This is a genomic window from Ponticoccus sp. (in: a-proteobacteria), assembly GCF_048381735.1.
The window spans coordinates 55,345-110,229 of sequence record NZ_JBLXGL010000003.1 but is presented as its reverse complement, the minus strand read 5'-3'; the positions used below and the strand labels follow the sequence as shown (position 1 = coordinate 110,229).

The window sequence follows — 54,885 nt, the reverse complement described above, 5'->3', positions numbered from 1 at the left end:
GCCGCACCGCTGGGGCGACTACGAGATCGGCGAGACCATCGACCACGTCGACGGCGTGACCGTCGAGGAGGCCGAGCACATGCTCGCCACGCGGCTTTGGCAGAACACCGCCAAGGTGCACTTCGACCTGACCTTCCGCCCCGAGGGGCGGCTGATCTATGGCGGGCATGTGATCTCGATGGCCCGCGCGCTGTCCTTCAACGGGCTGGCCAATGCGCAGATGATCGTCGGCCTGAACGGCGGCGCCCATGCCAATCCCTGCTTTGCGGGGGACACGGTGAAGGCCTGGACAGAGGTGCTGGACAAGGCCGAGACCGCGGCGCCCGGCGTCGGGGCAATCCGCCTGCGGCTGGTGGCCACGAAGGGCGGAGAGCCCTTTGTCCTGAAGGGCGACGACGGGCGCTACAGCCCCGAGGTGCTGCTGGATCTGGACTACTGGGCGCTGATGCCGCTGTAGGCCGGGAGGGGGTGCGCAAGGGGCATCCCCCGCACCTGTGACATTTCCGTGGTCGGCTCGTTAACCATTGCGTAGAATATGCGACAGGGGAGAGATTCGACGCATACAAAACTGGGGGTGCTCTTGATGAGCCTGAACCTGCCGCAAACCTCCGACGAGGTTCTCTGTCTTCCCGATGGGGACATTCCGAACACCATCCGCTCTCTGGCCGACCGCCGTGCGCTCTCTGGGCTTATGGGCAAGCTGCACCGCGATCTCGGCTCGCAGGACGACGCGCTGAAACGCAAGGCCAAGGCCGCGCTGCGCAAGATGGGCTTCCCCGAGGATTGAGAGCCGGCGGGCCATTGCCCGACCGAATCCGTCATGATCACCCCCCGCCGATGGCAAACCGGCGGGAGTCTGCTTTGGCGCCGAATGTGTGATCACGCCGACGGAGGGTGTGATCACAACGCGACGATTTTCGCGAATTGCGCCCAAAAACCGCGCCGCAGTGCCGCACCCACGGGTGACAGTGGTGTAAAAAGCGATAGAACGACACCAACGGACCCCAACCCAGGATATCCTCATGGCTGATGTGAACCGGGGCAATCGCCCGCTTTCTCCCTTCATGATCGGGCAGTACTACCGCCCGCAGATGACCTCCATGTCTTCAATCATGGTGCGCATCACCGGGCTGATCACGCTGGGCGTTGCCGTGCTGCTGGCCATCTGGCTGCTTGCGGCGGCCTCCTCGGACGAGGCCTTCGCGCTGGTCGACGGCCTGCTGCTCAGCCTTCTGGGCAACCTCGTGCTGTTCATCGGGTCGTGGGCGATCTGGTACCACATGCTGGGACGGTTGCGGCACGTGATCTGGGACTTCGGATATTGCCTCGACGTCGAGACCTCCGAGTACATGGGCTGGGGCATGTTCATCGGCGCCACGCTGCTGGCGCTCTTCACGGCAATCGCGATCTGAAGGGGGTCATCATGCGTTATCTGACAGACCGCAAGCGGGCCACCGGCCTCGGTGCCTCGGGGCAGGGCACCCAACACCACTACCAGATGCTGATCTCGTCGATCCTGATGGTCGTGGTCGTACCGCTTTTCGTCATTACCTTCGGCGCCGGCATGGGCGGCACCCGCGAAGAGGTCATCGCCTACTTCTCGCGGCCCTGGCCCGCCATCGTCACCGGCCTTGGCATGGTCGTGATCCTCAACCACGTGAAGAACGAGGCGCATGAGGCGATCGAGGACTACATGCACGGCATGGCAGAGCGCTTCGCGCTGATCGCCACCTCGGCGCTGACCTATACGCTGATGGCCATGGGGCTGTTCGCCCTCGTGAAAATCGCCCTCTGACGCGCGACAGGAAAGAACCACTATGACTGCTTCATACGAATACGAGACGCATGATTATGACGTCGTGGTCGTGGGTGCCGGCGGCGCCGGGCTGCGCGCGACGCTGGGCATGGCCGAGCAGGGCCTGCGCACGGCCTGCGTGACCAAGGTCTTCCCGACGCGCTCGCATACCGTCGCGGCACAGGGCGGCATCGCCGCCTCGCTGTCGAACATGGGGCCCGACAACTGGCAGTGGCACATGTACGACACCGTCAAGGGGTCCGACTGGCTGGGCGACACCGACGCCATGGAATACCTCGCCCGCGAGGCGCCCAAGGCGGTCTACGAGCTGGAGCACTACGGCGTGCCGTTCAGCCGCACCGAAGAGGGCAAGATCTACCAGCGGCCCTTCGGCGGCCACACCACCGAGTTCGGTGAAGGCCCCCCGGTGCAGCGCACCTGCGCCGCCGCCGACCGCACCGGCCACGCCATCCTGCACACGCTGTATGGCCAGTCGCTGAAGCAGAAGGCCGAGTTCTACGTCGAATACTTCGCCATCGACCTGCTGATGGAGGACGGCGTCTGCAAGGGCGTCCTGTGCTGGAAGCTGGACGACGGCACGATGCATGTCTTCAACGCCAAGATGGTCGTTCTGGCCACCGGCGGTTACGGGCGTGCCTATTTCTCCGCCACCTCGGCGCACACCTGCACCGGCGACGGCGGCGGCATGGTGGCCCGCGCCGGTCTGCCGCTTCAGGACATGGAATTCGTGCAGTTCCACCCGACCGGCATCTACGGTTCCGGCTGCCTGATCACCGAAGGCGCGCGGGGCGAGGGCGGCTACCTGACGAACTCCGAGGGCGAGCGCTTCATGGAACGCTATGCGCCGACCTACAAGGACCTCGCGCCGCGTGACTATGTCAGCCGCTCCATGACCATGGAGATCCGCGAGGGCCGGGGCGTTGGCAAGGACGGCGACCACATCCACCTGAACCTCTCGCACCTGCCCGCCGAGGCGCTGGCAGAGCGCCTGCCGGGAATCTCGGAATCGGCCAAGATCTTCGCGGGCGTCGACGTGACCAAGGAACCGATCCCGGTCCTGCCCACCGTGCACTACAACATGGGCGGCATCCCGACGAACTACTGGGGCGAGGTGCTGAACCCGACCGAGGACAACCCGACCGCCATCGTGCCGGGCCTGATGGCCGTGGGTGAGGCAGGCTGTGCGTCGGTGCACGGCGCCAACCGCCTTGGGTCGAACTCGTTGATCGACCTCGTCGTCTTCGGCCGCGCCGCCGCGATCCGCGCCGGCCAGGTGGTTGACCGCGAAGGCGCGGTGCCGGTGGCGCCCAAGGGCGAGATCGACAAGGCCTTCGCCCGCTTCGACGGCCTGCGCCATGCCGAGGGCGGCGTGCCCACGGCAGAGCTGCGTCTGGAGATGCAGAAGACCATGCAGCGCGACGCCGCCGTCTTCCGCACCGCCGAGACCATGGCCGAGGGTGTCGAGGCGATGACCGCCATCGCCGCAAAGATGGACGACCTGAAGGTCACCGACCGCAGCCTCGTCTGGAACTCGGACCTGATGGAAACGCTGGAACTGACGAACCTGATGCCCAACGCCTTGGCGACCATCGTCGGCGCCGAGGCGCGCAAGGAATCGCGCGGCGCCCATGCGCACGAGGACTTCTCGGAGCGGGACGACGAGAACTGGCGTGTCCACACCGTTGCCCGTGTCGATGGAAACAACGTCGCGCTGAGCTATCGTCCTGTCATCGTCGATCCGTTGACGAACGAGGAACAGGGCGGGATTTCGTTGCAGAAGATCGCCCCGAAAGCGAGGACTTTCTGATGACGAAGACCCTGATTGCAGCCGCCGCCCTGACCGCCGCCTCTGCCCTTCCGGCACTGGCGAACGGCTATGGCACCGTATCCCAGACCTGCTACGCAGAGGCCGAGGCCAATGCCTACAGCGGGTCGAAATACGGCTATCAGGTGCGCTACAATCAGATCCTTCAGGACTGCATGGCGCGCGGCACGCACCGCGCGCCGTTGCGGCAGAAGCCCGTGAACCTCGTCCACGTTCCGTTGCCCGGCTGCGTGCCGGGCGCGCCGAAGATGTACAGGGGCACGCTCTATTGCTTGAACTGACCGCATGCCACAGGGCCTGCCCGGGGCGTCGGGGGGCATCCACATGACCCCCGAGCTTCGCCGCGCCCTGCGGCGTGAAGGACTGGTCGCGGTGCGCAACCGCGAAGGGGCGGACCATCTGCGCGGCTACGGCTTTGCGCCCGATGTCGTCGTGGATGTGGGTGTCCACAGGGGCACGCCGCATCTCTACGATGCCTTTCCGAACACAAAATTCGTGCTGGTCGACCCCCGGGCGGAGGTGGCGGAAGACCTGTCAACCGCGCCCGCCGACTATGACTTTCATGCCTGCGCCGCCGGTCCCGCGGCGGGCCGGATGGACTTGCGGATACCGGTGACGAAGCACGGCACCGACGGCGCCATGGCGGGCTTCCGCGAGATCGCTGGCCCGATGGCGCGGCGGGTGCAATCGGTCGAAACCCGCTCGGTCGAGGTGCGGACTTTGGACCAGATCATGCAGGCCTACCCGGGCCGTGTCGGCCTGAAGATCGACACCGAAGGCTTCGAGCTGGACGTCCTTCAGGGCGCGCCCGAGACGCTTGCCCGGACCGAGTTTGCCATTCTGGAACTGTCGCTCAGCCAGCGGTTCGAGGGGGTGGCGCCGCCCAGCCGGGTGATCGCGGCCCTTGCTGCGGCGGGGCTGGAATTCCGCGATGTCCTGTCGCTGCCCGGGGACGGGCGCGGCGGTGCCGCACCGCGTTACGTCGATGCTCTGTTTGCAAGGTGGCCTTCATGAAAAAAGCCCTTCTTCTGATCCTCGCGCTTGGCGCCTGTACGGCCCAGTCGCAGGATACCATCGCCCGCGAGGCGGCCCGGTCCACCGTCAATCGCGTGGTGGTCGAGCGCTTCCCCGGCGTGCCGGTGCAGCCCGCCATCGACTGCGTGATCGACAATGCCTCTGCCCAGCAGATCTATGCGCTGGCCGTGGACACGGTCGGAGGGCCCACGGAAAGCTCGATCCAGATCGTTTCCGAGATCGCGGCCCGGCCCGAGACGCTGTCCTGCCTTGCCAACCGCGGGTTGCCCGCGCTGCTTCAGGGGGCGCTCCGGTGACCCCTTCGACCCCCGCCCCAGCCCGTTTCGTCAAGAACACCCCAGCCAGGAGGTAGACTCATGGTCCAATTCACTCTCCCCAAGAATTCCCGCATCCGCACGGGCAAGACCTGGCCGAAGCCGGACGGCGCGACCAACGTCCGCAAGTTCCAGATCTATCGCTGGAACCCCGACGACGGCGACAACCCGCGGGTGGATACCTATTTCCTCGATATGGACGCCTGCGGCCCGATGGTTCTGGACGCGCTCATCAAGATCAAGAACGAGGTCGACCCGACGCTGACCTTCCGCCGGTCCTGCCGCGAGGGGATCTGCGGATCCTGCGCGATGAACATCGACGGGATCAACACGCTGGCCTGCATCTACGGCCTCGACGAGGTCGAGACCGAGACCGTCAAGATCTACCCGCTGCCGCACATGCCGGTGGTCAAGGACCTGATCCCGGACCTGACGCATTTCTATGCCCAGCACGCCAGCATCATGCCCTGGCTGGAAACCAAGACCAACCGCCCGGCGAAAGAGTGGAAGCAGTCCATCGAGGACCGCAAGAAGCTGGACGGCCTTTATGAATGCGTGATGTGCGCCTCCTGCTCGACCGCTTGCCCCAGCTACTGGTGGAACGGCGACCGCTACCTTGGACCCGCAGCCCTGCTGCACGCCTACCGCTGGATCATCGATTCGCGTGACGAGGCGACGGGTGAGCGGCTGAACAACGTCGAAGACCCGTTCAAGCTGTACCGCTGCCACACCATCATGAACTGCGCCAAGACCTGCCCGAAGGGGCTGAACCCCGCAGAGGCGATCGCGAACATCAAGCAGATGCTGGTGGAACGCGCGCACTGACAGGGGACGATCGATGTGCCCGCAAAAGCCCGGAGGCGCCAAAAGCGTCTCCGGGTTTTTTCGTGCGTGGAGGCATTACATCGCGCCTCCGGCACCGGGCGAAAGCGCATAGGTCCCGTGGTGCCGGGGCGCCCGAAACCGGCTGCCGGGATGGCGGCTTGCGGGGGGCATGCGGCGCGGGCAGGGGGGCGTCCTGACCTGCGCCGGGCGTCCTGAGAGGGGGTGACGCAGCGTCCGCTTTGCACTGCGCGCAAGGCGAGATTGCGTCTTTCTGCGGTGCAGCGAAAGAGAGCCGGGACTATCTGTCAGGCAGGGAGGGGAGACGCCAGACGGAAAGGCACCCCGATGCAAGAGCAAAAGAAAATCACCGCGCAGGAAGCCCTTCGGATTCTCGAAGACAGCCTGTCCTATTTCACCCCCGAAGCCCGCAAGCCCTCGACCGCGCCGGTCTACGAAGACCTGCCCGTCGCCGCCTGAGGGCCTTGCCGACGGACCGGATACGCTGGCCGGGACTTGTCAGTCCCGGCGCATGCGACAGGTCTGCGCTATGTTAGTACTTGTCGGGCTGATCGCGGCCTTCATCCTGGTGGCGGTGTTTTCCAATCGCCGGACCCGCTTGTGCCGCTGGCGCGAGCAAAGGGGGCAGAGCGGCAGCCAGTGGATGTGCATCCATTGCGGCGCGCGTGTCGATGGCCAGAAGGCCACCCCGCCCGACGCCTGCTTTCGAAACGACGGCTGAGGCCACTGCGGGCAAAACGCGCCCTGCAGGGACGGGCCTCAGGCGGCCGCCACCTGCCTTGCAGAGATGACCGAGCCGAAAGAGCGCTCGAACCAGCGGTGCGACATGTCGGGCGTGATCCCGGCGGCCCGCGCCACCCTGGCCTGCGCCTCGGGCGTGAATTCCCACAGACCGACGCTTATCCGCGCGCGCGCTGCGCCCGCGCTGCCCAGCACCTCGGGTGAAGAGCCGATGCGGCGGTAGATGCGCACCATGCGCGCGTCGAAGACGCCGACGTAATGCGCCACGCCGAATTGCTGCATGACCTCGCCCCCCGCCAGCATCAGCGCCGCCGCGACGCCGGGCTTCGCGCCCCGGGCAAGGCAGAAGCGGGTGCATTCCCAGATCACCGGGCTGGAAATACGGGTGCCCCCCGTCAGCTGCGCAAAGTGGTCGTTGACCATGGTCCGCCCGGTTGTCGGCAGCAGCCGCATCGACCCGCCATGTGTGCCATCGGCCTCTTCCCAGATGACATACAGCGGATTTTCGGCGTCGTATTCGTCGCGCTCGAACCCGGCCTCGTCGACCGTGACGTCCCAGCCGAGGCGTGTCTTGAACTGGTCGGCGCGGTCGCGGAACATGCCGTCGCGGAGATGCGGGAAGAGGGGCAGGTCGTGTCCGTAGATGTAGCGGATCATGGGGGGCTCCCGTCAGTGGATATGTGACGGGTCCAGATTTTCGCCTCGACGGTTAACGGAAGCGAACCGGGGCGCGCGCTGGTCCTACCGCGGGTTTACCCTGCGGGGTTCAGACCATGATCACACCCCGGCTGAGCGCCCGCGCGACGGCATGTGTCGTGTTCAAGGCCCCCAGCTTGTGCCGCGCGCTTTCGACGTAGACCCGCAGCGTATGTTCGGAAATCGACAGCGTGTCCGCCGCCTGCGCCCGGCTGTAGCCCACCGCCAGCAGCGTCATCGCCTCGATCTCTCGCGGCGACAGCGGCTGCGCGGCCTCTGGCCGGCGGCCCGGTTCGAACTCCAGCGCCTTCTGGTTGAAGAAATGCGCCAGCAGGATCAGGTCGCGGCGGTTCCCCTCTGTGAAGCTCTGCCAGTCGTCGTCGCCGCAGGAGTGGTTGAGCGAGAAGATCGCGAATTGTCCGTTCGGCCCCCGGATCGGAATGGAATACCCCTGATTGCCGACACCGTGCGCGATGGCGTCCTGTATAAAGGCCCGGGCGGCGCGGCTTGACCAGTCCAGCCGTTTCCAGTCGACCGGGTGAAAGCGCTGGTAGCAGCCGATCACCACCGGATCGACGCGCAGATAGCCCTTTTCGACGTAGCGATTGACCCATTCGATGTCATAGGTGCCGCAGCCGTATTGCTGCCCATTGGCATTGACCCAGTGGTAGACGATATTGTCGGCCCCCAGCCGGTCGCGCAGGTCCTCGATGGCGCCTTGCAGGTCGCTCAGGCTTTCAGCGGACTCCAGCCGCTCGATCAGCCCGTCCAGGCGAACTGTCGTCCCCAACAAACCCAAGCCGCTTACCCTCCGCCAGAGACGCAAGCTCTGCCTGAGCGACCAAGCCCGCATCGTCCAGTTGTGCCGCCAGGGACGGCAGTCCGTTGGACCGCGCGAAGGTTTTCAGATCCGCCAATACGTCCAGTATCCAGTCATGTCCCATGGCAAGCCTCGTCTACAGATGGTTAACGAACGATTAACTCAACTATAGCATGCCGCGCTTCCGGGTCGTATTCGCGGAATCTTACTCCCCCAAAATGGCGGGGGGACGATCCGGCAAGCCCCTGATGCGGCTTCGGCCATCCCCCGGACACGAAGACGCCCGCGTCGCCGGGGGCGATTCGCGGGCGTCCATGAGTGTCGCGACAGTTTACGTCTTCGCGTCTTACTTCTTCGCGTCCAGCGCATCTTCCAGCGTGCGCAGGCCGGTCTTCGGGGCCTGCACCAGCACCGCCATGTTGCCGGGCTTGTGCTCGTTGTTCAGCATCTTGGTATGCGCCGCCGGGATCTCTGCCCAGGGGAAGACCTCGGACATGCAGGGGTCGAGGCGCCGCTCGATCATCAGCCGGTTGGCCGAGGCCGCCTGTTGCAGGTTGGCGAAGTGCGAGCCCTGCAGGCGCTTCTGGTGCATCCACATGTAGCGCACGTCGAAGGTGCAGTTGAAGCCGCTGGTGCCCGCGCAGATCACGACCATGCCGCCCTTCTTCACCACGAGGGCAGAGACCGGGAAGGTCGCTTCGCCCGGGTGTTCGAAGACCATGTCGACGTTGTTGCCCTTGCCGGTGATGTCCCAGATCGCCTTGCCGAACTTGCGCGCCTCTTTCAGCCACGCGTTGTATTCCGGCGAATTCACCGTGGGCAGCTGACCCCAGCAGTTGAAGTCCTTGCGGTTGATGACACCCTTGGCGCCCTGATCCATCACGAACTGGCGCTTGCTCTCGTCCGAGATCACGCCGATGGCGTTGGCGCCCGCCGTGTTCGCCAGCTGGATCGCGTAAGAGCCAAGGCCACCCGAGGCACCCCAGACCAGCACGTTCTGGCCGGGGCGCAGTTCGTGCGGCTGGTGGCCGAAGAGCATCCGGTAGGCGGTGGCCAGCGTCAGCGTATAGCAGGCGGCCTCTTCCCAGGTCAGGTGCTTGGGACGCGGCATCAGCTGCTGCGCCTGCACCTTGGTGAACTGCGCGAAAGAGCCGTCGCCGGTCTCGTAGCCCCAGATCCGCTGGCTGGGCGAGAACATCGGGTCGCCGCCGTTGCAGTGCTCGTCGTCGCCGTCGTCCTGGTTGCAGTGGATCACGACCTCGTCGCCCACCTTCCAGTTCTTGACCTTGTCACCGACGGCCCAGACGATGCCCGAGGCATCGGAACCGGCGATGTGGAAATCCTGCCCGTGCACGTCGAAGGGGCTGATCGGCACCCCCTTGCCGGCCCAGACGCCGTTGTAGTTCACGCCGGCGGCCATCACCAGAACAAGGACCTCGTGGCTGTCGATGGTCCATGTATCGACAACTTCCTGCTGGAACGAGGTTTCGGGGTCGCCGTGGCGCTCGCGGCGGATCGCCCAAGCGTACATCTTCTTGGGGACGTAGCCCATCGGCGGCATTTCACCGATCTCGTAGAGGTCTTTTTCCGGCGCGTCGTACTGGGCGATGCCCGTTTGCGTGTCCAGTGCCATGGCGGCCTCCTGCTTGAACCAACCTTTGAATGTGATGCGGCTCCGCAGCGCGGATTCGCGGGTTGACCCATCGAATACGCGGGCTTGCGCAACATTGCAACCATCCGAACGTCTAGTTTGTAATTTTATGACCGAGCGGATGCAGAAAATCCTTTGCGTGCGCAGCAGAGTTTACGCTTCAGGCGACCGCCGGGCCGGGAAGAGATGCGCGATGGAGCGGGCGTAGAAGCCCGCAAGCGCCTGTTTTTCAGGGGCGACCGCCAGCAGGCCGCCGTTTTCCACGACGATGCCGCGCTCTGTCAGCATCCGCAGGCCGACCTGTGCGGCATAGGCGCTGTCGGCGCGCGGCAGATGGATGTGGCAGCCCTCCAGCAGGGTGCAGGCCGCGGCGAAGGCGCCGGGCAGATCCTCGGCCCGGCGCGGCTTTTCCAGCAGCAGATGCGCCACCAGCGGCACCGGAAGCACCGGCACATTGCGGGCGATCTCTGCCAGCAGGCGCTCTGCGAGGGCAGCGGCATCCGCCGCCAGCGCCGGGTCCGCGCGCAGCGACAGCGGGCGGCCAAAGCTGACCGCCGCATAGCCGAAGCGGTGAAACCGTCCCGTCACCCGCAGCCAGAGCTGCTTCAGCGTGGCCAGCGTGACATGGGTGATCGAGGCCTCGAACCGCCGCGTGCCGCTTTCCCCGGCGCCGATCAGAACGGTGTCTTCCAGAACCCGGTCGTAGTTCAGCGCCACCGGCACAAAGACCACGTCCCGCGCGGCAAGGTCGAGATCGTCGGTGATGTAGCGCAGCAGCCCCAGCTTCGGGGGCTGAAGGCCGCCGTCCAGCGACAGCCCGCCCTCGGGAAAGATCGCCTGCGTGACGCCGCCGCTGGTGGACATCTGGACGTAGCGCCGCAACACCCGCCGATAGAGGTCGTCGCGCGACCGCCGCCGGATGAAATAGGCCCCCATGGAGCGGATCAGCCGCGACAGCGGCCAGACCTGGGCCCATTCGCCCACCGCGTAGGACAGCGCAGAGCGGTCCGCGACCAGATGCGTGACCAGCACGTAATCCATGTTGGACCGGTGGTTGATGACGAAGACCAGCGTCGCCTCGGGGTCGATCCCGGCCAGATCCTGCGGGTCGTGATGGCCCAGCCGCACCCGGTACAGCGCGTTCGACAGCCAGCGCGCGCCGCGCACACCCCAGCCGAAATAGGCGAAGGCCGAGAAGGACGGCACGATTTCCTGCGCGTAGCGCCGGGCGCGTTCAAAGGCCACGTCCTCGCGGACGCCTTCCTGCCCGGCATGGTCAAGGATCGCCCGGGTGACGTCCGGGTGGTAGAGGACGCGCTGGATCAGGTCGTAGCGCCTGAGCAGCTTGAAGGGTTCGATGGGGCGCTGGAGGCGGCTGTTCAGGCGTCGCACCAGACGCTCTGCCCGGCGGCGAAAGAACCAGCGGACAGAGGGAAAGAAGAAATGCGTGACAAAGCTGATCGCTGCGAAAAGCAGGATCAGCAGCAAAAGCCAGAGCGGGAGCGTGACGGTGACCATGGCGCGGACCGTGGCAGGCTGGCCGGGGCCGCGCAAGACAGGGCTGCGCGTCCCGGGCGTGCCGCCCGTACCAGACCGCTTGCGACGCGGCGGCACATCCGGTGCGACCGCCCTGCGCCCCGGTCCGCGCTTGGCGGTGCGCGCCCGCTGCAAACGCGGGCCCGTCAGGCGCGTCGGCCCCGGCGGGACCAAAGAGCCGCTGTGCAACGCGTCGCGACGGGCCTATGCTGCGCCTGCACTCGCTGCATTGCGGCGGATTGACAGGGTCATATTGTTTCGAATATGCCATTTCAAACGCAATAAGGTTGCTGGCGAGAATCCCGCCGTTGGAGGCCCGAATGACCGAGACCCCTTCCCGAGACAAACCCTGGCTCATCCGCACCTATGCGGGGCATTCCACGGCCGAAAAGTCCAATGCGCTGTACCGCTCTAACCTTGCCAAGGGTCAGACCGGCCTCTCTGTCGCCTTCGACCTGCCCACGCAGACCGGCTATGACAGCGACCACATTCTGGCCCGGGGCGAGGTCGGCAAGGTCGGCGTCCCGGTCTGCCACCTGGGCGACATGCGCGCGCTGTTTCAGGATATTCCGCTGGAGCAGATGAACACCTCGATGACGATCAACGCCACGGCGCCCTGGCTGCTGTCGCTTTATATCGCGGTGGCGGAAGAGCAGGGCGCCGATATCACCAAGCTGAACGGCACGGTGCAGAACGACCTGATCAAGGAATACCTGTCGCGCGGCACCTATATCTGCCCGCCGAAGCCCTCGCTGAAGATGATCGGGGACGTGGCCGAATATTGCTATCACCACGTTCCCAAGTGGAACCCGATGAACGTCTGTTCCTACCACCTGCAAGAGGCGGGCGCGACGCCCGAGCAGGAACTGGCCTTTGCCCTGGCCACCGCCGTCGCGGTGCTGGACGAGCTGAAGCCGCGCGTCGCGGCAGAGGATTTCCCGGCGCTTTGCGGACGCATCTCGTTCTTCGTCAACGCGGGCATCCGCTTTGTCACCGAGCTGTGCAAGATGCGCGCCTTCGTCGATCTCTGGGACGAGATCCTGCTGGAGCGCTACGGCGTCGAAGAGGCCAGGTTCCGGCGCTTCCGCTATGGCGTGCAGGTGAACTCTCTCGGCCTGACGGAACAGCAGCCCGAGAACAACGTCTACCGGATCCTGATCGAGGCGCTGGCGGTCACCCTGTCCAAGAATGCCCGCGCTCGCGCCGTCCAGTTGCCCGCATGGAACGAGGCGCTTGGCCTGCCGCGCCCCTGGGACCAGCAATGGTCGATGCGCATGCAGCAGATCCTGGCCTACGAAACCGACCTTCTGGAATACGACGACCTCTTCGACGGCAACCCGGCGGTGGACCGCAAGGTCGCGGCGCTGAAAGAGGGCGCACGGGCGGAACTGGCCAATATCGAGGGCATGGGCGGTGCCATCGGGGCGATCGACTACATGAAGGGCCGCCTGGTGGAATCCAACGCCGACCGTGTCAACAAGGTCGAACGCGGCGAGACGGTGGTCGTCGGGGTGAACCGCTGGACCGAAAGCGAACGCTCGCCGCTGGTGGGCGAGGACGGCGGCATCATGACGGTCGATCCGGGCGTCGAGGCCGATCAGGTGGCGCGCCTGACCGCCTGGAAGGCAGAGCGTGACAGCGCCGCCGTCGCCGAGGCCCTGAGCGCCCTGCGCGCCGCCGCCGCGGCAGGCGAGAACGTCATGCCGGCCTCTGTCGCCTGTGCGAAGGCGGGGGTGACGACCGGCGAATGGGCCGGAGAGATGCGCGCCGCCCATGGCGAGTATCGCGGCCCGACCGGCGTTTCCAGATCCGTCTCGAACAAGACCGAGGGGCTGGAGGACATCCGCGAGGCCGTCGATGCGGTCAGCGACCGGCTGGGCCGCCGCCTGCGCTTCCTCGTGGGCAAGCCGGGTCTCGACGGCCATTCCAACGGCGCCGAGCAGATCGCCTTCCGCGCCCGCGATTGCGGGATGGAGATCGACTACGAGGGCATCCGCCTGACCCCCGAACAGATCGTCGAGGCCGCGAAGGAGGGCGCGCATGTGGTCGGGCTTTCGATCCTCTCGGGCTCACATATCCCGCTGGTCGAGGAGGTCGTGGCGCGGATGCGCGAGGCGGGGCTGACGGAGGTTTCGCTGATCGTCGGCGGGATCATTCCCGAGGAGGACGCCCGCCGCCTTCTGGCGATGGGCGTGGCGCGGGTCTATACGCCGAAGGATTTCGAACTGAATACCATCATGCGCGATATCGTGACGCTGGCCGATCCCAAATCCGTCGCGGCGGAGTAGCGGCCAGCCCCTGCGACCGGCGCCTGTGGTGCCGGATCGCAGGAAACTCCGGTGCTCCGCCGGGCCAGCTTGCGCGCCGCTTCACCGGCGTTTCGACCGTCCGATCCGCTGGATAGGGCGGTTTTCCTGATTCGTCCCACCCGGACAGGGGGATTGCCGGCAATGCTGCGATCCCCCCGCTTATGCCCGTCAAAGTGTCGGCTTTCCGCCGATCGGCCTCGGAATACCCCGTTTTCCGGGACAATTCCTCGTGTGACCCAAAGCGACGCCTTGTAAGATCTTTTATTTTGGCAGATTGGTAAAAAATAACTGGAGAACGCGAATGAATATCGACCTTGACGGAATGACCCCCGACGAGTTGAAAAAGCTGATTGCGGATGCGCAGAAAGCTCTGAAATCCGTGGACCAACGCCGCAGGGCAGAGGCCAAACGCGCTGCGGAAAACGCGGCGAAGGAATTCGGCTTCTCGCTCGACGAGGTGATGGAGGCCGGACCGAAAGGCAGCAAGGGCGCGCCGCGCTTTGCCAATCCCGCAGATCCCTCGCAGACATGGACCGGCCGGGGCCGAAAGCCCAATTGGGTGATCGAGGCGCTCGAACAGGGCAAGTCCATGGACGATCTGGCGCTCTGACGTGACGGTTCATATCGGTGCCAAGCCGGGGGAGATTGCCGAAACGGTTCTTATGCCGGGCGATCCCCTTCGGGCGGAATGGGCGGCGCAGACCTTTCTCGACGATGCGGTCTGCGTGAACCGGGTAAGGGGCATGCTGGGATATACCGGCACCTGGAAGGGTCACAGGGTGACGATCCAGGGGTCGGGAATGGGGATGCCCAGCCTTTCGATCTATGCCAACGAATTGCTTCGGGATTACGGGGCGAAGACGCTGATCCGTATTGGCTCTTGCGGGGCGATGCAGGAAAGGATTGCCATTCGCGATGTGATCGTCGCCATGACGGCCACGACCCTGTCGACTCCGTCGCGGGGTATCTTTCGCGAATTGAATTACGCGCCCTGCGCGGATTACGCCCTGCTGGAGGCGGCAGTGGCCGCCGCGCGTACCCGCGATGTCGGAGTCCATGTCGGCGGCATCTATTCCTCGGATGTTTTCTATGACGAGCGTCCGGACCTGAATGACCAGATGGTTCGCCACGGCATTCTGGGGGTCGAGATGGAAGCGGCAGAGCTTTATATCCTCGCCGCCCGGCACGGCGCCCGGGCGCTGGCGGTCCTCACCGTTTCGGACCACCTGCTGACCCACGAGGCCCTGCCGTCGGACCAGCGAGAGCGGTCCTTCGGCGACATGGTAGAAATCGCGCTGGAGGCGGCCTTCGCCTGACGGCACGGGGTGGGTGCAAACCCACCCTTACCGCCCGTGACTGCGGTCGTAGGCATTCCGCGACGGCGACACCCAGCCCTGCAGCGCATCGGGGGCGGGGCGCAGGATCTCCACCTTCAGCGGAAAGCAGGGCGCGCTGTCCGAGGTATGCTCGGCGCCGCAATCCCCGCCCGGACAGGCGCTGAGCGCGCCCAGCAGGTCGATCTCTGCAAGGAACGTCAGCGCATCGCCGGGCCGCACCGGGCTGGATTTCATGAAATACTGGCCGGTGTCGCGGGTGAAGCCCGTGCACATGAAGACGTTCAGGACGTCGTGCACATGCGGCTCGGCCTCGGCCAGCGGCAGGCCAAGGTGGTCGGCCAGCGCGCGGGTCAGGTTCGAGTGGCAGCAGTGGTGGTAATCGCTGCCCGACAACAGGCGGCCCGTGTAGGGATCGCAGCGCGTGCCGATCACGTCATGGACAGAGCCGCCGAAGGCATCGATGCCGTACCAGTCGAGGTCGTCGCGCACCACCGTCGCCAGCGGACGCAGGGCGGGAAAGCTGCTCCACAGCCGGTCGCCGGTGCTGACATGACTGCCGTGCAGGGCGCGCGTCTTGCCGGAGTAGAAGCGTTCGGACAGATCGGTGGCGTTCCACAGGTTCAGGTCCCCGACCTGCGGTCCTCCGGTGCAGGTGATGCGAAAGAACTGCCCGGCGGGCACCTCGAAGCAGCAGGCCTCGCGCGGGGCGGCGATATGCGTCGCGGTAACCTCGGCGGTCTCCAGCGCCGCGCCGTAAAGCGCCATGTCCGGCGCGGGCAGCGTGTCGGTCGGGTAGCAGATCACCGGGCGGACGGCGCGGCGGGCTTCGGCGTCGGGGGGCGGGGGCATGGCGGTCTCCTCTCGGTGTGGCGGGCCTTTGGGCGCGCCTTTCGGGGCACTGAAGCCGCTCGGGGCCGGGCTGTCCACCCCGCCTCGCCCCGGTTTTGCGCTTCGGGACGGGTGCGGCAGGAGTCGGGGCAGGGGGCAGCACCGGGGGCACAGGGCACGGGTGCGCGATGCCATCCGGCGACGGGGGCGCAGGGCAAGGCGCGGGCCCCGGCCGATGCAAAAACGACGCGTCCCTGCGCAAGGCTGCTGGTCCCCGCGCGGGGGCCGCGATAGGGTGCGCGCATGACCGTGCCGGCCCTCAAATTCTCCGACGATCAGGCGCTTGCCTATGACCGTGTCGCCGATCTTCTGAGCGAGGCGGGCGTAGACCTGCACGATGGCTTCTGCCTGCCCGCCAAGGAGGGCAAGACAAAGGTCCTTGCGGTGATGGGCAAGGCCGGCAGCGGCAAGACCCTGCTGCTGGCGGAACTGGTGAAGGCGCTGGAAGCGGCGGGCGTGGAAACCGTGTCCGGCGATTACGAGGGCCGCCCGCGCAAGGACCGCCGCACGCTGGCCATCCTTGCGCCGACCAACAAGGCGGCCAGCGTGCTGCGCATGCGTGGCGTGCCCGCCACCACGATCCACCGCATCATCTACACGCCGGTCTACGACCCCCAATACGAGCGCATCGCCGAATGGCTGATGGGCAACGGCGACCGCCCCGAGATCGAGGAGCTGTCCGAAGAGGCGCTGACCCGCGCCCAGACCAGCTATCAGCAGCATGGCTCGGTGCCTGCCGCGCTGGCCGCCGCGGGCCTGCGCGGCTCGGATTTCATCACCGGATGGAAGCGCCGCGAAGAGCCGCTGGACATCGGACTGGTCGACGAGGCCTCGATGCTGGACGACCGCCAGTTCGAGGACCTGCGCGAGATCTTTCCGAACCTGATGCTGTTCGGCGACCCGGCCCAGCTGGCACCGGTGAACCAGTCCGGCAAGATGGTCTTCGACGGGCTGGCCGAGGGCCAGAAGCTGGAACTCAGCCGCATCCACCGGCAGGAAGCGGACAACCCCATTCTGGACCTCGCGCATGCCCTGTCCGACCCGGACGTGGGCTTCGAGGACTTCGAGCGGCTGGTCGAACAGGCGGCCCGGCGCGACGACCGCGTGGTCTATGCGCAGCGGGTCGAGGTCGACCTGATGGCGCGCTCTCCGGTGCTGGTCTGGCGCAATGCCACGCGCATCCGGCTGATCAATGCCTTCCGCGCCGTGCATGGCGCGCCCGAAACCGCGCTGCTGCCCGGCGAGCCGCTGATCTGCGACGGGCTGGAACTGCCGCTGAAGCACCGCAAGAAGCGGCTGGACCTGGAGGCGCGCGGATTGATCAAGGGCGCGCAGGTGATCTACCTCGGCCCCGGGCGCAAGCCGGGGTTTTCCAAGCTGCACGTCGTCGGCGCCATAGAGCCGCAGGTCTCTGCCGCCTCGATCGTGAAGATCGAGAAGCCCGACGAGGAAGAACCCTTCATCCCCTACGCCGCCCGCATGGGGGCGACCTTCCTGCACGGTGCCGCGGTGACGATCCACAAGGCGCAGGGGTCGCAATGGGAGAACGTGCAGGTCTTTGCGCCCGATCTCTACGCCGCCGCCCGCATGGGCCGGACCGAAGCGGGCCAGCCCCTGTGGAAGCGCCTTGCCTATGTGGCGATCACCCGCGCCTCGGAACGGCTGTACTGGGTGGTGCGCAACCGGCTGGCGAAACCCTCGGGGGCGCTGACCGTGGACGATCTTCGCGGGGCGCCCGCGCCTCTGGCCCTCGAAAGCGAGCCCGGCCTCGACCTCTGAGAGCGTTCTGGGGCGGTTGGCAGGCTGACGGGCGGGACAGGTCCGGCTGCATTTGCGTCCTGTGCATGGGCAGCCGGGAAGGGCTGTTTGCCGGAATTGCGCCCCTTCGGCCCGGCATCTCGGGTCTTATCGGCCCAAAGGGCGCCCGGTGCCCGCCCTCGGCGCCGCTTTCCACCATGCGCCCGACACCCTGACCAGCTCCGGAACCGACTGGCGCCGCCATCCGACCACCTATGTAGCGGGCCAGCGACAGACGCGGACCGCGCGCCGCGCCGCGCCCTCGGTGGATGCGGGCCGCCCGACCGTTTCGACCCCGCCGCCCCTCGGGCACCGGCGCGGGTGGATGCACGGCACATGGCCGGTTTCTTCGATTGCGGTTGCGCCCTGCGGGGCGCCTCGGTCAGTCTGGGGGGACAAGGCAGAGGGCAAGGGAGGGCCGGATGCAGGGACAGATGATGCACATGCCGCTGAGGATCATTGAGATCCTCCGCTACGCGGCAGAAACGCACGAGGGTGCCGGGATCGTGTCGGTGCGCTGCGAAGGCGACATCCACCGCGAGAGTTATGCGCAGGCCTACGCCCGCGCGGCGCAACTGGCGCATGGGCTGGCGGGTCTGGGGATCGGTGCCGGGGACCGCGTCGCGACGCTGGCATGGAACGGCTATCGGCATGTCGAACTCTACTACGGCATCTCGGGGATGGGGGCGGTCTGCCACACCATCAACCCGCGCCTCTCGGCGGAACAGATGCTGTATATCCTGACCCATGCCGAGGACCGGCTGCTTTTCCTCGACCTGACCTTCGTGCCGCTGGTCGAGGCCCTGGGCGCCCAACTGCCCGAGGGGCTGCGGCTGGTGGTCATGACCGACCGCGCCCATATGCCCGACTCGGCGCTGGACCTGCTGTGCTACGAAGACCTGCTGGCGGGCCAGCCGGAAACCTTCGACTGGCCCGGGATGGACGAAAACGCCGCCGCGAGCCTGTGCTACACCTCGGGCACCACGGGCCACCCGAAAGGCGCGCTCTACTCGCATCGCTCGACGGTGCTGCACGCGCTGTTCCTCTCGATCACCATCGCCCGGTCGCTGCACGAGGGTGCACGCATCCTGCCGGTGGTGCCGATGTTCCACGTCAATGCCTGGGGCCTGCCCTATGCCGCGCCGCTGGTGGGCGCCTCGCTGGTCATGCCGGGGCCGAAGCTGGACGGCGCCGCGCTGCACGACCTGATGGAGTCCGAGGTCGTGACCGCCTCCTGGGGCGTGCCGACGGTCTGGCTGGGCCTCCGGGCCGAGATCGAGACCCGCGGCCGCACCCCCGCCACGCTCGACCAGCTGGTGATCGGCGGATCGGCGGCGCCGCGCTCGATGATCGCCTTCTTCGAAGGGCAGGGGGTCGATGTCTGCCACGCCTGGGGCATGACAGAGATGAGCCCGGTGGGCACCCATGCGCAGCTGTCGAAGGGGATGCGGGTCGATTCCGATACGGCCCTGGGCCTGAAGGCCAAACAGGGGCGGCGCGTCTTCGGGGTCGACCTGAAGATCGTCGGCGAGGACGGCGCGCCGCTGCCCCATGACGGCAGGGCCACGGGCGAGTTGTACGTGCGCGGCAATGCGGTGATCTCGGGATATTTCGCCAATGACGACAGCAGCGCCTTCGACGCCGAGGGCTGGTTCGGCACCGGCGACGTGGCCACCATCGACCCCAGGGGCTTCCTGTCGGTGCAGGACCGCAGCAAGGATCTGATCAAGTCCGGCGGCGAGTGGATCAGCTCGATCGACCTCGAGAACATCGCCATGGGCCATCCCGCCGTCGCCAATTGCGCGGTCATTGCGATTCCCCATCCAAAGTGGGAGGAACGCCCGCTGCTGGTGGTGGTGCCCAGGGGCGACGCCCGCCCGACGCTGGACGAGATGCACGATATGATGCTGGAACACATGGCGAAGTGGCAATTGCCCGACGCGATGGAATTCGTCGAGGCCCTGCCATTGACCGCCACCGGCAAGGTCTCGAAACTGACCCTGAGACGACAGTTCGAAGGATACACGCTGCCCGATGCTGGCTGACGACATCCGGGGCATGGCCCCGCACACCACCGACTGGTTCGCGCTGGACGCCGCCCGCGTCCGCGCCTTCGCCGAGGCGACCGAGGACCGCCAGTTCATCCACCTCGACGAGGATCGCGCCGCGCAGACCCGCTTCGGCGGGACCATCGCGCATGGCTTCCTGACGCTCTCGATGCTCTCGGCCATGTCCTACCAGGTGACGGCGGCGATCTCGGGGATGGAGGCCTCGGTGAACTACGGCTTCGACAGGGTGCGCTTCGTGTCTCCGGTGCGGGTCGGCAGCCGGGTGCGCGGACGCTTCTCGGTGGCCCATGTGGACGAGGGAGAGGGATGGCTGGGCGTGCATTGGGACGTAGAGGTCGAGGTCGAGGGGCAGGAGAAACCGGCGCTGGTGGCCAGCTGGATCACCCGGGTCTTCCTGTCATGAGGGCGGTGGCGATCCTTGCGGCCCTGACCGGCCTCGCCGCGCCCGTCATGGCGCAAGAGGTCGGGGTCTACACGCTCTATCGCTCCGACCCCGTCGACCGGCTGGCGGCGGAACATGTGGCGACCTTCGACACCCGTCAGGGCGCCGGGGCGAACTCGGAAACCTGCCTGACCGTGGCGGGGCTGCTCGAGGCGCAGCCGGAAAACGACCGCCGCTACTGGTGCCGCCCGGGCCGCGTGGCGGAGGGCGGCGCGACGGACTGAGCGCCCCGGTCCCGGTTGAGCCCGTTGTCACGCCGGGCACGGCGCCCGGCCACTGCCCCGCTCTTCTCTGGTCTTCCAAATACCCTCGGGGGGCGCGCAGCGCGGGGGCAGAGCCCCCTCCGCCGCTTCCGATTGCGCCGCTTGCCGACAAACCAGGCGCTGTCCGGGCAGACAGCCGCGCCCCGCACCGGGGGCACCCGGGCAACGATCAGGCCGGGGCGCTTTCGCCCTCAGTATCCGGCGGCGCGGTCGACCAGATGCAACAGCGGCTCCCCGGCCTCGCCGCGCCGGATGTTCTCGGCGATGACCCGCGCCGCGCTCTCGGGCCGGGTGGCCGAGGCGATATGCGGCGTCACGGTGACCTTCGGATGCGCCCAGTAGGGGTGATCCTCGGGCAGGGGCTCCACCCGGAAGACGTCCAGCGTGGCATGGCCGACCTGACCGGAGTCCAGGGCCGCCAGCAGGGCCGCGTCGTCGATCAGCGGCCCGCGGCCCGGGTTCAGCACCACGGCCCCCGGCGCCAGCCGCGCCAGCGCCCCGGCATCCAGCGTGCTCTCTGTCGCGGCGGTGTCGGGCAGCAGCAGCACCACGATCCGGGCGCCGTCCAGCGCCGCGCCCAGCCCCTCTGCGCCGTTCAGGCAGCGCACCCCGGGCACCTGCTTGGCAGAGCGGCTCCAGCCGGTGACCGGGAACCCCAGACCCCTCAGCGCCGAGGCGCAGGCCTGCCCTAGCGTTCCCAGTCCGAGGATCGTCACGGGCCGGTCCTTCGACAGCGGCGGGGCGGTGTCGTCCCATGTCCGCCCGGGGTTCACGATATGCGCGTCCATCCCCAGGTGATGGCGCAGCACATGCCCCGTCACCCATTCCACCATGCCCTGGCCCAGACCCTCGTCGTCGACCATGCGCGCCAGCGGCACGGTCAGCGTCTCGTTTCCGGTGACGTTCTCGACCCCGGCCCAGAGGTTCAGCACCGCCTTCAGCCGGGTGTAGGGGGTAAAGTCCTGCACGGCGGAATTGGGCGCGTAGACGATGTAATCCACCGTCTCGGGCGGCATGTCGGTCGCCAGCCGGTAGTCCAGGCCGGAGGCATCCAGCGCGGCGGTCAGCGGTGTCTCGTAGTCCGCCCAGCGGTCTGTCGTGGCGGCAAAGAGGATGTTCGTCGGCATGGCGTCTGTCCCGGTCGTCTGCACTCGTCGGGCGTTGGTCTAGCCCCAACCCGCCCGCGCTTCAACGCGGGCGGTGGATATGCGCGCTTTGCACGAGGCCAAAGCCGATCATCAGCACCAGCATCGCCGACCCGCCGTAGCTGACCAGCGGCAGGGGCACCCCCACGACGGGCGCCAGCCCCATGACCATCGACATGTTGACCGCGAAGAACAGGAAGAAGGTCAGCCCGACGCCAAGGATCACCAGCGAGGAAAAGCGGTCGCGGTTCTGCATGGCGGCGATCACGCAGAAGATCAGGATCAGCACGTAGAGCAGCAAAAGCGACACGCCGCCGACAAAGCCGAACTCTTCCGCCAGCGTGTTGAAGATGAAGTCGGTGTGCTTTTCCGGCAGGAAGTTCAGCCGCGACTGGGTGCCCTGCATGAAGCCCCGACCGGTCCAGCCGCCGGACCCCATGGCGATCTTGGCCTGCGTGATGTGGTAGCCCGCGCCCAGCGGATCGGTGGAAGGATCGAGGAAGGTGTCGATGCGCCGGAACTGGTAGTCCTTCAGCATCTGCCAGTCGGTGCCGCGGCTCTGGAACACCGCCCAGATGCCGCCCGCCGCCGCCGCGCCCACCGTGGCGAAATACAGCCAGTGCACGCCGGCAAGGAACATCATCAGGGCGCCTGCCGTCAGCAGGAGGATCGCGGTGCCGAGGTCGGGCTGGGTCAGCACCAGCATGGTGGGCGTGATGATGATCAGGATCGGCAGCAGCACCCAGAAGGGCCGCGAGGTCCGGTTTATCGGCAGCCAGTCGTAATAGGCCGCGAGCAGCACCACCATGGCCAGCTTCATCAGCTCCGAGGGCTGAAGCCGCATGAAGCCGAGGTCGATCCAGCGCTGCGCGCCCATGCCCACGGCGCCGAAGAACTCGACCATGACCAGCAAACCCAGCGCGACGGCATAGACGATCAGCGACATGCCGCGCCAGAACCAGATCGGCACCATGGCGACCACGAACATCGCGGTCAGCCCCAGCGCATAGCGTTTCATCTGCGGTTCGGCCCAGGGGCTCCAGGACCCGCCCGCGACGGAATAGAGCATCAGGAACCCCACCGCCGCCACCGTCGACAGCAGGATCACCAGCGGCCAGTTCAGGTACAGAACCTTGCGCCAGCCCGAGGGGACCGTCTTGACGTTGTATTCAAGGTAGGTCACGCGCGGCTGCTCCGCTGTGCCTCGCGTTCCTCGCGCTCACGCGAGATACGGTCCTGCTGCGCCTCGATGCGAGAGCGGTCGGATGTCGGATAGGCGTCCAGCGGCGGGTCCTCGCCGTAGAGGGCCTGCAGCGTGACGTCCCGCGCGATCGGGGCCGCCACGGTCGACCCGCCGCCGCCGTGTTCCACCACGACCGCCACCGCGACCTTCGGCGCGTCGAAGGGGGCGTAGTTGACCCAGAGCGCGTGGTCGCGCCGGTTCCAGGGCAGGTCGGCGTTGGAGATCACGCCCCGCGCGCGCTCTGCCGCGGTGATATTGCGGACCTGGCTGGTGCCGGATTTTCCCGCCATGCGCAGGCCGTCGGCGATGACGCGCGAGCGGTAGCCGGTGCCGCGCCGGTCGTTGGACACGGCATACATGCCGCGCCGGACGTGCCGCAGGTTGTTCTCGTTCAGGCCAAGGCTTTCGCCGCCGACGATCGGGGTTTCGACCCCGTCGATGCTTTTCAGCAGGCGCGGCATGATCTCGCGCCCGGTCGCGATGCGCGCGGTCATCACCGCCAGCTGCAGCGGCGAGGACAGCACGAAGCCCTGCCCGATAGAGGCGTTCACGGAATCGCCGATGACCCATTCGGCGTTGCGCTCGCGCAGCTTCCAGCCCTTGTCGGGCATCAGCCCGGCGGTGACCGCGGACATCGGGATATCATGCGACACCCCCAGTCCCAGCTTCCGCGCCATCTCGGCGATGCGCTCGATGCCGATCTTCATCGCCATCTCGTAGTAGTAGACGTCGCAGCTTTCGCGCAGCGACTTTTCGAGGTCGGCGTAGCCGTGGCCGCGGCGCTTCCAGCAGTGGAAGCGGCGCCCGCCGACTTCGAGGTGGCCGGGGCACCAGACCGTGTCGTCGGGCGAGACCATGCCGGATTCCAGCGCCGCCAGCACCACGACCATCTTGAAGGTCGACCCGGGCGGATAGGCGTCCTGCACGGTCTTCGAGGCCAAGGGGCGGTGGTCGTTGTCGCGCAGCTCTCCGTAGTCGCCGGTCGAGATGCCCCGCACGAACTTGTTGGGATCGTAGGAGGGCGCCGAGGCGATGGCCAGCAGGTCGCCCTTTTCCACGTCCATCACGACGACAGAGGCGCTTTCCGTGCCCAGCCGCGCCTGCACGTAGTCCTGAAGCCGGTTGTCCACGGTCAGTTGCAGGTCAGAGCCGGCCTCGCCTTCGCGGCGGTCGAGCTCGCGCATGACGCGGCCCACGGCATTGACCTCGACCCGCTTGGCACCGGCGCTGCCGCGCAGGATTTCCTCGTGGTTGGATTCGACGCCGACCTTGCCGATCTGGAAGCGCGGGATGCGCAGCACCGGCGGCGGATCCTCGTAGCGCTTGAGGTCGCGTTCGGAGACCGGACCGACGTAGCCCGCGACATGGGCGTAAAGCTCGCGCTGCGGATAGTAGCGCGACAGGCCGACCTCTGTCACCACGCCGGGCAGGGCGGGGGCGTTCACCGCGACGCGGCTGATGTCGGCCCATGACACGCGGTCGGCGATCGTGACGGGGATGAAGGGCGGCGTGCGCTTCATCTCGTCGCGTGCGCCCTGCACGTCGTCTGGGTCCAGCGCCACCAGCTTGGACAGCCGGTCGATGACGTCGTCGACGTCGCCCGCGTCCTCGCGCACGATGGTGATGCGGTAGGTCGGTTCGTTCTCGGCGATCACCCGCCCGTTGCGGTCGAAGATCCGGCCCCGCGCGGGCGGGATCAGCCGCATGTTGATGCGGTTCTCCTCGGCCAGCAGGCGGAACTCGTCGGCCTGGTCGACCTGCATGTGGCGCATCCGCAGGCCCAGCACGGAGGCAAAGGCGATCTGGCTGCCGCCGAGGATCAGCGCGCGGCGGCTGATGCGGCGGGCGCTTTCGGCGGTCTCGCGGGGGCTTCGTCTCATAGCGTGCGTCCCGTGTGGTCGAATTCGCCCGGGGTCGTGCGGCGCACCCCGAAGACGACGTAGCTGGCGGCGGCCACCAGCGGATAGGCGAGAACGGTCATACCATACTGCATGAGCGCGAGGGAGAACATTCCCGGCGCCACGATCAAGATCCCGAGAGTCAGCCGGTAGATCAGGGTGATGCACAAGAGCGCCCCGGCGGCGGTCAGCCATTCGGCCACGAAGGTGTTCTCGCGCACGGTGCGGGCGCGGTTCTTCAGCCACTCGGTCGCCAGCAGGACCAGCAGCGCCCAAAGCCCCGGCGGCCGCTGGAACAGGAAATCCGCCAGCAGCATCACCAGCGCAATCAGCAGCGCGGGAACGTAGGCGGGGCGCCGCAGGGCCCATGCGAAGGTCAGCGTTGTCAGCAGGTCCGGCCCGGCGAGGCGGCCGGGCAGGGTCTGCATCGGCAGCAGGTGGACAAAGGCGATCAGCAGCGCCAGCGCGAGATAGACAAGGCGCATGGACCAGAGCCGGGCGGGGCTGTTCTCTGCCATGGCGCTAGCGGCCTCCGCGGGGGGCGGGGCTTTCTTCCGCCTCGGACAGGGCGCCGGGGGGCACCTCCGGCAGGATCAGCGACGAGGGGCCGGAGACGCGATGAGCGCCGTGGTCGCGCAGCACGCGCAGGAATTCCAGCCGCTCGTAATCCGCCGACAGCCGCACGCGCAGACGCCCGCCCGGATCCTGCGCCACCTGTCCGATCAGCAGGCCGGGGGGGAAGACCTCGCCGTCGCCCGAGGTGACGATGCGGTCGCCGGGGCGCACGAGGTCGGGGTTTTCCAGAAAGTCGATGGGGGGCGCGGCGGTATTGTCGCCGACCACCAGCGCACGCTGCCCCGAGGGCTGGATTTCCGCCGGGATGCGGCTGCTGGCATCGGTCAGCAGGATCACCCGGCTGGTGTTGTTGCCGACGCCAGAAATCCGGCCGACGAGACCGATGCCGTCCATCGTTGCCCAGCCATCGACGATGCCGTCGCGCGAGCCGACATTGATCAGCGCCGACTGCCGGAAGGGCGAGCCGGAGTCGGCCAGGACAACGGCGGTGATATAGGTCAGGCGCGGGTCCAGCTGGACGTTGTTGAGGTCGCGCAGCCGGGCGTTTTCCTGCTCCAGCTGCAGCGCGGCCTCTTTCCAGGCGGTCATCTGGCGCAACTCGCGGCGCAGCTCCTGGTTCTGCTCGTGCAGGCGCTGGTAGGACTGGAAGTCGCGGAACAGCCGCACCGTGCCGGTGACCGGTGCCATGGCCCAGTCCATGCGCGGCACGACGGCGTCGATCACATGGGCGCGGAACCGTTCGACCCGCGGGCTGTCGATGCGCCAGACCAGGAAGATGCCGCCGAGACACAGCACGAGGATCGCCAGAAGCAGACGCTTCAGCGGGGCGGTGAAATCGTCCGGGTTGCTGCGGTCGCTGGCCATCGGGCTCCGGTGCTGGATTCGCGCGTTTTACCGCGTTCGGGGCAGTTGGTACAGTTTACAGGCCGGTGCAATGCGCCAAAGCGCGCCTTGGGCCGGATCGGTGGAGAGTTGCGCATTCCGGGGTTTCGCCTGCGCGCTGCGCAGGCGCCCGGCCGGGGAGGCGCTGCCTCCCCGGACCCCTCCGGGATATTTCCGGACAGAAGAAGAGAAGCGGCGCCGCGCCCTGGCGCCGGTGCAGAGGGCGCGCCGCTGGTCGACGCGCGGATGGCGCTCAGCTGTCGTAGTCGATGGCGTGGCGCAGCTGCTTTTCGTATTCCAGTGCCTTTCCGGTGCCCAGAGCCACGCAGTTCAGCGACTCGTCGGCGATGGAGACGGCAAGCCCGGTCTGTTCGCGCAGGGCGAGGTCGAGGTCGCCGAGAAGGGCGCCTCCGCCGGTCAGCATGACACCCCGGTCGACGATGTCGGCGGCAAGGTCCGGCGGCGTGGCTTCGAGCGCGGTCATCACCGCCTCGCAGATCTGCTGCACCGGTTCCGAGAGCGCCTCGGCGACCTGCGCCTGGCTGATTTCGGTTTCCTTGGGCACGCCGTTCAGCAGGTCGCGGCCCCGGATCTGCATGCTGCTGCCGCGTCCGTCGTCGGGCATGCGCGCGGTGCCGATCGAGGTCTTGATGCGCTCGGCGGTGGAATCGCCCACCAGGAGGTTCTGCTGGCGGCGCAGGTAGTTGACGATGGCCTCGTCCATGCGGTCGCCGCCGACCCGCACAGAGCGCGCATAGACGATGTCGCCCAGCGACAGGACCGCCACCTCGGTGGTGCCGCCGCCGATATCCACGACCATATTGCCGGTCGGATCGGTGATCGGCATGCCCGCGCCGATGGCCGCCGCGATGGGCTCGGCGATCAGCCCGGCCTTGCGGGCGCCCGCCGAGAGCACCGACTGGCGGATGGCGCGTTTTTCGACCGGGGTGGCGCCATGCGGCACGCAGACGATGATCTTGGGCTTCGAGAAGGTCGAGCGACGGTGCACCTTGCGGATGAATTCCTTGATCATCGCCTCGGCGGTGTCGAAATCCGCGATCACGCCTTCGCGCATCGGGCGGATCGCCTCGATGCTGCCCGGGGTCCGGCCCAGCATCAGCTTGGCATCCTCACCGACCGCCAGAACCTTCTTCTGGCCGTCCTTGATGTGGTAAGCCACCACGGAAGGTTCCGACAGGACGACACCCTTGCCCTTCACGTAGACGAGGGTATTCGCCGTGCCAAGGTCGATGGCCATGTCCGAAGAGAACATGCCCATGAGTCCGTCCAGTCCAAACATAGTGTCCTGCCCCATTGCCTCAGGGGCCCGCGACTCTGACAGCCGGGGCCAGTCGTCCTTATAGGCCCGGGTCCGGCGATGCGAAAGGCCCCGCACATGGCAAATCAGCAAGGATTTGCCGGAGGCGGGTCCCGTGCGATGATGGCGCGGGGGGCGGGCGAGGGCAGGCTACCGGCCTCCGCGGGGCCGCGGCGGCGGCGCGGCCTGGCAACCGGGGACCGGGTGGCCAGGCTGCAGGGCCTGCCGGTGCCGCGCGGCCCCGATCCGCCGATGGCCGGGCCGGACAGCCCTGCGGCGCAGATAACCCCGGGCGGCGCAGGCTCTGTCGGTTTCATGCGGTCAGGCGTCGGGTGCGCTCTGCGCGCGGCCATGGATTCGCTAAAAGGGAAGAGTTGAAACGCAAGCGCCGGAGTCCTGCCCGATGAAGACCCATGTCAAAGCCCTTGTTGTCGGTGGTGGCGCCGTCGGCACCTCTATCGCCTACCACCTCGCCAAGGCCGGGTGGCAGGATGTCATGCTGCTGGAGCGTGACGAGCTGACAAGCGGCAGCACCTGGCACGCCGCGGGCCTCTTGCCCTATTTCAACATGTCCTATGCCACGACCCACATCCACGACTACTCGATCAAGTTCTACAAGACGCTGGAGGAAGAGACCGGGCTGGACGCGGGCTTCTTCGTGGTGGGCAACCTGCGCATGGCGCAGACCGATGCGCGCATGGACGAGTACCGCGTCTATGCCACAACCGCAGAGACCTGCGGCGTGCCCTACGAGTGGATGACCCCCGACGAGATCAAGCAGCGCTGGCCGCTGATCAACACCGAGGATCTGAAGGGCGCGCTCTACCACCCGACCGACGGCTACATCAACCCGGCGGACGTGACGATGGCCATGGCCAAGGGCGCCCGGCAGCGCGGCGTCACGATCGAGCGCAAGTGGCAGGTGGACGGCTACGAATGGACCGGCTCGGAATGGCAGGTGACCTGCACCAAGATGGTCGAGAAGGGCGGCAACCTCGTGCCCTCCGAGGAACAGATCACCATCACCGCAGAGCATGTGGTCACCGCCACCGGCAACCATGCGCAGAAGACCGCGAAGCTTCTGGGCATTCGCACGCCGGCCATCCCGGTCGAGCACCAGTTCATCGTGACCGAGCCCGACCCGGCGCTGGTCGAGTACCGCAAGAGCAACGAACAGCACCCGGTGATCCGCGACGCCGACGCCAAGTGGTACGTCCGAGAAGAGCGCGGCGGCTGGATCCTCGGGCCCTATGAGCGCAATGCCCCCGCGCGCTTCCAGTACGGCGTGCCGGACAGCTTCCGGGCCGACCTCTTCCCGCTCGATCTGGAGCGGATCGAAGAGGAGTACATGTCCTTCATCCACCGCATCCCCTCGTCCGAAGAGGTCGGCCTCAAGGACGACTTCAACGGCCCGATCTGCTACACGCCCGACGGCAACCCGCTGATCGGCCCGGCGCCGGGCCTGCGCAACATGTGGCTGGCCGAGGGCTTCTCCTTCGGGATCACCGCCGCCGGTGGTGCGGGCTACTACCTTGCCCAGATGATGGTGGACGGCGAGGCCGAGATCGACATGGCGTCGCTGGACCCCAAGCGCTTCGGCGCCTGGCAGACGACCGAATGGGCGGTGAAGAAGAACGAAGAGGCTTACGACCACGTCTATGTCCTGCACCACCCGGACGAAGAGCGCCCCGCGGCCCGCCCGCTGCGCACCGCCCCCGCCTACGACCGGCAGAAGGCGCTTGGCGCGCAGTTCGGCTGCGTGAACGGCTGGGAGCGTCCGAACTACTACGGCCCGCTGGATGCGGATGAGAACTTCGACCACGACGCGCGGTCCTTCCGCCGTGGCGGCTGGTGGCCGTATGCCGTCGAAGAGGCCAGGGCGATCCGCGAGGGCGTCGGCCTGATCGACGCCACCGCCTTCACCAAGCACACGGTGAAGGGCCCCGGCGCGACCGAGTTCCTCGACCTCTTCACCTGCAACAGGCTGCCCAAGGTGGGCCGCATCAACCTGACCTACGCGCTGACGTCCAAGGGCACGACGCGCACGGAATACACCATCGTCCGCAACGGCGAGAACGACTATTACCTCGTCTCGGCGGGCGCCTGGGCTGCCTATGACAGCGACTTCCTGCAAAAGGCGGTCGAGGACTTCATGGCCGAGACCGGCAAGCTGGTCATCGTGCAGGACGTGACCACGCAGTGGGGCGTCTACGCGATCGCCGGGCCGAAGTCGCGCGCCGTTCTGGCAGAGCTTATCCGCGACGCGGAGCCGGAAACCGCCCTGTCGAACAAGCGCTTCCCCTGGCTCTCGGCGCGTCGGATCGAACTGGGCATGTGCCCGGTCAATGCGATCCGCGTGGCCTATACCGGCGAGCTTGGCTGGGAACTGCACTTCCCTGTCGAGATGGGCGCCTACCTCTGGGATCAGCTCATGTCGGCGGGCGAGAAGCACGGCATCAGGCCGGTCGGTGCCCGCGCGCAGAACTGGCTGCGGCAGGAAAAGAGCTACCGCGCCTTCGGCAACGAGCTTGGCCGCGACGCCACCCCGCTGGAGGCCGATCTGCCGCGCTTCGTCGACCTGTCCAAGGATTTCCACGGCAAAGAGGCGATGGAGGCCATGGGCATCCGCTCCAAATGCGTCACCCTGCTGATCGACGGCCCGGAGGACGCCGATCCCTGGGGCCGCGAGGTGCTGTATACCCCCGAGGGCGAGCGCGTCGGTCGCCTGACTTCGGGCGGCTACTCGGTGGCCTTCGGCAAGTCCATCGGCATGGGCTACGTCAAGCCCGAGCAGGCCGTCGTCGGCACCAGGCTGAAGGTGAAGATCCTCGACGCGCTCTGGGATGCCGAGATCACCGAGGACAGCCCCTACGATCCGAAGAACGAAACCATCCGCAAGGACGGCTGAACGAACCGGGGCGGTCCCGCGCGGGGCCGCCCCGCGCTCTGCCCGGATGCTCAGGGCCGGTGCCCCGGCCCGCGCAGATCATCGATGACACCGGACACAGCCACCTGTCCGGCACGGGCCCTCTCACCCGCGCCGAACCCACGGCCCCGGAGCCCCCCGGCGCAGCCCATATGCCGGCAAGGGTCTTCGGCCGCCGCCGCCCGTCGCGCGGCCCCGACCTGCTGCCACCCCTTTGTTTCTTCTTGGTCCAAATACCCTCGGGGGAGCGCAGCGGGGGCAGCGCCCCCTCCATCCTCGCCAGTGGCGCCCGGTCGTCACCCTGGCGAAACGGCGCTGCGCAGGCTCCTGCAATGTCGCGTCACCAACCCGTGACATCGCACCCTGACAGGCCTGCGGCGTCCCGGAACATCGACGTCCCGCATCGCGCCAGCCATTCGGCGGCAGGCTGCGGGGCATGGCGGGCGCTTCAGAGCACCACGATGCCGCTGTGCTTTGCCTTGTGCTCGGGCTCGACGTGGATGGTGATCCGGCAGCCCTCGAAGGCCGCCTTCAGCGCCGCCTCGACCCGGTCGCAGATGTCATGGGCGCTGTCGACCGACATCTCGCCCGGCACCACCAGGTGGAACTCCACGAAGGTCGCCTGGCCGGCGTGCCTTGCCCGCAGGTCGTGGGCCTCGACCGCGCCCTCGGCATGCTCCGAGATCACCGTGCGCATCTGTTCCAGGTCCGTATCAGGCACGCTTTCGTCCATCAGCCCGCCGACCGACCCGCGCACCACTTGCCAGCCCGACCAGAGGATATGCACCGCGACCGCCGCCGCCATCAGCGGGTCCAGCCAGTGCCAGCCGGTGACCAGCGCCCCCAGAAGCCCCACCGAGACCCCGGCAGAGGTGACCACGTCCGCCCAGAGATGCTGGCCATCCGCGACCAGCGCCGGAGAGCGCAGCGCCCGCCCGCGCCGGACCAGCACGAAGGCCCATGCGCCGTTGATCACGCTTGCCACCGCCACCAGCGCCAGTCCCAGCCCCGGTTCCGTCATCGGTTGCGGCGCCTGCCATGCGCCCCAGGCCTCGCGCAGGATCAGGATGGCGGCGATGACGATCAGCACGCCTTCCATGACGGCGCTGAAATACTCCGCCTTGTGGTGGCCGAAGGGGTGGTCGGCATCGGCGGGCGCCGCGGCGATGCGCAGTGCGACCAGCGCGGCCACGGCGGTCGCCACGTTGACGATGCTTTCCAGCGCGTCCGACAGCAGCGCGACAGAGCCGGTCAGCCACCAGGCCAGCGTTTTGATCAGGAGGACAAGAAGGCCCACGGCAAGGCTTCCGGTGGCCAGTTTCAGGGCTTTGGGCATTCGATCCCCCGGCAGGCGTTGACGTGCGCGGGTGATAGCGCCCCGGACACAGGCCCGCAACCCGCGCAGGGCGCCGATACCGCGCATTGCCGCCATGCGGGCTGGGCTTCGCCTGCCGGACTTGGCGGCCTTGCAGCCAGGGCCGGTGCGGGGCAGGCCCGGGACGGCACGCGCCGGGGTTTTGCGTGAGCCGGAGCAGGCCAGCCCGTTCCCAAAAAAGCCCCGCCGAAGGGGCGGGGCCTTGGGGTCGTGCAAGATGCCCGAAGCTCAGCGTTTCAGCGCGTCGCGGATTTCCAGCAGCACATCCAGCTCCGACGGGCCGGTCTTGACCTCGGGTGCGACCTCGTCGGGTTTTTCCGCCGCGGCCTTCACACGGTTCACCATCTTCACCAGCATGAAGACGACAAAGGCGATGATGAAGAAGTTGATCACCGCCATGATGAAGCTGCCGACGGCAAAGACCGGCGCCCCGGCCTCGGACGCCGCTTCGAGCGAGGCGTATTCGTTGCCGTCGAGCGGGTAGAACCAGCCCGAGAAGTCGATCCCGCCGGTGAACAGCGCGATGATCGGGTTGATGATATCCCCGACCAAAGACGTCACGATCGCGGTAAAGGCCGCGCCGATGATGATGCCGACGGCCATGTCCATGACATTGCCCTTGGCGATGAAGTCCTTGAATTCCTGTATCATGTCGGTTTTCCCAAAGTCCCCTGCGCCGTCCTTTTGACGCCGCGCACGGTTTCATTAACACGTGGCCTGCGCCTTCGCACAATCCGGCAAGTGCAAAAACCGGACAGGGGGCCTAGATTTCCCGTCGAATGCCTCCCGAAAGGACCCCCATCATGCTAGACGTTACCTCGCATCCCATCAACGCCCGCTGGCCCGCGCAGCATCCCGACCGGTTGCAGCTCTATTCCTTCCCCACGCCCAATGGCGTGAAGATCGCCATCATGCTCGAAGAGACGGGCCTGCCCTACGAGCCGCACCGCGTCGGGCTGTCGGACGCGGACGTCCGAAGCCCCGAGTTCCTGAGCCTCAACCCGAACAACAAGATCCCGGCGATCATCGACCCGGACGGGCCGGATGGCGCGCCGCTTGCACTGTTCGAATCCGGCGCCATCCTGCTGTATCTCGCCGAGAAGACCGGGCAGTTCGGCGGCGCGACGGCGGCGGCGCGTCACCAGGTCACGCAATGGCTGATGTTCCAGATGGGTGGCGTCGGGCCGATGTTCGGGCAGCTTGGCTACTTCAGCAAGTTCGCCGGGAAGGACATCGAGGACCCGCGCCCGCGAGAGCGCTATGTCACCGAGGCCAGGCGCCTGCTGAACGTGATCGAGACGCGGCTGGAGGGGCGCGACTGGATCGCCGGGGATTACTCCATTGCCGATATGGCGCTGGCGCCCTGGCTGAACGCGCTGGATTTCTACGGCGTGAAAGAGGCGGTGGGCTGGGGTGATCACCCGCGCGCTGTGGCCTATGTGGACCGCTTTATGGCGCGGCCCGCCGTGCAGCGTGGCATGAAGATCCCGGCAGAAGGCTCTTGAACCGGCGCGAAGGGGCGGGCGTGCTTGCCCCTTCGCACCCGGCCCGCAGGGCTCAGCCCGGCAGCGTGCCCGTCAGGACGTAGCGCAGGATCTGCACCACCTCTTCGGGTTCGCGCGCAACCGCCATGGCGGCGGCGTTGACCTCTTTCAGGGCGTGGTCGTGTTCCGGCGGTTGCAGGACGATCAGCGACTTCCCCAGCGCGGCGGCAAAGCCCGCGTCGAAGGCTGCGTTCCACTGCTTGTACTGCGTGCCGAAGCGCACCACGACCACATCGGCGTCCTCCAGCCCCTTGCGGGTGCGGATGGCGTTCACCAGCGCGCCCTTGCGGTCGTGCCAGAACTTGTCCGGCTCGGCGCCAAGGATCGTCACGCCGCAATCGTCGCTGGCCGCGTGGTCGGTGACCGGCGCGGTGAATGTCACATCCAGCCCCTCGGCGCCCTCGATGACGCGCTCGCGCCAGTCGGTGTGGATCTCTCCGGACAGGTAGACTGTCAGTCCCATGGCGATTCCCTTCCTCTTCTCAGACGGTCGGCACCCTAGCCTGATTGCACGCGGGGCCAAGCCCCTCGGGAAAACCCGGCGCCCCCCCCCCGGGGGTCTTCCGGGAAGGCCGTCGGGTTCTGGCCTGTCACCCCCGCCCGGCACCCCGCGCGGGGGGCGGTCTCAGCCCTTCAGGACAAGCTGCGGCGACATGACGTCGATCCCAAGCGCCTTGCCCACGGCGTAATAGGTCAGCTTGCCGGCGTGGACGTTCAGGCCCTCCAGCAGGTGCGGATCGTCCGCGCAGGCCTGCCGCCAGCCCTTGTCGGCGAGGTCCAGCAGGAAGGGCATCGTCGCGTTGGTCAGCGCGATGGTCGAGGTGCGCGCCACGGCGCCGGGCATGTTGGCGACGCAGTAATGCACGATGCCGTCGACCTCGTAGATCGGGTCCTGATGGGTGGTGGCCCGCGAGGTCTCGAAGCAGCCGCCCTGGTCGATGGCGACGTCGACGATCACCGCGCCGGGGCGCATGTCCGAGAGCTGCGCGCGCGACACCAGCTTGGGCGCGGCGGCGCCGGGGATCAGCACCGCGCCGATCACCATATCGGCCTGTTCCACCAGCTCGGCGGTGTTCCCGGCGCTGGCGTAGCGGGTCTTGAAGGTGCCGCCGTAAAGGTCGTCCAGGTAGCGCATCCGCGGCAGCGAACGGTCCAGCACGGTGACATCCGCGCCCATGCCCGCCGCGATGCGGGCCGCATGGGTGCCGACAACGCCGCCGCCGATCACCGCGACGGTGGCCGGGCCCACGCCCGGCACGCCGCCCATCAGCACGCCGCGCCCGCCATTGGCCTTCTGCAGCGACCATGCGCCGACCTGCGGCGCCAGACGGCCCGCGACCTCGGACATCGGCGCCAGCAGCGGCAGGCCGCCGCGCGCGTCGGTCACCGTCTCGTAGGCGATGGCGGTACAGCCAGAGGCCAGCAGGTCCTTGGTCTGCTCGGGATCGGGGGCAAGGTGCAGATAGGTGAACAGCAGCTGACCCTCGCGCAGCATCCTGCGCTCGGCGGCCTGCGGTTCCTTGACCTTGACGATCATGTCGGCGGTGGCAAAGATCTCTTCCGCCGTATCGGCGATGCGCGCACCGGCGGCGATGTAATCCGCATCGGGAAAGCCGGACCCCGCCCCCGCACCGGTCTGGACCACGACCTTGTGGCCATGAGAGACAGCCTCGCGCGCGGTGTTGGGCGTAAGTCCGACGCGAAATTCCTGCGGTTTGATTTCCTTCGGGCATCCGATGATCATGTAAATGTCCTTCCTGTTGATGGGGCGTCTTATGGCACGGATCGCTTGCAAATGGATGCTGGAATTGTGCAGTGTCGCGCGGCGAGGCGGTGGAATCTTCGCCTGTATTCGGGTGTGACGGAAGGACCCTTCGCAGCATGAGCCTCGACGAGACGGATCGGCGAATCCTGCGCGTGCTTCAGAGGCGCGGACGCATTCAAATGCCGACCTTTCGGGCGCGGTGAACCTGTCGGCCTCCTCCTGCCACCGCCGCGTGCAGCGGCTTGAGGCCGAGGGCTACGTGTGCGACTACGTCGCGCTTCTGGACGCCCGGCGGCTGGGGATGCCGACCACGGTCTTTGTCGAGATCACGCTCAATGCGCAGGCCGACGAGGTGCTGGAGGCCTTCGAGACCGCCGTCGCCCGGGTTCCGGACGTGCTGGAATGCCACCTGATGGCGGGGACGGCGGATTACATCCTGAAGGTCGTGGCCGCCGACACGGAGGATTTCGCCCGCATCCACCGCCAGTATCTGACCCGGCTGCCGGGGGTGGCGCAGATGCAATCCTCTTTCGCGCTTCGGACCGTCTTCAAGACCACCGCCCTGCCGGTGTGACAGGGGGCTTCCGCCGCACCGTGGTGCCGGGGGCGGTTGTCCGGGCGGCGTGACGGCGGACGGTCTTCGCAACGGCCCCCTCGGACGGCGGATGCCCCCGTCTCCGCCTGCCTGCCCCCGCAAGCGCCGCTCTGTCGTTCCGTGCCGCCGCCCGCCGGATCGTCACCGGGCGCCGGAGTGACATGGACCTCGGCGCGGGGCTGGGCCAAGGTATCGTGGCAAGCGAGCGGAGGCCGGGCATGCAAGGAGACTGGGATCACATCGTGGTGGGCGCGGGCAGCGCCGGGTGCGTGCTGGCCAAGCGGCTGGCCGAGGGCGGGCGCCGCGTCCTGCTGCTCGAGGCCGGGGGGCGCGACAATTACCACTGGATCCACATCCCGATGGGGTATCTCTACTGCATCGGCAACCCGCGCACCGACTGGTGCTTCCGCACCGCCGAGGAACCGGGGCTGAACGGGCGGTCGCTGCTCTATCCGCGCGGCAAGGTGCTGGGCGGCTGCTCCTCGATCAACGGCATGCTCTACCTGCGCGGGCAGGCGGCGGATTACGACGGCTGGCGGCAGATGGGGCTGGCGGGCTGGGGCTGGGACGACGTGCTGCCCTATTTCCTGAAGTCCGAGGATTACGTCGACGGTGCGTCCGACTTCCACGGATCGGGGGGCGAGTGGCGGGTCGAGAACCAGCGCCTGCGCTGGCAGGTGCTCGACGACTGGATGGAGGCCGCCGCCGCCGAAGGCCTGCCCAAGGTCACCGACTTCAACACCGGCGACAACGAGGGCGTGGGCTATTTCCGCGTCAACCAGCGCAATGGCTGGCGCATGAACACCGCCAAGGCCTTCCTGCGCAGCGCGCCCAAGGATCGCGTGCAGGTGGTGACCGGCGCCCATGTGGCGGGGCTGCTCTTCGAGGGCAGGCGGGTGACCGGCGTGGCCTACCACAAGGACGGTCAGCGCCACGAGGCGCGCAGCGGCGGCGAGGTCGTGCTGGCGGCGGGGGCCATCGGCTCGCCGCATATCCTGCAACTCTCGGGCGTGGGCCCGGCGGAGCTGCTGCGCGACAACGGCGTTGCGCTGCGCCTCGATGCCCCCGGCGTCGGGGCCGAGCTGCAGGACCACCTGCAACTGCGCTGCTCCTGGCGGCTGACCGGGGCGAAGACGCTGAACACGCTGGCCAATTCGCTCTGGGGCAAGGCCATGATCGGCGCCGAATACGCGCTGCGCCGCAGCGGCCCGATGTCCATGGCGCCCTCGCAGCTGGGCGCCTTCGCGAAATCGCGCCCCGATGTGGCCACGGCGGACCTGGAATACCACGTCCAGCCCCTGTCCCTGGGGGCCTTCGGGGAACCCCTGCACAGCTATCCGGCGCTGACCGCCAGCGTCTGCAACCTGCGCCCCGAAAGCCGGGGGACGGTGCAGCTGACCTCACCGGACTTCCGCGCGGCGCCCCGGATCGCGCCCAATTACCTCTCGACCGAGGGCGACCGCCGTACGGCGGCCAATGCCATCCGCCTGACCCGCCGGATCATGGCGCAGTCCGCCATGGCCCGCTACGCGCCCGAAGAGGTCAAGCCGGGCCTGTCCTTCGAGACCGAGGAAGACCTCGCAAGGGCCGCCGGAGAGATCGGCACCACGATCTTCCACCCGGTCTCGACCGTGCGCATGGGCGGCGCGGAGGCGCCGCTGGATGCCGCATTGCGCTTTCGCGGACTGGACAACCTGCGCGTGGCGGATGCCAGCGTCATGCCGCGCATTTGCAGCGGCAATACCAACGCGCCCACCATCATGATCGCCGAAAAGGCCTCTGACATGATCCTCGAGCGCACATAAGGCGCCCCAGCCCGCTTCTTCTGTCCGGAAATATCCCGGGGGGGCGCGCAGCGCGGGGGCAGAGCCCCCTGGAAGGCCCGCCCCGGAACCGGCGGCAGACCCCTGCGCCCCCTCAATCCTGCTTGGGCCGGTCGTCGTATTCGCCGGACAGGATGCGGCGGGCGTCGCCTTCGGGGTCGTCGTATTGGTTCGACCGCAGCGTGTAGATGAAGAACCCCAGCCCGGCGCCGCCCAGCACCAGCGAGATCGGGATGAGGTAGGTGAGGATGTTCATGAACCCTCCTATCGGAGCCTGAGCGCGTTCAGCGACACGGTGATCGAGCTGACGGACATCGCCAGCGCCGCGATCAGCGGAGAGCAGAAGCCCGCCGCCGCCAGCGGCACGGCGATGATATTGTACCAGGTCGCCACGGAGAAGTTCTCGCGGATGCGTTTCACCGCCTTTTGTGCCGTGCCCAGGGCCTCGGGGATCGGCGCGAGGCTCTGGCCCAGAAGCACGATTTCCGAGGCGACCCGCGCCGCGTCCAGCGCCGAGGCCGGCGAGATCGAGACATGCGCGGCGGTCAGCGCGGGGGTGTCGTTCAACCCGTCGCCCACCATCAGCACATGGGCGCCCGCGTGGCTCAGCGCCTCGACCCGGGCGGCTTTGTCCTGCGGCAGGGCCTCGGCCACCCATTGCGGGATCTCCAGCCTGCGGGCCAGGCTTTCGACGGCGGCGGGCGTGTCGCCGGACATCAGCAGCACCGTCATGCCCGAGGCGCGCAGGGCGGCAACCGCCTCGGCGGCGCCCTCGCGCAGCCGGTCCGAGAACAGGAAGGCGCGCGGTGCCTCGCCCTCTACCGCCAGCCATGCGGCGGTCTGTTCGGTGGGCTGCCCCCCGGTCCAGGCGGCGCGGCCAAGGCGCACGCGGCGGCCCTGCCACAGGCCTTCGGTGCCATGGCCCGGCACCTCGGTGATGTCGCTCACGCTGTCGGGGCGCAGCCCGGCGGCCTGTGCGGCGGTGGTGATGGCGCGTGACAGCGGATGCGCCGACCCCATCGCCAGCGCCATGGCCACGCGCAGCGTCTCTTCGGGCAGGTCGCCCAAGTTGGTCAGCTCCGGCGTGCCGGTGGTCAGCGTGCCGGTCTTGTCGAAGACCACCGTGTCCACCTGCGCCAGCCGCTCCAGCGCGGTGGCGTCCTTGATCAGCAGCCCGCGCCGGAACAGCCGCCCCGAGGCGGCGGTGGTCACGGCGGGCACGGCCAGACCCAGCGCGCAGGGGCAGGTGATGATCAGCACCGCGGCGGCGATGTTCAGCGCCACCCGCAGGTCGCCCGTCCCGATCAGCCAGCCGAGGAAGGCGAGGGCCGAGAGGATATGCACCCCCGGCGCATAGAGCTTGGCCGCGCGGTCGGCGAGCGAGGTGTAGCGCGAGCGCCCCGACTCGGCCACCGCCACAAGGTCGGCCATCCGCGCCAGCGAAGTGTCGCGGCCCACCGCCGTCGCCCGCACCAGCAGCGGGCCGGTCAGGTTGACCTCTCCGGCGCTGATGGCGCGGCCCGGCTCGGCCAGCACCGGCAGGGTCTCACCGGTCAAAAGCGAGCGGTCCAGTTCCGACGTGCCATCCTCGATCACCCCGTCCACGGGCATCCGCCCGCCGGGTCGCAGGCGGATCACGTCGCCCACGCGCAGGTCGGCCACGGCCACGGTCTCGTCGCCCGCCGGGCCGACCCGCAGCGCGCGCGGCACTTCCAGCGCGGCCAGTTCCTCGGCGGCAGAGCGGGCGGTGGCGCGGGTGCGGTGATCCAGATAGCGGCCCGTCAGCAGGAAGAAGGTCAGCGTGATGGCGGCGTCGAAATAGGCGTGTTCGCCGGACAGCGCGGTTTCCCAGAGCGAGGTGCCCACCGCCAGCAGGATCGCCAGCGAGATCGGCACGTCCATGTTCAGCGCCCGTGCCCGCAGCGCCGTCAGGGCGTTGCGAAAGAAGGGCTGTGCGGAAAAGCCCACGGCGGGCAGGACGATGGCGGCTGAGATCCAGTGGAACAGGTCGCGGGTCGGCCCATCCGCCCCGGACCAGACCGCGACCGACAGCAGCATCACGTTCATCGCGGCAAACCCCGCCACGGCGAGGCGCATCAGCAACTCGCGGCCCGCGCGGTCGGTGGCGGTGGCCTTCAGCGCCGTGCCGTCAAGCTCATGCGCCTCGTAGCCCGCGCCCTCGACCAGCGGGATCAGGTCCGCGGCGGTCACGCCGGGCGCGGCATCCACGGTTGCGCGCTTCAGCGTCAGGTTGACCCGTGCCGCGCGCACCTGCGGGTGCGCGGTCAGCGCGCGTTCCACCGTGGACATGCAGGCGGCGCAGTGGATCGTGGGCAGCGACAGCGTCAGGCGGGCGTCCACCGGCGGACGCTCTGCCAGCGCCTCTGCGGCGGGCGCGGCAGAGCAGGCGGGGCAGGCGGAAACGGGGGCGCGAAGCGTGGCGGTCATGGATGTGCAACCTTGGGGCGGTGGGTCGCGGACCCACCCGGTGGTCAGGGACGGATATGCAGCACGACCCGCTGTTCGAAGGGCGTGCCGTCGAGTGCGGTGGCGGTCATGCGGATGTTCCAGTTGCCGGGCGCCAGCGCCTCTTGCGCCACATAGGCCCGGCCGTCGAAGGTGAAATCGGGCGTGCGGTCGTCCTGGACATGGGTGGCCCGGCCCAGCGTGGCCGTCAGCTGGCCGGCCTGCACCGGCTTGCCCTCGGCGTCTGTGATGGCCAGCTCCACCCGGTCGCCCGTGGCATCGGCGCGGACGGTCCATCCCAGTGCCTCCTGCGCGGCGCGGCGGTCGTCGAAGGTCTGGCTGGCGATGTAGGAGTTCTTGGTCTCGACCCCGGGAAAGGTGCGGACCGCATTCACCGCCAGCGCGATGTTGACGCCGATGATGACGGCGAAGGCGCCGCCGAAGATCCCCAGTACGTGCCAGCCGGTCAGGCGGAATTCGCGTTTTGCTTGTGTCGTCATGTCAGTTGGCGCTTCCGTTGAAGATGGTGTCGCTGTGGGCGCGGTCGCCGCTGGTCAGATCCTCGACCCAGAAGCGGAACTCTGTCCGTTCGGATTCTGCCGGGTCAGAGCCGCGCGGGGCCAGCACATAGACCTTTTGCAGGTAGGTTTCATTGGCCGGCACGGTCACCGTCTCGTAGGGCGTGCCCTCCAGCTGGACGCGCAGGAATTCGTCCCCGGCCAGCGAGATGCGGAAGGGCCGGTCGTCCCCGTGCTTGTTCAGCAGGCGCACGTCGTAGGTGTTGCGGATGGTGCCGTCGGACAGGGTCACGAAGGTCGGGTTGCGCACCGGGGCCACGGACATCTCGATCTCGGGGCGGATGAACAGCGCGAATACCAGACCGATGCCCACCAGCGACCAGAGCGCGGTATACAACACTGTGCGCGGCCGGAAGATGTGCTTCCAGACCGGGCGTGGCGCTTGGCCGGCGCGCTCTCGCGGCTCGTCGGACAGGGCGAGGTAGTCGATCAGCCCGCGCGGCTTGCCCAGTTTGGCCATGACGTCGTCGCAGGCGTCGATGCACAGCGCGCAGGTGATGCACTCCATCTGCTGGCCGTCGCGGATGTCGATCCCCATGGGGCAGACGTTGACACAGGCCATGCAGTCGATGCAATCGCCCGGTCCGTCCTGAAAGGCGGCGGTGTCCACCGGGGCGGCGGCAGCCGCGTCCGAAAGGCCGGGGTAGGGCGTCGCGGCGTATTGCGCCAGATCCGGCCCCTGTCCGGTGGCCTGCGCGGCCTGTTCCGCCGCCATGGCCTCGGACTGTTTCTTGCGGCGGACGTTGCCCTTGCCGCGCGGCTCGCCACGCCAGACGCGATAGCCCACGGTCAGCGTGTCCTCGTCCATCATCGCCGCCTGGATGCGCGGCCAGGGGCAGGCGTAGATGCAGATCTGTTCGCGCGCGAAGCCGCCGAAGAAGAAGGTCGTCGCGGTCAGGATCAGCATGGTCGTATAGGCGACCGGGTGGGCGTTCAGCGTCACGAGGTCGCGCAGCAGCGTCGGGGCGTCGGCGAAGTAGAAGACCCAGGCGCCGCCGGTGGCCAGCCCGATCAGGAACCACGCGGTCCATTTGGTGACCCGCAGACGGGCCTTGTGCAGGTCCATCTTCTTCTGCCGGTGCAGGCGCAGGCGGGCGTTGCGGTCGCCCTCGATCCAGCGTTCGACGAGGATGAAGAGGTCGGTCCAGACGGTCTGCGGGCAGGCATAGCCGCACCAGACCCGTCCCAGCGCCGAGGTGAAGAGGAAGAGCCCCAGCCCCGCCATGATCAGCAGGCCCGCGACAAAGTAGAACTCGTGCGGCCAGATCTCGATCCAGAAGAAGAAGAACCGCCGGTTGGCGAGGTCGATCAGAACCGCCTGGTCCGGCAGTTGCGGCCCCCGGTCCCAGCGCAGCCATGGGGTAATATAGTAGATGCCCAGCGTGACGATCATCAGCACCCACTTCAGGGTGCGGAAATTTCCGGACACGCGGCGCGGGAAAATCGGCTCTCGCGCAGCATAAAGGGAGGGGGCGGGGGTATTGCTGTCGGACACGGTGGTTCGCTCCGTTGACGTCGGTCGTTCGGGCCCTTGTCGCGCCATGGCCCGCACTCAGCCTTGACCTGTATCAAATTCTGACTCTGTGAGGCAGGTTTTCGGTCACGGTTCCGTCACCGGCGGGCCTCGCGCCGCAGCCAGGTGGTGAAGGCCTTCAGGGGCGGGCGCAGGATGCCGGGACGGGTGACGAGAAAATAGCCTGTCTTCCTCGTGTCTTCAAAGAGAATCCTCAGCCGCCCGGCCTCGACGTCCTGCGCCACGAAAATCCCCGCGGTGATGGCGATTCCCTGGCCGGCGCGGGCGGCCTCCAGCATCAGGTTGCCGGGCAGCGAGGCATAGCCGTGCCCGGCATCGCGGTCGACGCCGTGCAGGGCAAACCAGTCCGTGGCCTCGTTGGTGCCCAGCTCCTGCAGCCAGTGATACTCGCGCAGGTCGGCGGGGCTGGAGATCTCGCGGGTGCCGACGAGCGTCGGCGCCGCGACCACCACGATCGGAGAACGCACCAGCAGCTCGGCTTCCAGCCCCGGCCAGTCGCCCCGGCCGTAGCGGAGCGCCACGTCGATGCCGCCGGGTTCCAGTGTCTGGACGGTGGCCGAGGGGTCGATGGTCAGGCTGATCTCGGGGTGTTTCTCTCGGAACTGGCTGAGGCGCGGCATCAGCCAGGCCGAGGCAAAGGTCGGCGTGGTCGAGATCTGCAAAGGCCGTGTCGCATCGGCGCCGGTCAGCGCCTCGACGGTGGTGGCGATCTGGCCAAAGCCGTCCAGCAGGGCGCGCGCCAGTGTTTCGCCCTCTGCGGTCAGTTCCATGCGGCGCCCGCTGCGGTCCAGCAGCGCCACGCCAAGATCGCTTTCCAGCGCCCGAAGGTGCTGGCTGATGGCAGCGTGACTGACATTCAGGGCAGCCCCGGCCTTGGCCACGGATCGGCTTTGGGCGTAGGCAGCAAAGGCGCGCAGGGCGGAAAGGGAGGGCAGGGTGGTCCAATCCATGTGTGAGCCTGACTTACATGACGGTTATATTGCTGAGTCGCATGGCACGGCGCGTCGCGTCAAGATGCAGGCATCACGGCGAAGAGGAAAGGAGACCGAGATGTTCGGCATTTTCGCAAGAAGCTTCATGACGGCGACCCGGACCGAAGACCGCGCCGACTGGCCCACGCGGCGCGATCTGCCAAAGCTCGGCTGGCTGGAAGAGGACCTGCCGGTCCGGCATTCGGCGGCGGGGCGCCGGGGCTACGACGATTGATCCCGCGGCCGTTGTGCCGCGCCACTGTCACGGGCCACAGGCACCCGTCCCCCGGGGGCGATCCCGGTCGGGGAGGCGCCTGCCGTCAGGGTTGATGGAAAACCGTGAAGGGGCGTCGCGATGCGGCGCCCTTTGCGCTGTCCGTCCGGGACAGGAGACTGCGGGGAAGGGAACTGCGCCGACGCCCCAGGAAACGCGCGAACAGGACAGGGCATCGGCGCATCACGCCCCGGTCCTTGCGGCGGGGTGTATCGCGACCGGGAGGAAGGAGCCCGGTCTTGCCCTTACAGATTGCCCGTTTCGGGCCCGGCCTGCCTTGACCTGTGTCAAACCCGCAGGCGTCGTTTCGGCCCGGTCGCCTGCCGGGGCCCAAGCGCCTGCGACACCTCGTCCGGCAGGTCGATGCCAGAGATCGACCGGTTGCTGGTCACCCGGTTGCGCCCGTTGTTCTTGGAGGCATACAGCGAGATGTCCGCGCATTTCAGCCAGGCATCGGCGCCGCCCAGATCCTCGTCCAGCTCGGCGACGCCGAAACTTGCGGTGATCAGCGGCAGGTCGTCGTGGAATTGCTGTTCGGAGACCTTCTTGCGCAGGCGTTCGGCCATGATCGCGGCACTGTCGGCGCCAGAGCCCGCGAGGATCACGGCAAACTCCTCTCCGCCGACGCGGTAGAGCTTGCGGTTGGGGCCTATGACGCGGCGGGCGCGGCGGGCGATTTCCGTCAGGGCGCGGTCGCCCATGTCGTGGCCGAACTGGTCGTTGATCGACTTGAAGTGATCCACGTCGAAAAGGATCAGGCTGGCGGTCGCGGCGTTGCGCCGGACCTGCGCAAAGGTGTCTTCCAGATGCTGGCGGAACTGGCGGCTGGTGCTGGCGCCGGTCAGCCAGTCCAGCGTGGCGGCGGATTCCAGCGCCTGAACCCGCATCTCCGTCGCCAGCAGCTGCTCGATCCCCGAGGCCAGGAGCGTGATCATCGCCGAATCCTGTCGCGTGAAATGCGGACGGTCCAGCGGGCTGCACAGGCTGAGCGTGCCGAAGGTATGGCCGCCGACCGACAGCTTCTTGCCGATGTAGGACCGCAGCCCGTAGGATAGGAAGGTCGGGTTCTCGCCGATCTCGACGGTATTGGCGAAGTTATGCGGCCCGTCCACCGCCAGCGTGGTGCTGCAGATGCTCTGGCCAAGGTCGAAACGGGTGCCGGGAGAGACCGTCATCAGCGAGGACTTGGCGTGCACGACGCTCATCGTCTGGCCTTCCAGCGCGCAGACCAGCGCCACGGGCATCTTGAAATGGTCGCAGGCCAGCGCGAGGATCGCCTCGATCTTTGTCCGCTCGTCCAGCCGCTGGTCGGTGAGGATCGCGACAAAGCTGTCGCGGGCCAGGTGCTGGCGGTCTTCCTCGGTGGTGTCGCGGCAGATGGCGAAGTGACCGGCAAGCCGCCCGCCGGACCCCGCCCAGGGCCAGCTTGCCATTTCCGTCGCGATGGAGGCGCCGTCCTTGCGCCGCAGACGCATCGGGAACAGGCCGTTGCCCGAGGGCCCGCCGTAGCGCGGCCCGGTCAGGGCGGTGTCGCCCGCGGCGTCGTAAAGCGCATCCTTGTCGCGCCCCGCAAGCTCTGCCAGCGTGTAGCCGGCCAGCTCTTCGAAGGCCCGGTTGCACCACAGGATCCGGCGGTCGGAGTCGGTCAGAACCACCGCGTCGTTGGCATGGTTGCAAAGGCCCGCGCACAGCCTTTCCATGGCGTCTGGCTGGTCGGGCAATCCGTAATCCGAAGAGGTCATGGCGCGCTCTCATCCTGTGGTCCATCGGTGATCGGCCAACAATCTTGAGATTTCGTAAAATTTTCCGCGCAATCGAAAACCCGGGGTAAAATCCTGCTTTGACCGGGCAAGCGGTCCCCGGGGGCGCACATGCAAAGACGCCCCCGCCTTGCGGCGGGGGCGTCATGGGGACTGCGGGGCCGGTCAGGCCTGCCGGGTCATTCCGCTTCGGAAGCCTCGCCGCCGCCAAGGCTGTGGACATAGGTCGCCACGGCGCGGACCTCTGCCTCGGACAGGCGATCCGACCACGCGGGCATCACGCCGTACCGCGCATTCCAGACCGACTCGCGGATGGACGCGAAGTCTCCGCCGTACAGCCAGATCGCGTCGGTCAGGTTCGGGGCGCCCTGATCGCGGTCACCGGTGCCGTCGTCGCCATGGCACGAGGCACAGTTGATCGCGTAGACCTCTGCCCCGGCTTCGGCCCCGGCGGGGTCGAAGGGTTCCTGCCCGGACAGGATCATGACGTGGTTCACGACCTGATCGACCTCTTCGCCGGACAGCAGCTCGTCCCGGCCAAAGGCGGGCATCTGCGAGAACCGCGCGTCCGGGTCGGTCTCGTTGCGGATGCCGTGGCTGATGGTCTCGTGGATCGCCTCGATCGAGCCGCCCCAGAGCCAGTCGTCGTCCAGCAGGTTCGGGTAGCCCGCCGCCCATCCGGCCTGGCTGGACCCCGCCGCGCCAGAGCCGTGGCATTGCGCGCACCACGACCGGTACACGGCGCCCCCGGCGTTGCCCGCATAGCTCAGAAGCTCGGGATCGTCCTGGATCGCGGCCAGGTCGACAGAGGCGAGCTTTTCGTTGATCGGGCCGTTGGCCTCTTCGACGCGGGCGATCTCCTCGGCGACCTCGGCGCGGGTGGAATAGCCCAGCACACCGGCGGTCGCCCCGGTGACCATGGGCCAGGCCGGGTAGGCGATGGTGTAGCCCACGCCCCAGACGATGGTCGCGTAGAAGGTCCAGAGCCACCACTTGGGCAGCGGCTTGTTGTATTCCCTGATGCCGTCCCACTCGTGTCCGGTGGTCTCGTAGTCAAGGTCGTCCTGTTTCTTGTCGCTCATTTCCCGTCCTCCTCACGTGTGGCGGGTCGATCTTCGTGGCGGAAAGGGATGTTGGCCGTGTCCTCGTAGGTCTTTCGGCTTCCGGGCCGGAAGGCCCAGAAGATGATGCCCACGAAGATCAGGAACATGACCAGCAAGCCCCAGCTGTCCGCCAGCTGTCTCAGAAAGCTGTAGTTCTCCATCCTGGCCCCTTACCGGCTGGCGTCGGGCGTGAAGGTCGAGAAATCGACCAGCGTGCCCAGCATTTGCAGGTAGGCGATCAGCGCATCCGCCTCCGAGACACCGGGTGCCCCGTCGAAGTTGCGGATGTTGACCTCTCCGTAGCGGTCCACCAGCCCGTCGTAGTAATCGCTGTCCGGGTCGGCCTGCGCGACAAAGTCCCGCTGCGCCTCGGCGATCATCTCGTCGGTGTAGGGCACGCCGACCATGGCGTTGGTGCGCAGCAGGTCGTCCATGTAGCGCCCGTCGAGCAGCGTTTCCTCGAGGAAGCCGTATTTGGGCATCACCGATTCAGGCACCACCGACTGCGGGTCGCGCAGGTGGTCGACGTGCCACTCGTCCGAGTAGCGGCCGCCCACGCGGGCCAGGTCCGGCCCGGTCCGCTTCGATCCCCACTGGAACGGGTGGTCGTACTTGGATTCGACCGCCAGCGAGTAGTGACCGTAGCGTTCGACCTCGTCGCGCATCGGACGGATCATCTGGCTGTGGCAGACGTAGCAGCCCTCGCGCAGGTAGATCTCGCGGCCCGCCAGTTCCAGCGGCGTGTAGGGGCGCATGCCCTCGACGTCCTCGATGGTGTTCTCGAGGTAGAAGAGCGGCACGATCTGCACCAGCCCGCCGATGGTCACGGTCAGGAAGGCCAGAACCGCCAGAAGCGTGACGTTCCGCTCCAGCTTCGAGTGGTGCTTGAAGACCCACGACTGGTGCGGCAGCTCGTTGGGGACGCCGTCGCCCAGCTGGTCGACCTTGGGGTCCTTGGCGGGATCGGTGATTTTCGGGTTATCAGCCATGTCCGGTCCTCCTTATTCGGCCGGGGTGGCATGGGCGGTCGCGGCGCCGGCCTCGAGGGCCGGGGCGCGTTTCACCGTCATCCACAGGTTGTAGCACATGATCAGGCCGCCGGCGACGTAGAGCACCCCGCCCAGGGCGCGCACCACATACATCGGGAACTTGGCGCTGACCGTGTCGGCGAAGCTGTTCACGAGGAAGCCATTGGCATCCACCTCGCGCCACATCAGGCCTTCCATGATGCCGGTCACCCACATGGATGCCGCGTAGAAGATGATGCCGATGGTGGCGAGCCAGAAGTGCCAGGACACCATGGCCTGCGAGTAGAGGCCCTGACGGTTCCACAGCTTGGGCGTCAGGAAGTAGAGGCAGGCAAAGGTGATCATGCCGTTCCAGCCAAGCGCGCCGGAATGCACGTGGCCGATCGTCCAGTCGGTGTAATGCGACAGCGAGTTGACCGCGCGGATCGACATCATCGGGCCTTCGAAGGTCGACATGCCGTAGAAGCCGAGCGAGATCACGAACATCCGCAGCACCGGGTCGGTACGCAGCTTGTCCCATGCGCCGGACAGCGTCATCAGGCCGTTGATCATGCCACCCCAGGACGGCATCCACAGGATGATCGAGAACACCATGCCCAGTGTCGCGGCCCAGTCGGGCAGGGCGGTATAGTGCAGGTGGTGCGGACCGGCCCAGATATACAGGAAGATCAGCGCCCAGAAGTGGATGATCGACAGCTTGTAGCTGTACACCGGACGACCGGCCTGTTTCGGGATGAAGTAGTACATCATGCCCAGGAAGCCGGCGGTCAGGAAGAAGCCCACGGCGTTATGGCCGTACCACCACTGCACCATGGCGTCCTGCACGCCCGAGAAGACCTGCACGGATTTCGACCCCCAGATCGAGACCGGAATGGCGAGGTTGTTGAACACGTGCAGCATGGCGACGGTCAGGATGAAGGCGAGGTAGAACCAGTTGGCCACGTAGATATGCGGCTCTTTGCGCTTCACGATGGTGCCGACGAAGACGGCGAGATAGGCGACCCAGATGATGGTCAGCCACCAGTCGACGTACCATTCCGGCTCGGCGTATTCCTTGGCGTGGGTCGAGCCCAGCAGGTAGCCGGTTGCCGCCAGCACGATGAAGATCTGGTAGCCCCAGAAGACGAACCACGCGAGGTTGCCGCCCCAGAGCCGCGCCGCGCTGGTGCGCTGGACCACGTAGAACGAGGTACAGATCAGCGCGTTGCCACCAAAGGCGAAGATCACCGCCGAGGTGTGCAGCGGCCGCAGGCGCCCGAAGTTGGCATAGCCCTCGGCCCAGTCGAAATTGAGCGCCGGAAAGGCCAGCTGGGCGGCGATGAACGTACCGGCGAGAAAACCCACCACGCCCCAGAAGGCGGTGGCGATGACGCCGTAGCGGATCACCCCGTCCATGTATTCGTTCTGATTGGCCGGCAGGGGCGCCGGTTCATCCGTGTTGCGCAGGACCCAGACGAACATCCCTGCGGAGATCAGCAGGATGATGATCGCATGGACCATGTAAGCAACATCGCGTGCATAGTTGGCCGCGATCATCGCGAATATCGCGATCAGGCCAAGCACGATGAGCTTGAGATAATTCAACATGTTTCGTCCCTTCGTCTGTCCCACACGGAATCGCTGCCGCACAGGCAATCTTTGACTGGTGCCGTTACTGCGCTGTCGGCATCAACAAAGCCTTGATCTGCATCAAGCAATGGGGCCCTGCGTTTTGACACGCGTCAAGGTGGCATCCGCGCCGGGCGGATAGCCTATCTGTATCGACAACCTGGAGGTGTGTCATGACATACAAGACCGTACTGACCGCGCTGACCGACACCAGTCTGCTGAACAGCACCCTAGCCCAGTCCGCAGCTTTTGCCCAAGGCCACGACGCGCATCTCGAGGTAATCTGCCTCGGCGTCGACCGGACCCAGACCGGCTATTATTATGCCGGTGCCAACGCCATGGTGCTTCAGGAAACCCTGAGCCGCGCGAATGCCGAGGCGGAAGAACTGGCGGGCCTTGCAAAGGAGCGGTTGCAGCGCGAGGAACTGCGCTGGGCGGTGGATCACCGCGTTGCGCAGCTTGCCGATATCGGGCGCCAAATCGCCGCGCATGCGCGGTTCGCCGACCTCGTGGTGCTGCCGCAGCCCTACGGCAAGGAGCGCGGCATAGAGCTGGAGCCGGTGACGGAGGGCGCGCTGTTCGAGGGGCAGGTGCCGGTGATGATCGTGCCCGATGGCGTCACGGTGAAGCCGCAGCCCGAGCGCGTGGTGATCGCGTGGAACGAAAGCCGCGAGGCGATGCGCGCGGTGCGCGCCGCGCTGCCGCTGCTGACGCAGGCCAAGGCGGTGCATGTGGTCGTCATCGACCCGCCGCAGCACGGGCCGACCCGCTCCGACCCCGGTGGCCTGCTGTCGCAGTTCCTTGCCCGGCACGGGGTTCGGCCCAAGGTCGACGTGCTGTCCAAGACCATGCCGAGCGTCGCGGATGTGCTGCTGCGCCATGTCACGGATGTCGATGCGGATCTGGTGGTCATGGGGGCCTATGGCCATTCGCGGTTCCGCGAGGCGATCCTTGGCGGCGCCACCCGCTCGATGCTGGAGCAGACGCAGGTGTCGGTGCTGATGGCGCACTGACGCGCCCGGACCCCGGGCGCAGGGCGGGGCATCCTGCCGCGGCCCGGGTAGCTGCGAAACGGCCCTGTCGCCGGGCAGGGCGCGCGACAGGCCGGGTGCCAGGGATCCGGCCCTCAGGCGAGGGAGAGCAGAGCCCTCGCCAGCGTCTCGGCGTCGATCCCGTTCCCCGCAAGATCGGCGTCAAGCGCATTATGGGTGTCGCGCCAGACCGGCAGGGCCGCGATCAGCAGCTCCTGCCCCGCGCGGGTCAGATGCAGCCGCCGCCCGCGCCTGTCGTCGGGGTCGGGGCTGGTCTCGGCCAGTCCGCGCCGCTCCAGCACCTTCAGCGCCGCGGTCAGCGTCGTGCGGTCCATGGCTAGGAAGGGCGCAAGCTCCGAGATGCGCGGCGCCTCTGGCCGGTTTATCGCCATCAGGATAGAGAACTGCCCGTTCGACAGGCCAAAGGGCTTCAGCGCCGCATCGAAGCGCCGCGCCAGGGCCCGCGCCGCGCGTTGCGCCCGGAAACACAGGCAGCGGTCGCGCACCTCGAGGGTGGCGGAAATCGGCAGGTCGGGGTGCATGTCGGGATTCATGTTGATATCAACTTATTTCCGATGCAGGCTCGGGGCAACACATGGGAAAGGGAGTGTGTCATCATGTCCTACGTACAGGGTTTCGTCGCTGCCGTGCCAGAGGCCAACAAGCAGGCCTATATCGACAGCGCCGAAGCGGCCTGGCCGCTGTTCGAGGAATACGGCGCGCTGGCCCATTGGGAGTGCTGGGAAGAGGATGTGCCCGAGGGCGAGGTGACCTCTTTCCCGATGGCGGTCAAGCGCGAGCCCGGTGAGAAGATCGTCTTTGCCTGGGTGGTCTGGCGGGACAAGGCGGCGGTCGATGCCTGCCATGCCAGCATGTCGACGGACAAACGGTGGGAGAGGCTGTCGATGCCCTTCGACGGCAAGCGCATGATCTTTGGCGGGTTCTCTCCGGTCTTCATGGCGGAATCCTGAGATCTGCGGGGCAGGGGATGCCCCTCCCTGCCACCGCGGCATCGAGAACAGCATGACGGGGCGCCGCTGGGGGCAGGGGCCTGCACCGGGGCAGGGCCGCCCGGCGGGGCGCGCTCAGGGCCGATCGGGCAGGGCGATCCGGCCTTCGCTGACCGGAACGGCGCTGCCCGCGACGCGCACCTGCGCAATCGCGCCCGCCGTGACCACCACGGTCAGGCCGATGCGCGAGGGGCGCCCCATCTCGACGCCCTGCTGCAAGGCGATGCGCGTTTCGCCCTCGGGCAGGGCGCCGCTGGCCAGAAGCTGCGCCGCGAGGATGGCCGAGGCAGAGCCGGTCGCCGGGTCTTCGGGGATGCCCGCGGTCGGAGAGAACATGCGCGCCCGGTAGCCCTCCCCCTGCGGGGTATAAAGATAGGCGCTGTCCACACCGGCGGCCTGCAGGGCGTCGGACCATGCCGGTTCCTGCGGGCGGGCCATGGCCAGCGCGTCCGGATCGGCGACGGGGATGTACAGGAAGGCGGGGCCGCCCTGCCACAGCCCCGGCACATGGTCGCCAAAGCCGACCTGTTCCGGCGTCAGACCGCAGGCGCGCGCAAGCGCCGCCGGTTCGGGAACCGCGCCCGCCGCCGGGGCATGGGGCAGCACGGGTGCGACAAATTCCGCCTGCACCGATCCATCCCGGCGCCAGACCCGCACCGGCACCAGCCCGGCCTGCTCTTCCAGCGTCACCTCGGTTTCGAAATCGCCCTCGGGCGCGGCACGGGTGGCAAGGAAGATGGCGCAGCCGATGGTCGGATGCCCGGCAAAGGGGATTTCGGCCGTGGGAAAGAAGATGCGCACCTTGGCGCTATGGCCCGGGTCGTCCGGGGGCTGCACGAAGATGGTCTCGGACAGGTTGAACTCGCGTGCCAGCACCTGCATCCGCGCCGGGTCCAGCCCGTCCGCCTGATCGACGATGGCCAGCGGATTGCCCGCGAAGCGCGTGTCGGTGAAGACGTCCCATGTCTGGAAGGGCAGGCGGTCAGGCAAAGACACCGCCGTCCGCGTCGTCGCCGGCCTCTTCCAGCAGCAGGGACATGTCCGGCACCGTGACGTGGCGCTTTCCCTGCAACACGATCACGCCGTCCCGCTTCAGCGCCGAGATCTGACGGCTGACGGTCTCCAGTGTCAGGCCGAGGTAATCGGCCATGGCTTCGCGCGTCAGCGGCAGGTCGAAGGCCAGCGGCCCCTCGGTGCCGCGCTGGTTCAGCGTGGCATCGCGCCGCGCGATGATCGACAGCAACGAGGCGATCTTCTCGCGCGCGGTCTTGCGGCCCAGCACCAGCATCCATTCCCGCGCCGCATCCAGTTCGTCCAGCGTCATCTCCAGCAGGCGCTGCGCGATGTGCGGCGTCTTCTGCATCATGTCTTCGAAGGGCGTCTTGCGGAAACAGCACATCACCAGATCGGTGGTCGCGACGACATCATAGGCGGCGGTCCCGCGGCCCGGGCGTCCGACGAAATCCGAGGGCAGCAAGAGGCCCACCATCTGCCTGCGCCCGTCCTCCATCGTCTGGGTCAGGGTGGCGATGCCGGACACCACCGACCCCACGAACTCCATCCGGTCGCCGGACCAGATCACCGTCTGCCCGGCCTCGAACTTGCGGTAATACTTAATCTCTTCCAGGCGCTCGAGCTCGTTGGTCTCGCAGCGCGCACAAACGGCGCGATGCCGGATCGGGCAGCTTTCGCAATCCTGGTGCGCGGCAAGATCTCGTTCGTTCAGCATGGCTCAAACCCCCGTTTGATCTGCGTCAAGGCAACCCGTCCGGGATGTCCTGTAACCCTACCCGTATGGATACACGAACACAACTCGGGCGCCTTGGTCTCTTCGATGCCAAAGTGCCGCGCTATACCTCTTATCCGACTGCCCCTCATTTTGCCGGAAACGTTGATCCGGGCCGATTTTGTCAATGGATTCAGGCGCTTCCAGAGGGCGGTGAGATTTCGCTGTATATCCATGTGCCGTTCTGCCGCAGGCTGTGCTGGTTCTGCGCCTGCCGCACGCAGGGGACTGCGACACTGTCGCCCGTGGAAAGCTACGTCGCCACGCTGGAGGCCGAGCTGGCGCTGCTGAAGCGGCACCTGCCGAAGGGCATCCGCCTGTCGCGTCTGCACTGGGGCGGCGGCACGCCGACGCTGCTGACACCCGAGCTGATGCGGCGGCTGATCGCGGCCATCGCCGAGGTGGCGGATTTTGCGCCCGATGCCGAGTTCTCGGTCGAGATCGACCCGAACGAGATCGACGAGGCGCGGCTGGACGTGCTGGCCGAGGGCGGCATGAACCGGGCCTCCATCGGGGTGCAGGATTTCGACCCGGACATCCAGGCGACGATCGGGCGCGAGCAGAGCTTCGAGATCACCCGGCGCGCGGTCGACATGATCCGCGCGCGCGGCGTTCACAGCCTGAACGCCGATATCCTCTTCGGCCTGCCGCACCAGACCCGGGCGCGCATCACCGAGACCGTGCAGAAGCTTCTGTCCTTCGCGCCCGACCGCGTGGCGCTTTACGGCTACGCCCATGTGCCGTGGATGGCCAAGCGCCAGCAGATGATCCCCTCGGATGCGCTGCCCACGCCGGAGGAACGGCTCGACCTCTTCGAAACGGCGCGGCGGCTGTTTGTCTGGGACGGCTACGCCGAGATTGGCATCGACCACTTTGCCGCGCCCGGGGACGGGCTGGCCGTGGCGCAGAAGACCGGCAAGCTGCGGCGCAACTTCCAGGGTTATACCGACGACACCGCCGCCGCGCTGATCGGCCTCGGCGCCTCGTCGATCTCGCGCTTTCCGCAGGGTTTCGCACAGAACGCATCGGCGACCTCGGCCCATGTCGCGGCGATCCGCGAGGGGCGTTTCTCGACCGCGCGGGGCCATGTCTTCACCGACGAGGACCGCCTGCGCGGCCGCCTGATCGAGGCGCTGATGTGCGATTTCCGCATCGACGCGGCCGAGATCCTGCGCGATTTCAGCCTGTCGCGGGATGCGCTCTTTGCCATGCTTCATCAGGCAGAGGCGGCCTTCAAGGGACAGGTGCAGGTCACCGGGGAGGGGCTTTTCGTTCCCGTGAAGGCGCGGCCCCTGACACGGATGATCGCGCGCAGTTTCGACGCCTACGATCTCAGCAAGGCCGGGCATTCCTCGGCCATCTGATATCGCAACCTGATCCCGGGGAGGGAGCGAGGGGGTTGAGAGGGGGCGGGTGGGCCGCCCTCTCTCAGCGCGCCTTGTCCAGCGCGGCGGCCAGCAGCGTCTGCGTATACTCGGTGCGTGGCGTATCGAAGACCTCGGCGGCCGCGCCGTATTCAACCACGTCGCCCTGCTTCATCACGATGACCTTGTGGGACATGGCGCGCACGACCTTCAGGTCGTGGCTGATGAAGAGGTAGGCAAGGTCGTACTTGCGCTGAAGGTCGCGCAGAAGCTCCACGATCTGCACCTGCACCGTCATGTCCAGCGCGCTGGTCGGTTCGTCCAGCACCACCAGCCGGGGCCGCAGCACCATGGCGCGCGCGATGGCGATGCGCTGGCGCTGCCCGCCGCTGAATTCATGCGGGTAGCGGTGCATGGTGGCGGGGTTCAGCCCGACCTCTGTCATGACCTCGGCCACATGTTCGCGGTGCGGGCGGTTGTCCGGCGCGCCGTGCACCTGCATCCCTTCGGCGATGATCTGCTCGCAGGTCATGCGCGGGCTGAGCGAGCCGTAGGGGTCCTGAAAGACGATCTGCATCTCGGAGCGCAGGCGCCGCAATTCGCGGGTGGACCACTTGCGGACATCCTCGCCGCGATAGGTGATGCCGCCCTCCGATCCGATCAGCCGCATGATCGCCAGCGCCAGCGTGGTCTTGCCGGACCCGCTTTCGCCGACGATGCCCACCGTCTCGCCCGCGCGGACGGCGATAGAGGCCTCGTTGACCGCCTTGACGTAGCCCACCGTGCGCTTCATCAGCCCGCGCTGGATCGGGAACCAGATCTTCAGCTTGTCGGTGCGGGCGATTTCCTCGGCGTCCGGTTCGACCGGGTCGGGGGTGCCGGTGCTTTCGGCGGAGAGCA

The 54,885-nt window shown here is 67.4% G+C and carries 54 protein-coding genes and 1 pseudogene (2 of these 55 cut by a window edge); 26 read left to right on the top strand and 29 right to left on the bottom strand.

The annotated features are described in order from the left end of the window. From ACN5KJ_RS07600 to ACN5KJ_RS07550, 11 genes are all read left to right on the top strand, one after another. On the top strand, positions 1-457 hold the 3' end of the coding sequence (locus tag ACN5KJ_RS07600; RefSeq protein WP_347165605.1) for a MaoC family dehydratase. The gene continues 572 nt to the left of window position 1, outside the view; 457 of the gene's 1,029 nt are visible here — the last part of the coding sequence; the start codon falls outside the window, past its left edge; it ends in the stop codon at positions 455-457. A 126-nt stretch (positions 458-583) separates the two neighbouring features. Then, positions 584-787, top strand: a complete 204-nt coding sequence (locus tag ACN5KJ_RS07595) for a hypothetical protein (RefSeq protein WP_347165604.1) — start codon at positions 584-586, stop codon at positions 785-787. Between the two features lie 235 nt (positions 788-1,022). Next, the gene (sdhC, locus tag ACN5KJ_RS07590; protein WP_347165603.1) at positions 1,023-1,412 is read left to right on the top strand and encodes a succinate dehydrogenase, cytochrome b556 subunit; all 390 of its coding nucleotides are present in this window, start codon (positions 1,023-1,025) and stop codon (positions 1,410-1,412) included. A gap of 11 nt (positions 1,413-1,423) precedes the next feature. Then, on the top strand, positions 1,424-1,795 hold the full coding sequence (locus ACN5KJ_RS07585) for a succinate dehydrogenase, hydrophobic membrane anchor protein (protein ID WP_418593053.1): 372 nt from the start codon (positions 1,424-1,426) through the stop codon (positions 1,793-1,795). Between the two features lie 22 nt (positions 1,796-1,817). Beyond that, positions 1,818-3,623 carry a succinate dehydrogenase flavoprotein subunit gene (sdhA, locus tag ACN5KJ_RS07580; protein WP_347165600.1) on the top strand — a complete coding sequence of 602 codons (1,806 nt, stop codon included), beginning with the start codon at positions 1,818-1,820 and terminating at the stop codon, positions 3,621-3,623. Further along, a complete protein-coding gene (locus ACN5KJ_RS07575; RefSeq protein WP_347165599.1) occupies positions 3,623-3,922 on the top strand; it encodes a hypothetical protein in 300 nt (99 codons plus the stop codon). The genes sdhA and ACN5KJ_RS07575 overlap by 1 nt, the downstream gene beginning before the upstream one ends. A 43-nt stretch (positions 3,923-3,965) precedes the next feature. Then, positions 3,966-4,655 (top strand): FkbM family methyltransferase, encoded by a 690-nt coding sequence (locus ACN5KJ_RS07570; protein WP_418593051.1) that lies wholly within the window; start codon positions 3,966-3,968, stop codon positions 4,653-4,655. Next, positions 4,652-4,972, top strand: coding sequence for a hypothetical protein (locus tag ACN5KJ_RS07565; RefSeq protein ID WP_347165597.1), 321 nt, complete (start codon positions 4,652-4,654; stop codon positions 4,970-4,972). The genes ACN5KJ_RS07570 and ACN5KJ_RS07565 overlap by 4 nt, the downstream gene beginning before the upstream one ends. Positions 4,973-5,032: 60 nt before the next feature. After that, positions 5,033-5,815 carry a succinate dehydrogenase iron-sulfur subunit gene (locus tag ACN5KJ_RS07560; protein ID WP_418593050.1) on the top strand — a complete coding sequence of 261 codons (783 nt, stop codon included), beginning with the start codon at positions 5,033-5,035 and terminating at the stop codon, positions 5,813-5,815. Positions 5,816-6,160: 345 nt separating this feature from the next. Further along, complete coding sequence (locus tag ACN5KJ_RS07555; protein ID WP_347165595.1) at positions 6,161-6,292, top strand: hypothetical protein; 132 nt, start codon at positions 6,161-6,163, stop codon at positions 6,290-6,292. A gap of 70 nt (positions 6,293-6,362) precedes the next feature. Then, positions 6,363-6,554 carry a hypothetical protein gene (locus ACN5KJ_RS07550; RefSeq protein ID WP_347165594.1) on the top strand — a complete coding sequence of 64 codons (192 nt, stop codon included), beginning with the start codon at positions 6,363-6,365 and terminating at the stop codon, positions 6,552-6,554. A gap of 38 nt (positions 6,555-6,592) precedes the next feature. On the opposite strand, the gene ACN5KJ_RS07545 is transcribed toward ACN5KJ_RS07550, so the two are convergent. From ACN5KJ_RS07545 to ACN5KJ_RS07530, 4 genes are all read right to left on the bottom strand, one after another. Next, positions 6,593-7,231, bottom strand: a complete 639-nt coding sequence (locus ACN5KJ_RS07545) for an acyl-homoserine-lactone synthase (protein WP_418593048.1) — start codon at positions 7,229-7,231, stop codon at positions 6,593-6,595. Positions 7,232-7,340: 109 nt separating this feature from the next. Beyond that, the gene (locus ACN5KJ_RS07540) at positions 7,341-8,060 is read right to left on the bottom strand and encodes a LuxR family transcriptional regulator (RefSeq protein WP_347167930.1); all 720 of its coding nucleotides are present in this window, start codon (positions 8,058-8,060) and stop codon (positions 7,341-7,343) included. Between the two features lie 376 nt (positions 8,061-8,436). Then, positions 8,437-9,723, bottom strand: a complete 1,287-nt coding sequence (gene ccrA / locus ACN5KJ_RS07535; protein ID WP_347165592.1) for a crotonyl-CoA carboxylase/reductase — start codon at positions 9,721-9,723, stop codon at positions 8,437-8,439. A gap of 171 nt (positions 9,724-9,894) precedes the next feature. Continuing rightward, a complete protein-coding gene (locus ACN5KJ_RS07530) occupies positions 9,895-11,259 on the bottom strand; it encodes a 1-acyl-sn-glycerol-3-phosphate acyltransferase (RefSeq protein ID WP_418593563.1) in 1,365 nt (454 codons plus the stop codon). A 224-nt stretch (positions 11,260-11,483) separates the two neighbouring features. Here ACN5KJ_RS07530 and ACN5KJ_RS07525 point away from each other — a divergent pair, with 224 nt between their 5' ends. From ACN5KJ_RS07525 to deoD, 3 genes are all read left to right on the top strand, one after another. Further along, complete coding sequence (locus tag ACN5KJ_RS07525) at positions 11,484-13,565, top strand: methylmalonyl-CoA mutase family protein (RefSeq protein WP_418593045.1); 2,082 nt, start codon at positions 11,484-11,486, stop codon at positions 13,563-13,565. Positions 13,566-13,887: 322 nt separating this feature from the next. After that, positions 13,888-14,196, top strand: coding sequence for an H-NS histone family protein (locus ACN5KJ_RS07520; protein ID WP_347165590.1), 309 nt, complete (start codon positions 13,888-13,890; stop codon positions 14,194-14,196). Position 14,197: 1 nt separating this feature from the next. After that, positions 14,198-14,902: a purine-nucleoside phosphorylase gene (deoD, locus tag ACN5KJ_RS07515; RefSeq protein WP_418593043.1), complete on the top strand. Its 705-nt coding sequence runs from the start codon at positions 14,198-14,200 to the stop codon at positions 14,900-14,902. 27 nt (positions 14,903-14,929) lie between these two features. On the opposite strand, the gene ACN5KJ_RS07510 is transcribed toward deoD, so the two are convergent. After that, positions 14,930-15,772 carry an urea carboxylase-associated family protein gene (locus ACN5KJ_RS07510; protein WP_418593041.1) on the bottom strand — a complete coding sequence of 281 codons (843 nt, stop codon included), beginning with the start codon at positions 15,770-15,772 and terminating at the stop codon, positions 14,930-14,932. Positions 15,773-16,054: 282 nt separating this feature from the next. Between ACN5KJ_RS07510 and ACN5KJ_RS07505 the strand changes: the two genes are divergently transcribed. The 4 genes from ACN5KJ_RS07505 to ACN5KJ_RS07490 all read left to right on the top strand — a co-directional run bounded on the left by ACN5KJ_RS07505 (position 16,055) and on the right by ACN5KJ_RS07490 (position 20,343). Next, a complete protein-coding gene (locus tag ACN5KJ_RS07505) occupies positions 16,055-17,590 on the top strand; it encodes an ATP-dependent DNA helicase (protein WP_418593039.1) in 1,536 nt (511 codons plus the stop codon). Between the two features lie 440 nt (positions 17,591-18,030). Next, complete coding sequence (locus tag ACN5KJ_RS07500; RefSeq protein ID WP_418593037.1) at positions 18,031-19,653, top strand: long-chain-fatty-acid--CoA ligase; 1,623 nt, start codon at positions 18,031-18,033, stop codon at positions 19,651-19,653. Beyond that, the gene (locus ACN5KJ_RS07495; protein ID WP_418593036.1) at positions 19,643-20,080 is read left to right on the top strand and encodes a MaoC family dehydratase; all 438 of its coding nucleotides are present in this window, start codon (positions 19,643-19,645) and stop codon (positions 20,078-20,080) included. The genes ACN5KJ_RS07500 and ACN5KJ_RS07495 overlap by 11 nt, the downstream gene beginning before the upstream one ends. Further along, the gene (locus ACN5KJ_RS07490; RefSeq protein WP_418593035.1) at positions 20,077-20,343 is read left to right on the top strand and encodes a hypothetical protein; all 267 of its coding nucleotides are present in this window, start codon (positions 20,077-20,079) and stop codon (positions 20,341-20,343) included. The genes ACN5KJ_RS07495 and ACN5KJ_RS07490 overlap by 4 nt, the downstream gene beginning before the upstream one ends. Before the next feature lie 230 nt (positions 20,344-20,573). Here the strand turns inward: ACN5KJ_RS07490 and ACN5KJ_RS07485 are convergent, their stop codons facing one another. The 6 genes from ACN5KJ_RS07485 to ACN5KJ_RS07460 form a co-directional block, all read right to left on the bottom strand. Next, on the bottom strand, positions 20,574-21,509 hold the full coding sequence (locus tag ACN5KJ_RS07485) for a 2-hydroxyacid dehydrogenase (protein WP_418593033.1): 936 nt from the start codon (positions 21,507-21,509) through the stop codon (positions 20,574-20,576). A gap of 61 nt (positions 21,510-21,570) precedes the next feature. Continuing rightward, positions 21,571-22,710: a rod shape-determining protein RodA gene (rodA, locus tag ACN5KJ_RS07480; RefSeq protein ID WP_347165584.1), complete on the bottom strand. Its 1,140-nt coding sequence runs from the start codon at positions 22,708-22,710 to the stop codon at positions 21,571-21,573. Beyond that, positions 22,707-24,650: a penicillin-binding protein 2 gene (mrdA, locus tag ACN5KJ_RS07475; protein WP_206564682.1), complete on the bottom strand. Its 1,944-nt coding sequence runs from the start codon at positions 24,648-24,650 to the stop codon at positions 22,707-22,709. Before mrdA ends, rodA begins: the two co-directional genes overlap by 4 nt. Then, a complete protein-coding gene (locus tag ACN5KJ_RS07470) occupies positions 24,647-25,186 on the bottom strand; it encodes a rod shape-determining protein MreD (RefSeq protein ID WP_418593031.1) in 540 nt (179 codons plus the stop codon). The genes mrdA and ACN5KJ_RS07470 overlap by 4 nt, the downstream gene beginning before the upstream one ends. A gap of 4 nt (positions 25,187-25,190) precedes the next feature. After that, positions 25,191-26,108, bottom strand: coding sequence for a rod shape-determining protein MreC (gene mreC / locus ACN5KJ_RS07465; RefSeq protein WP_418593030.1), 918 nt, complete (start codon positions 26,106-26,108; stop codon positions 25,191-25,193). Between the two features lie 271 nt (positions 26,109-26,379). Next, positions 26,380-27,426: a rod shape-determining protein gene (locus ACN5KJ_RS07460; protein WP_418593029.1), complete on the bottom strand. Its 1,047-nt coding sequence runs from the start codon at positions 27,424-27,426 to the stop codon at positions 26,380-26,382. Between the two features lie 421 nt (positions 27,427-27,847). Here ACN5KJ_RS07460 and ACN5KJ_RS07455 point away from each other — a divergent pair, with 421 nt between their 5' ends. Further along, complete coding sequence (locus ACN5KJ_RS07455) at positions 27,848-30,352, top strand: GcvT family protein (protein WP_418593027.1); 2,505 nt, start codon at positions 27,848-27,850, stop codon at positions 30,350-30,352. Between the two features lie 466 nt (positions 30,353-30,818). On the opposite strand, the gene ACN5KJ_RS07450 is transcribed toward ACN5KJ_RS07455, so the two are convergent. Both ACN5KJ_RS07450 and mscL read right to left on the bottom strand, forming a co-directional pair. Next, positions 30,819-31,706: a cation diffusion facilitator family transporter gene (locus ACN5KJ_RS07450; RefSeq protein WP_347165581.1), complete on the bottom strand. Its 888-nt coding sequence runs from the start codon at positions 31,704-31,706 to the stop codon at positions 30,819-30,821. A gap of 267 nt (positions 31,707-31,973) precedes the next feature. Further along, entirely contained in the window at positions 31,974-32,396 is a 423-nt protein-coding gene (gene mscL, locus ACN5KJ_RS07445; protein WP_347165580.1) for a large conductance mechanosensitive channel protein MscL, read from the bottom strand. 152 nt (positions 32,397-32,548) lie between these two features. Between mscL and ACN5KJ_RS07440 the strand changes: the two genes are divergently transcribed. After that, positions 32,549-33,250, top strand: a complete 702-nt coding sequence (locus ACN5KJ_RS07440) for a glutathione S-transferase family protein (protein ID WP_418593025.1) — start codon at positions 32,549-32,551, stop codon at positions 33,248-33,250. 52 nt (positions 33,251-33,302) lie between these two features. Here the strand turns inward: ACN5KJ_RS07440 and ACN5KJ_RS07435 are convergent, their stop codons facing one another. Beyond that, complete coding sequence (locus ACN5KJ_RS07435; RefSeq protein ID WP_206564676.1) at positions 33,303-33,752, bottom strand: YtoQ family protein; 450 nt, start codon at positions 33,750-33,752, stop codon at positions 33,303-33,305. Between the two features lie 162 nt (positions 33,753-33,914). Next, on the bottom strand, positions 33,915-35,033 hold the full coding sequence (ald, locus tag ACN5KJ_RS07430; protein ID WP_418593023.1) for an alanine dehydrogenase: 1,119 nt from the start codon (positions 35,031-35,033) through the stop codon (positions 33,915-33,917). Between the two features lie 137 nt (positions 35,034-35,170). Here ald and ACN5KJ_RS07425 point away from each other — a divergent pair. After that, positions 35,171-35,628, top strand: a pseudogene (locus ACN5KJ_RS07425) (Lrp/AsnC family transcriptional regulator). Positions 35,629-35,867: 239 nt separating this feature from the next. After that, positions 35,868-37,454, top strand: a complete 1,587-nt coding sequence (locus tag ACN5KJ_RS07420) for a GMC family oxidoreductase (RefSeq protein ID WP_418593021.1) — start codon at positions 35,868-35,870, stop codon at positions 37,452-37,454. A gap of 112 nt (positions 37,455-37,566) precedes the next feature. Here the strand turns inward: ACN5KJ_RS07420 and ccoS are convergent, their stop codons facing one another. From ccoS to ACN5KJ_RS07395, 5 genes are all read right to left on the bottom strand, one after another. Continuing rightward, positions 37,567-37,728: a cbb3-type cytochrome oxidase assembly protein CcoS gene (gene ccoS, locus ACN5KJ_RS07415; RefSeq protein WP_206564671.1), complete on the bottom strand. Its 162-nt coding sequence runs from the start codon at positions 37,726-37,728 to the stop codon at positions 37,567-37,569. Between the two features lie 8 nt (positions 37,729-37,736). Continuing rightward, positions 37,737-39,920, bottom strand: coding sequence for a heavy metal translocating P-type ATPase (locus ACN5KJ_RS07410; RefSeq protein ID WP_418593019.1), 2,184 nt, complete (start codon positions 39,918-39,920; stop codon positions 37,737-37,739). 44 nt (positions 39,921-39,964) lie between these two features. Further along, positions 39,965-40,438: a FixH family protein gene (locus ACN5KJ_RS07405; RefSeq protein ID WP_206564669.1), complete on the bottom strand. Its 474-nt coding sequence runs from the start codon at positions 40,436-40,438 to the stop codon at positions 39,965-39,967. 1 nt (position 40,439) lies between these two features. Then, complete coding sequence (locus tag ACN5KJ_RS07400) at positions 40,440-42,011, bottom strand: cytochrome c oxidase accessory protein CcoG (RefSeq protein ID WP_418593018.1); 1,572 nt, start codon at positions 42,009-42,011, stop codon at positions 40,440-40,442. Positions 42,012-42,127: 116 nt separating this feature from the next. After that, entirely contained in the window at positions 42,128-43,000 is an 873-nt protein-coding gene (locus tag ACN5KJ_RS07395) for a LysR family transcriptional regulator (RefSeq protein ID WP_418593017.1), read from the bottom strand. 100 nt (positions 43,001-43,100) lie between these two features. Here ACN5KJ_RS07395 and ACN5KJ_RS07390 point away from each other — a divergent pair, with 100 nt between their 5' ends. Next, positions 43,101-43,256 (top strand): hypothetical protein, encoded by a 156-nt coding sequence (locus tag ACN5KJ_RS07390; protein WP_347165574.1) that lies wholly within the window; start codon positions 43,101-43,103, stop codon positions 43,254-43,256. A 326-nt stretch (positions 43,257-43,582) separates the two neighbouring features. Here the strand turns inward: ACN5KJ_RS07390 and ACN5KJ_RS07385 are convergent, their stop codons facing one another. The 5 genes from ACN5KJ_RS07385 to ccoN all read right to left on the bottom strand — a co-directional run bounded on the left by ACN5KJ_RS07385 (position 43,583) and on the right by ccoN (position 48,773). Then, on the bottom strand, positions 43,583-45,037 hold the full coding sequence (locus tag ACN5KJ_RS07385; RefSeq protein ID WP_418593014.1) for a diguanylate cyclase: 1,455 nt from the start codon (positions 45,035-45,037) through the stop codon (positions 43,583-43,585). A 197-nt stretch (positions 45,038-45,234) separates the two neighbouring features. Then, positions 45,235-46,137: a cytochrome-c oxidase, cbb3-type subunit III gene (gene ccoP, locus ACN5KJ_RS07380; protein ID WP_418593012.1), complete on the bottom strand. Its 903-nt coding sequence runs from the start codon at positions 46,135-46,137 to the stop codon at positions 45,235-45,237. Then, positions 46,134-46,319, bottom strand: a complete 186-nt coding sequence (locus ACN5KJ_RS07375; RefSeq protein WP_418593011.1) for a cbb3-type cytochrome oxidase subunit 3 — start codon at positions 46,317-46,319, stop codon at positions 46,134-46,136. The genes ccoP and ACN5KJ_RS07375 overlap by 4 nt, the downstream gene beginning before the upstream one ends. A 9-nt stretch (positions 46,320-46,328) precedes the next feature. Beyond that, positions 46,329-47,147: a cytochrome-c oxidase, cbb3-type subunit II gene (ccoO, locus tag ACN5KJ_RS07370; protein WP_418593009.1), complete on the bottom strand. Its 819-nt coding sequence runs from the start codon at positions 47,145-47,147 to the stop codon at positions 46,329-46,331. A 12-nt stretch (positions 47,148-47,159) separates the two neighbouring features. Then, a complete protein-coding gene (gene ccoN, locus ACN5KJ_RS07365) occupies positions 47,160-48,773 on the bottom strand; it encodes a cytochrome-c oxidase, cbb3-type subunit I (protein ID WP_229245723.1) in 1,614 nt (537 codons plus the stop codon). Between the two features lie 194 nt (positions 48,774-48,967). Between ccoN and ACN5KJ_RS07360 the strand changes: the two genes are divergently transcribed. Further along, a complete protein-coding gene (locus tag ACN5KJ_RS07360) occupies positions 48,968-49,807 on the top strand; it encodes a universal stress protein (protein WP_418593007.1) in 840 nt (279 codons plus the stop codon). 113 nt (positions 49,808-49,920) lie between these two features. Here ACN5KJ_RS07360 and ACN5KJ_RS07355 read toward each other — a convergent pair whose 3' ends face one another. After that, complete coding sequence (locus ACN5KJ_RS07355; protein WP_418593005.1) at positions 49,921-50,379, bottom strand: MarR family winged helix-turn-helix transcriptional regulator; 459 nt, start codon at positions 50,377-50,379, stop codon at positions 49,921-49,923. A 63-nt stretch (positions 50,380-50,442) separates the two neighbouring features. Here ACN5KJ_RS07355 and ACN5KJ_RS07350 point away from each other — a divergent pair, with 63 nt between their 5' ends. Then, positions 50,443-50,796: a DUF1428 domain-containing protein gene (locus tag ACN5KJ_RS07350; protein ID WP_347165569.1), complete on the top strand. Its 354-nt coding sequence runs from the start codon at positions 50,443-50,445 to the stop codon at positions 50,794-50,796. Positions 50,797-50,910: 114 nt separating this feature from the next. Here the strand turns inward: ACN5KJ_RS07350 and ACN5KJ_RS07345 are convergent, their stop codons facing one another. Both ACN5KJ_RS07345 and fnrL read right to left on the bottom strand, forming a co-directional pair. Then, positions 50,911-51,831 carry a PhzF family phenazine biosynthesis protein gene (locus tag ACN5KJ_RS07345; RefSeq protein ID WP_418593003.1) on the bottom strand — a complete coding sequence of 307 codons (921 nt, stop codon included), beginning with the start codon at positions 51,829-51,831 and terminating at the stop codon, positions 50,911-50,913. Continuing rightward, complete coding sequence (gene fnrL, locus ACN5KJ_RS07340) at positions 51,818-52,564, bottom strand: transcriptional regulator FnrL (protein ID WP_347165567.1); 747 nt, start codon at positions 52,562-52,564, stop codon at positions 51,818-51,820. Before fnrL ends, ACN5KJ_RS07345 begins: the two co-directional genes overlap by 14 nt. A 65-nt stretch (positions 52,565-52,629) precedes the next feature. On the opposite strand from fnrL, the gene hemN reads away from it, so the two are divergent. Continuing rightward, positions 52,630-53,985: an oxygen-independent coproporphyrinogen III oxidase gene (hemN, locus tag ACN5KJ_RS07335; RefSeq protein ID WP_418593002.1), complete on the top strand. Its 1,356-nt coding sequence runs from the start codon at positions 52,630-52,632 to the stop codon at positions 53,983-53,985. Positions 53,986-54,049: 64 nt separating this feature from the next. Here hemN and ACN5KJ_RS07330 read toward each other — a convergent pair whose 3' ends face one another. Beyond that, positions 54,050-54,885: the 3' portion of an ABC transporter ATP-binding protein gene (locus tag ACN5KJ_RS07330; RefSeq protein ID WP_418593001.1), read on the bottom strand. The gene runs 757 nt beyond the window's last position; 836 of the gene's 1,593 nt are visible here — the last part of the coding sequence; its start codon lies off the right edge, out of view; the stop codon is at positions 54,050-54,052.

Excerpts from the sequence above, each read along its gene's own strand:
- ccoN (WP_229245723.1), bottom strand. The coding sequence starts at position 48,773 with ATGTTGAATTATCTCAAGCTCATCGTGCTTGGCCTGATCGCGATATTC.
- ACN5KJ_RS07485 (WP_418593033.1), bottom strand. The coding sequence starts at position 21,509 with ATGCCGACGAACATCCTCTTTGCCGCCACGACAGACCGCTGGGCGGAC.
- ACN5KJ_RS07440 (WP_418593025.1), top strand. The coding sequence starts at position 32,549 with ATGCTAGACGTTACCTCGCATCCCATCAACGCCCGCTGGCCCGCGCAG.
- ACN5KJ_RS07355 (WP_418593005.1), bottom strand. The coding sequence starts at position 50,379 with ATGAATCCCGACATGCACCCCGACCTGCCGATTTCCGCCACCCTCGAG.
- ACN5KJ_RS07460 (WP_418593029.1), bottom strand. The coding sequence starts at position 27,426 with ATGTTTGGACTGGACGGACTCATGGGCATGTTCTCTTCGGACATGGCC.
- ACN5KJ_RS07490 (WP_418593035.1), top strand. The coding sequence starts at position 20,077 with ATGAGGGCGGTGGCGATCCTTGCGGCCCTGACCGGCCTCGCCGCGCCC.
- ACN5KJ_RS07550 (WP_347165594.1), top strand. The coding sequence starts at position 6,363 with ATGTTAGTACTTGTCGGGCTGATCGCGGCCTTCATCCTGGTGGCGGTG.
- hemN (WP_418593002.1), top strand. The coding sequence starts at position 52,630 with ATGGATACACGAACACAACTCGGGCGCCTTGGTCTCTTCGATGCCAAA.
- ACN5KJ_RS07360 (WP_418593007.1), top strand. The coding sequence starts at position 48,968 with ATGACATACAAGACCGTACTGACCGCGCTGACCGACACCAGTCTGCTG.
- ACN5KJ_RS07575 (WP_347165599.1), top strand. The coding sequence starts at position 3,623 with ATGACGAAGACCCTGATTGCAGCCGCCGCCCTGACCGCCGCCTCTGCC.
- ccrA (WP_347165592.1), bottom strand. The coding sequence starts at position 9,723 with ATGGCACTGGACACGCAAACGGGCATCGCCCAGTACGACGCGCCGGAA.
- ACN5KJ_RS07555 (WP_347165595.1), top strand. The coding sequence starts at position 6,161 with ATGCAAGAGCAAAAGAAAATCACCGCGCAGGAAGCCCTTCGGATTCTC.
- ACN5KJ_RS07595 (WP_347165604.1), top strand. The coding sequence starts at position 584 with ATGAGCCTGAACCTGCCGCAAACCTCCGACGAGGTTCTCTGTCTTCCC.
- ccoS (WP_206564671.1), bottom strand. The coding sequence starts at position 37,728 with ATGAACATCCTCACCTACCTCATCCCGATCTCGCTGGTGCTGGGCGGC.
- ACN5KJ_RS07530 (WP_418593563.1), bottom strand. The coding sequence starts at position 11,259 with ATGGTCACCGTCACGCTCCCGCTCTGGCTTTTGCTGCTGATCCTGCTT.
- ACN5KJ_RS07375 (WP_418593011.1), bottom strand. The coding sequence starts at position 46,319 with ATGGAGAACTACAGCTTTCTGAGACAGCTGGCGGACAGCTGGGGCTTG.
- ACN5KJ_RS07450 (WP_347165581.1), bottom strand. The coding sequence starts at position 31,706 with ATGCCCAAAGCCCTGAAACTGGCCACCGGAAGCCTTGCCGTGGGCCTT.
- ACN5KJ_RS07560 (WP_418593050.1), top strand. The coding sequence starts at position 5,033 with ATGGTCCAATTCACTCTCCCCAAGAATTCCCGCATCCGCACGGGCAAG.
- ACN5KJ_RS07410 (WP_418593019.1), bottom strand. The coding sequence starts at position 39,920 with ATGACCGCCACGCTTCGCGCCCCCGTTTCCGCCTGCCCCGCCTGCTCT.
- ACN5KJ_RS07495 (WP_418593036.1), top strand. The coding sequence starts at position 19,643 with ATGCTGGCTGACGACATCCGGGGCATGGCCCCGCACACCACCGACTGG.
- ACN5KJ_RS07565 (WP_347165597.1), top strand. The coding sequence starts at position 4,652 with ATGAAAAAAGCCCTTCTTCTGATCCTCGCGCTTGGCGCCTGTACGGCC.
- ACN5KJ_RS07520 (WP_347165590.1), top strand. The coding sequence starts at position 13,888 with ATGAATATCGACCTTGACGGAATGACCCCCGACGAGTTGAAAAAGCTG.
- ACN5KJ_RS07435 (WP_206564676.1), bottom strand. The coding sequence starts at position 33,752 with ATGGGACTGACAGTCTACCTGTCCGGAGAGATCCACACCGACTGGCGC.
- ald (WP_418593023.1), bottom strand. The coding sequence starts at position 35,033 with ATGATCATCGGATGCCCGAAGGAAATCAAACCGCAGGAATTTCGCGTC.
- ACN5KJ_RS07350 (WP_347165569.1), top strand. The coding sequence starts at position 50,443 with ATGTCCTACGTACAGGGTTTCGTCGCTGCCGTGCCAGAGGCCAACAAG.
- ACN5KJ_RS07470 (WP_418593031.1), bottom strand. The coding sequence starts at position 25,186 with ATGGCAGAGAACAGCCCCGCCCGGCTCTGGTCCATGCGCCTTGTCTAT.
- sdhC (WP_347165603.1), top strand. The coding sequence starts at position 1,023 with ATGGCTGATGTGAACCGGGGCAATCGCCCGCTTTCTCCCTTCATGATC.
- mscL (WP_347165580.1), bottom strand. The coding sequence starts at position 32,396 with ATGATACAGGAATTCAAGGACTTCATCGCCAAGGGCAATGTCATGGAC.
- mrdA (WP_206564682.1), bottom strand. The coding sequence starts at position 24,650 with ATGAGACGAAGCCCCCGCGAGACCGCCGAAAGCGCCCGCCGCATCAGC.
- ACN5KJ_RS07525 (WP_418593045.1), top strand. The coding sequence starts at position 11,484 with ATGCTGCGCCTGCACTCGCTGCATTGCGGCGGATTGACAGGGTCATAT.
- ACN5KJ_RS07545 (WP_418593048.1), bottom strand. The coding sequence starts at position 7,231 with ATGATCCGCTACATCTACGGACACGACCTGCCCCTCTTCCCGCATCTC.
- ACN5KJ_RS07405 (WP_206564669.1), bottom strand. The coding sequence starts at position 40,438 with ATGACGACACAAGCAAAACGCGAATTCCGCCTGACCGGCTGGCACGTA.
- ACN5KJ_RS07455 (WP_418593027.1), top strand. The coding sequence starts at position 27,848 with ATGAAGACCCATGTCAAAGCCCTTGTTGTCGGTGGTGGCGCCGTCGGC.
- ACN5KJ_RS07395 (WP_418593017.1), bottom strand. The coding sequence starts at position 43,000 with ATGGATTGGACCACCCTGCCCTCCCTTTCCGCCCTGCGCGCCTTTGCT.
- ACN5KJ_RS07390 (WP_347165574.1), top strand. The coding sequence starts at position 43,101 with ATGTTCGGCATTTTCGCAAGAAGCTTCATGACGGCGACCCGGACCGAA.
- ACN5KJ_RS07500 (WP_418593037.1), top strand. The coding sequence starts at position 18,031 with ATGCAGGGACAGATGATGCACATGCCGCTGAGGATCATTGAGATCCTC.
- ccoP (WP_418593012.1), bottom strand. The coding sequence starts at position 46,137 with ATGAGCGACAAGAAACAGGACGACCTTGACTACGAGACCACCGGACAC.
- mreC (WP_418593030.1), bottom strand. The coding sequence starts at position 26,108 with ATGGCCAGCGACCGCAGCAACCCGGACGATTTCACCGCCCCGCTGAAG.
- ACN5KJ_RS07585 (WP_418593053.1), top strand. The coding sequence starts at position 1,424 with ATGCGTTATCTGACAGACCGCAAGCGGGCCACCGGCCTCGGTGCCTCG.
- ccoO (WP_418593009.1), bottom strand. The coding sequence starts at position 47,147 with ATGGCTGATAACCCGAAAATCACCGATCCCGCCAAGGACCCCAAGGTC.
- sdhA (WP_347165600.1), top strand. The coding sequence starts at position 1,818 with ATGACTGCTTCATACGAATACGAGACGCATGATTATGACGTCGTGGTC.
- ACN5KJ_RS07420 (WP_418593021.1), top strand. The coding sequence starts at position 35,868 with ATGCAAGGAGACTGGGATCACATCGTGGTGGGCGCGGGCAGCGCCGGG.
- ACN5KJ_RS07505 (WP_418593039.1), top strand. The coding sequence starts at position 16,055 with ATGACCGTGCCGGCCCTCAAATTCTCCGACGATCAGGCGCTTGCCTAT.
- fnrL (WP_347165567.1), bottom strand. The coding sequence starts at position 52,564 with ATGCTGAACGAACGAGATCTTGCCGCGCACCAGGATTGCGAAAGCTGC.
- ACN5KJ_RS07570 (WP_418593051.1), top strand. The coding sequence starts at position 3,966 with ATGACCCCCGAGCTTCGCCGCGCCCTGCGGCGTGAAGGACTGGTCGCG.
- ACN5KJ_RS07385 (WP_418593014.1), bottom strand. The coding sequence starts at position 45,037 with ATGACCTCTTCGGATTACGGATTGCCCGACCAGCCAGACGCCATGGAA.
- ACN5KJ_RS07510 (WP_418593041.1), bottom strand. The coding sequence starts at position 15,772 with ATGCCCCCGCCCCCCGACGCCGAAGCCCGCCGCGCCGTCCGCCCGGTG.